Below are 56913 nucleotides of genomic sequence, written 5' to 3'. Positions count from 1 at the left end.
CAGTTGCCGGCCACCACCACTTCCTTGCCCATGCGCTGGCCGATGGCCTGGGCCGCGTCGAGCACCGCCGGCGACGTGCGCGCCCCGCGCACCACCTCCAGCAGCCTCATCACATGGGCCGGGCTGAAGAAATGCAGCCCCAGCACCTGTTCGGGCCGGCGGGTCACCGCCGCGATGGCGTCGATGTCCAACGCCGAGGTGTTGCTGGCCAGGATGGCGTCGGCCTTGAGCGTGCTGTCCAGGGTACGGAAGATGGCCTGCTTGAGCGCCAGGCTCTCGTACACCGCTTCGATCACCAGGTCGGCTGCGGCGAGGTCGTCATAGGCCATGACCGGGTGCACGCGCGCCAGGCAAGCATCAGCTTCGGCCTGAGCGATGCGGCCTTTGGCAACCTGTTGTGCCCAGGTTTGCGCAATCATGGCCAGGCCTGCTTCGGTGGCGCCGGGGTCGTTGTCCAGCCACTGCACTGCAAGGCCTGCACGGGCAAGGCTGATGACGATGCCACGGCCCATGGTGCCGGCGCCGATCACCGCCACCTGCTGAATGTTGTAGAGGGTACTCACGGGTGACGCTCCTGGTTCGAGTTGTGAAGGCATTGCCCTCACCCTAGTCAGGCGCCTACTATTTTTGAAATTCTCATTTTCCATCCCATGTATTTTTTGCATGAATATTGCCAACTTCGACCTCAACCTGCTGCGCGTGCTGGACATGCTGCTGCGCGAACAGAACGTGTCGCGGGCCGCCGAGCGCCTGGCACTGACCCAGCCGACGGTCAGCAATGCGCTGGCACGCCTGCGCGACCTGCTGGGCGACCCGCTGCTGGTGCGCGTCGGCCGGCGCATGCGCCCCACCCCGCGCGCCCTGGCCCTGGAAGGCCCGATTCGCGCGGCCTTGCTGCAGATCGAACAAACCCTTGGCGCTGGTGACCGCTTCGACCCCAGGCTTAGCCACCGGCAACTGCGCATCGCTCTGACCGATTTCGCTGAACAGCTGTGCATGCCAAAGTTGCTGGCCACCTTGCAAACCCAGGCCCCGCACTTGCGCGTGGATGTGCTGCACCTGGCGCCCAACCTGCCTGCCGAAGCCCTCGACCGGGGCGAACTCGACCTGGTGCTGGGGCGCTTCGATGACGTGCCCGCCCGCTACGAACGGCGCCACTGGCGCAGCGAAACCCTGCACGTGGCGGTGCGCCAGGGCCACCCCGACGTGCAGGGCACACTCGACCTTGAGGCGTTTCTCGCCCTGCGCCACTTGTGGGTGCACGGCGGCCAGACGCGTGGCATGGTCGACCAATGGCTGGGGGAACAGGGTCTGGCCCGGCGCATCGTCTACACCACGCCCAATTACCTGCAGGCCGCGCACCTGGCCGCCAGCTCCGACCTGTGCGTGGTGCTGCCTACCGCCTTGGCCCGCCATTTCGCCAGGCTGCTGCCATTGCAGGTGTTCGAGCTGCCGTTCGCCCTGCAGCCTTTCCAACTGGAGCTGGTGTACCTTGCCCATCGTCAGCACGACCCGGCTTTGGCCTGGCTGGTGGCGCGCATCATGGACATCGGTGCTGGCTAAGCCATCGCAATTGGGCATGGGGAGCCATGCAAGAGTGGTATTGGTTCGCCAGCGAGCTCTGTCCTTAGAGTGTTTGCCCTCAGAACAGAACAATAAGGACCACCCCATGCACCTGCGCACCCTGCCCTGCCTGCTGGCCCTGGCGTTGCCCCACGCAACGCTGGCCGCCGAGCCGGCCAAACAAGCCAGCGAGTTCACCCGCCAAAGCAACCAGCAATGGTTGCAGCGCCTGCCCTTCGACGACCGCAGCGACTTCGACAATGCCCGCCGCGGCCTGCTCGAAGCCGTCGACCAGCCCGTGGTCAATGCCGCCGGCAAGACCGTCTGGGACCTGCAGCGCTACGCCTTCCTGGCAGGCCATGCACCGGCCACGGTCAACCCGAGCCTGTGGCGCATGGCCCAGCTCAACACCCTTGCCGGGTTATACAAGGTCCGCGAGGGCATCTACCAGGTGCGCGGCCTGGACCTGGCCAACATGACCCTGATCGAAGGCGAGCACGGCCTGATCGTGATGGACCCGCTGCTGTCGGTGGAAACCGCCCGGGCCGGGCTGGCCATGTACATGCGCCATCGCCCGCAGCGGCCGGTGGTGGCGGTGATCTACACCCACCCGCACGTCGATCACTTCGGCGGGGTACGTGGGGTGGTCGACGAGGCGGACGTCAAGGCCGGTAAGGTACAGGTCATCGCCCCACAAGGGTTCTTCGAACATGCCGTCAGCGAAAACGTGCTGGCCGGCCCGGCAATGAAGCGCCGTGCGCAGTACATGTACGGCGCGCCACTGCCCCGCGGGCCACGCGGCCAGGTGGATGCCGGCCTCGGCAAAGGCGTGCCAGCCAATGCCACGGTCAGCCTGATCGCCCCGACCCGGCTGATCGAACAGTCCTTCGAGACCCTGCGCATCGACGGGGTCGACATTGAGTTCCAGCTCACCCCTGGCACCGAGGCGCCGGCTGAAATGAACCTGTGGTTTCCGCAGTTCAAGGCCTTGTGCATGGCCGAGAACGCCACTCACGTGCAGCACAACGTGCTGACCCTGCGCGGTGCCCAGGTGCGCGATGCCAAGGTGTGGGCGCACTACCTCGACCAGTCGCTGGTGCGCTATGGCGAGCAGGCCGACGTGGTGTTTGCCCAGCACCACTGGCCAACCTGGGGCAGCGCGGCGATACGCGACTACCTGGCCGATCAGCGCGACATGTACGCCTTCATCGACAGCCAGACCCTGCGCCTGATCAACCGCGGCCTGGGCCCTACCGAAATCGCCGCCGAGCTGACCAGCTTGCCGCCCCGGCTGGCCAGCAAATGGTACAGCCGCGACTACTACGGCTCGCTCAGCCATAACGTGCGGGCGGTGTATCAGCGCTACATGGGCTTTTACGACGGCAACCCGGCAACCCTGGACCCTTTGCCGCCTGGCGAAGCCGGTACGCATTACGTAAAGGCCCTGGGTGGCGCCGAGCGGGTGCTGACCCTGGCCCGTGAGGCCCATAGCAGCGGTGATTACCGCTGGGTTGCCGAGCTGACGCGGCACCTGGTGTTCGCCCAGCCCAACAACCGCGCCGCGCGCGAGCTGCAGGCCGACGCCCTGGAGCAACTGGGCTATCAGAGCGAAAACGCCACCTGGCGCAACGCGTACCTGACCGGTGCGCAAGAGCTGCGCAACGGCGTGGCACCTGCCGCCAGCAAAGGCGGCAGCGCGGACGACCTGATACGCGCCCTGACCCCGACGCTGTTCTTCGACTACCTGGGTGTGCGCGTGGATGCCGCCAAGGCCGCCGAGCAGGACCTGACCATCAACTGGCACTTCACCGACCTGAACGACGACTACGCCTTGACCCTGCGTAACGGGGTGCTCACCCACCGCGACCACACCCGCCATGGGCAGGCAGATGTCGAAGTGAACATGAGCAAGGCGACCCTGGACCGCATCGCCCTGAAGCAGACCGGCTTTCTCAAGGAAGCAACCGTGGGTGATATCGCCATCAGGGGTGAGCGCGTCAAGTTCATGCGTTTCATGGCAGGGCTGGACGAGCCTGACGGGCGTTTCAATATCGTCACCCCTTGAATAACCAACAGCGCCGCCCTGAGACGAGCGGCGCTAAACCTGGCGCTTGCAAAGGGTATGACGGTGCTCGGAAGCGATGAGGGGCCTGTTTCAACGCAACCCTTGGCTGCGCAATGCCCCGGGGGAGAAGTAGGACGCATGGGTGCGTACGTCGAAGACGTATGGCCTGGGCTGCTCGTTGGTCAGGCCAGACAGCTGGTAGCGGCCAGTGCGCAGGTCATAGATCGCCTCCATGGCATTGACCAGCGCCTGGCCCGTGACGTGGTAGTAACTGTGCGCCTGGGCGGTGCGCCACAGCCGGCCCTCGTGGTCGAAGAAATCCGCCTCGAGGATGGCCCAGCTGTCTTCGTCCAGGTAATAGCGGCGGCTGGCGTACAGGTGCTTCGCCCCAGGCTTGAGGGTGCCCACCACTTCCCACACCCGGTGCAGTTCGTAGCGTGTGGGTTGCGGGTTGACATGGCCAGGCCCGATCAGCGCGGCATAACCGAGCAGCGGCGAAGCCAGACGGTAGCTGTTATACGGTACGTGCAGGGCCTTCTTGCCGACGAGGGTCCACTGGTAGAGGTCCGGGGCGCCGTTGAACATGTCGCGGCTGTCGGCGGTGCGCAGGCCGGCCGTGCCCGGGGTGATGCTGTCATAGGCCAGCGCCGGGGCGCGACGCACCCGCCGCTGGCTGCTGCTGTACAGCCACGAGAGGCGCGGTTGGGCCACCTGGTCGAGGGTTTCGTGCAGCACCACGGCATCGCCCGCCAGGCGCGACGGCGCGGTCATGCGGTAACTCAGGTAATACAGCACGTTGCCCGCCTGGCCGCCTTCCAGCCCGTCGGGGCGGGCGAAGTTCTGTTGCAGGCTGATCGTTGCGAAGCGGCCATCACCACGCGGGGTAATGCTGTCCGAGGCCAGGCTGTAGCTGCCGTTGCGCGGCCGCGTGAGGTGGTTCCACAACACCTGCAGGCCATTGCCCGGCCGGGGGAATGCCACCACGCCGGCGAAGCCCGCCACGCCGTTGCCGTGATTGACCAGGCGGGCGCTGGCGGCATTGTGCCAGGCCCACTCGCTGACACGTGGCGGCACCGCGACACTGCGATGCGAGGGGTACACCGGCAGGCGAAACGACTTGGGATAACGCTGCATCAAGGCCACCTGCCCCGCGGTCAACTGTTCGCGGTACTGGGTGTAGTTGCTGGCGCTGATCACATACAGCGGCCGCTCATCGGCATAGGGGTCCAGTGGCGTGCCGTTGACCGTCAGCGACACTTGCCCCGCGTGCAGGCCGCCGTTCCAGGCCGGAATGCGGCCGTCACTACTGGGCCCGCGTTCGGCCCCCACCGGCGTCAAGTCTACGGGCAGTGGCGTGGCCGCCACGCACAGGCTCAGCAGGCTGGCGTTGATGCACAGGGTGCTGCGCAGCAGGGCAAATGGCTTCATCGGGCTTGGCCTCTTGTTGTTGTGTGGTCCTGGCCGGCTTGCTTTGGCAAGCGCTTTCGGGGTGATACTAGGAGCCGCGCTCCGAACCCCACAAATAACGTGTTCGGATACGTGCCATATCAGTTCGGCATACCCTTGGAACCGCTCCGATGACCTTGAAACAACTCCGCTATCTGATCGCCATCGTCGACGCTGGCAGCTTCTCTTCGGCTGCACGTCGCGCCTACATTGCCCAGCCGGCGCTGAGCAGGCAGATCGGCCTGCTGGAAAGTGAACTGGAAATGCAGTTGCTCGACCGCCAGCACGATGGCATTGCCCTGACCGATGCCGGGCGCCAGCTCTACGAGGTGGCCCGGCAAGTGGTACAGAAACTGGACTCGGTGAAGGATGAGCTGAAATCCAGCCGCGGCGACCCCAAGGGCCATGTGGCCATCTCCATTCCGGCCACGGCCGCCGACCTGCTGTTGCCGGAAATTCTCAGGCGCGCCGAACAGCGCTTCCCCGGCGTGACGCTGACCGTGTGGGATGGCCTCAGCCGTGAAGGCGGCCAGGCCATCGAGCTGGGCAAGGTGGACTTCGGCGTGGTACCCAATGCCGAAGAACTCGAGCATGTCGAGGCCGAGCCGATCTTCACCGAGGCGCTGTACTGGGTCGGTGCATCAGCCCCTGGCACCCCCGACACCATCAGCCTCGCCGAAGCCGCAGCCACCCGGCTGGTGCTGCCGCCCAGAACGTTGCACCTGCGCCGGCGCATCGAGCAAGCGGCGATGCAGGCCGCCGTGCCCCTGGCCGCCGCCTACGAACAGCAATCGGCGCCCGGCATCGCCAGCCTGGTGCGCGCGGGCCTGGCTGCGACCATCAGCAACTGGCCGCCACTGAGCACATTGCTGGAACCTACGGCGGCGCGGCGTATCGTCGAACCCGCCATCAGCCGCACCATCGCCTTGGCGCACTCCCAGCACAAGCCCCTGTCGTTCGCCGCCGGTTGCCTGCGCGACCTGGTGCGCAGCGTGCTGATCGACCTGGTCAACAGCGGCCGCTGGCGAGGCGAATTGATCGGCAAAGAAGCACAGCCGCTGGAGGCCATGCCCGGCGCTCAGCTAGCGGTCTGAGCGCGCGCCTTCCCGCCAGCGGCAACCGGCACGCGCAGGCGCCGCTGGGTCAGCTGCGGGTTCAGCGTGGCCACCCCCACAAGCCCGGCCACTACTAGCACCGCGCCACATACCAGAAAGCCTTGGGCATACCCCGCCGGGTGTGCGCTGCCCGCGCCTTGAACCAGCAAGCCCGTCACCAGCGGTGCTGCCAGCCCGGCCAACGAGGCAATGCCATTGCCCATGGCGAGGATGCCGCCGCGCTGGGCCGCCGGGGTGAACTCGGCGAGCATGGCCGGGCCCACGGAATACATCACCAGCGCCAGGCCCCCACTGAGCGTCAGCGCGGCAACCCTTGCTACTGTACTGAGGCCAGGCAGCATCAGCGACGCCGACAACAGGCCAGCCAGTATCAGGCACACTGAAACGAACACGCCGCGTGCCACACGTGACGGCACGCGGCGACGCATCAGGCGCTGGGAGAACCAGGCCAGTAGCAAGCTCAGCGGCGTGGTCACGACCACGAACATCACGAAGAGGCGGCCGGTCTGCAGCGGGTCGATACCCAGGCCAACCTGGAGGTAGCTGGGCACCCAGGTCAGCGTGAGCGCCAACGACCAGTTGGCGGCAAAGTGGCACAGGTAGTTGCCCAGCACGCTGGGGTCCCCCAGCAGCCGGCGATAGGGAATAGCCGGTTCATCGGCCTTGAGCTGGCTGGCGCGCAGGCGCTCGAGGGTGCCCTCCTGGCCCAGCCGCCACCACAGCAGGCTCCACAGCAGGCCGATCAGCGCCAGGATGATGAAATTGGTCCGCCAGCCGTAATGCAGGCTGACCCAGGGGATCATCGCCCCTGCCACCAGCAGCCCCATGGCACTGCCGGCATGCAGCAGGGCCACTGGCAGGTTGCGCCGGTCGTTGGGGAACCACTTGTACAGTGCATGGGTGGCCACCGGCGATGCCGGCCCCTCACCGATGCCCAGCAGCACCCGGCAGGCAACGATGGCCCACAGTGAGGTGGCGAACAGCATGGGCAGCTGGATCAGCGCCCAGAACAGGCCCATGCCCAGCAGCAAGGTGCGGGTGGGGCGCCGGTTGGCCATGAAGCCACCGACCACGGCGGAGATCGCGAAGAACCAGTGCAAGGCGCCGCCGATCAGGCCGAACTCGGTAGCCGTCAGGCCCAGTTCGGCGCTCATCGGCACCGCTACCAGGCCGATGACCACCTTGTCGAGAAAGTTGACCAGCATCAGCAGGGCCAGCAGCGCGGCCACCAGCCAGGCGGTACGGGGGTTGGGCAGGGAAGAATCCGCAGTCATGGGGAGTACTCTTGTTATTGTTGTGGGGCGATGCAAAAAGGCCGCCGACAGGGCGGCCCATCGGTCAGGCAGGCATCAGCACCCCTTTGGCGATGGTGTTGCGCTGGATCTCGCTGGTGCCGGTGAGGATCCGCATCATCCGCGTGGCGCGGAATATCCACTCCACTGGGTGGCCCTGCAACAGCCCGGCACCGCCGTGCACCTGCACCGCCTTGTCGGCGATGCGGAACGCCGCCTCGGAGACGAACAATTTGCACATCGGCGCCTGGGTGCGGATATCGCCCCCGGCATCGTTCACCTGGGCCGTGGCGTACACCATGCTGCGCGCAGCGTGCAGCTCGGTGGCCATGTCGGCGATCATGTGGTTGACCGCCTGGAACATGGCAATGGGCTGGCCGAACTGCTTGCGGCTGCGCGCATGCTCGATCGACAGGTTCAGGGCCAAGCCGGCCATCCCCAGCAGGGTCGGGCAATGCAGCAGGCGGTTGAGGGTGATCCGCCCCATGGCCAGTTTGAACCCCTGCCCCTCCTCGCCGATCAGGTTGGCCGCCGGCACACGCACCTGATCGAGCAGGATGTCGCCATGGGCACCGCCACCAGACATCACCGCATAATCGCTGTTGATGCGCACCCCTGGGGCGTCAAGGTCGACGAAGAATGCCGAAATACCCTCGGCGCCCTTCCCTGGCCCGGTCACCGCCAGCAACACGGCCAGGTCGGCGTACGTGGCTCCGGAGATGTACCGCTTGCTGCCGCTGAGCACATAGTGGTCGCCGTCGCGACGTGCCTGGGTGCTGATGGCGGTGGCGTCGGAGCCGGCCTCGGCTTCGGTCAGGGCGAAGCACACGGCCTTTTCAGCACTGCACACCGGCTTGAGAAAGCGCTCGACCTGGTAGGGGCTTGCCACCTTGAACAGGTGGCCGACCCGCGGCGGCCCCGACAGCTCGCCCAACACGTGTGAGGCCAACATGGAGCCGGTCAGCACCGTGGCCTCCTTGACCGCGCACAGGTCGGCCACGTTCAGGCCGGCACCGCCCATGCTTTCAGGCAGCATGACGGTGTAAAGGCCCTGCTCGCTGGCGAGCTTCCACACCTGGCGCAGCACTGGTTGCGGATGCGGGCGCGCCCAGTCCAGCTGGGCTTGCTGCTCCAGCGGGCGTACCTGGTCACGGACGAAACCTTCGATTGCTTCGATAATCTGCGCAGCTTTGGCACTGGGTTGGTACATGGTCATGCTCCTGGTCAGATGCGACGTTCGCTGTGTTGCCAGTAGGTGTCCCGGACCAGGCGGCGCACCACCTTGCCATTAGGGTTTTTTGGCAGTTCGCTGACAAAATCGACGCCGCGCGGCTTCTTGAAACCGGCCAGCGCCCGGCCGCAACGCTCGATCAGCTCATCGACCTGCAGCTGTGCGCCCGCCTTGAGCACCACCACCGCACGCACCGCTTCGCCCCACTGCGGGTCCGGCACGCCGACCACCGCCACCTCGAACACCTCGGGGAAGCCGTAGATCACCTGCTCCACCTCGCTGGGGTACACGTTGAACCCGCCGGAGATGATCATTTCCTTCTTGCGGTCGACAATGAACAGGTACCCCTGTGCATCGACCGTGGCCAGGTCGCCCGTGAGGTAATAACCGTCGCGCATCACTTCGGCGGTGAGCGCCGGGGCGCGCCAATAGCCCTGCATCACGTCCGGGCCCTTGACCACGATCTCGCCAACTTCACCGGGGGCTACATCCTCGAAGGCTTCGTTGACTACCCGCAGGTCGGTCTCGAAGTAGCACCGCCCGCAAGAGGCCAGGCGCTGGTAATTGCCGTCTTCCACCAAATGGTCCTGCTCGGTCAGCACAGTGACCAGCGAGCAGGTTTCCCCGGCGCCGTAGCCTTGTACGAGGATTGGCCCGAACAGTTCGATGGCCTTTTTCACCAGGGCCGGGGCCATGGGTGCGGCGCCATACATGACCAGCTTCAGGCTGGACAGGTCGAAGTGTTCGACGCCGGGGTAGTTGACCAGGCGATTGATCATTGCCGGTACTAGGAACAGCCGCGTAACCCGCTCGCGCTGGATGGTTTCCAGCAACAGGCGGTCGTCATACCGATCAAGCAACAGGTTGCAGGCGCCCACCGCCAGTAGCGGCATGATCTGCATGCCGCTGGCATGGGTGATAGGCCCCACGTGGGCCATGACGTCGCCCGGCCCGGAGCGGCGTATGGGGCTGGCAATGCTCTTGCGCACCAGCGCCTTGCGGTTGCCGAACGACAGCATCGCGGCCTTGAGCACGCCCGAGCTGCCAGAGGTGTAATGCAGCACGGCCAGCGCATCGTCGGCCGGGTCCAGCCCCAGCGGTGCCTCGCTGCCAAGCTGCAGCAACGCGCAATAGCCCAGGTCGCCCCCTTGGCCGTCCAGCACGATCAGCCAGCGCAGCAGCGGCAACTCCGCGCGTCGGGCAGCCAGCAACTCGGCAAAGCGCGCGTCGGTGATCAGTGCGACAGTGCAGGAGTCTTCCAGTACCCGCACCACTTCATCCACCGACAGCCGCGCATTGATCGGCACCTTGACCATCGCCGCCTTGTACAGCGCCACTTCCGCTTCGACCAGTTCCACGCGGTTGGCGGCAAGAATCGCCACATGCTCGCCAACGCCCACGCCAAGCGTACCCAGCGCTGACGCCAGGCGGTTGCTGCGCCGTTCCAACTGCGCGTAGGTCAGGCGCGTCTGGCTGTCCGCCACGGCGATGTGGTCCGCCCAGTAGCGGGCACTTCGGGTAATGATCGATCCAAGGTTCACGTTATTGTTCTCGTCGACAGAAAGACATCGACGATGCTAATCAGCTGTGCGCGTGCAGATGAAATACCAGATTCAGATGTAGGCCATACCTTTATTGGCTGGCACCCGCAAGCGGCCGCCGACAGCTCGGTGATCGTCCGGGGGATTGCGGGCGCTCAGCTGTAATACTTCAAAGGAGGTGTCAGCGCTGATGAAGCGCTTTTTTCAGTAAAAAACAACGCCCCGCACAAGTCGGGGCGTGTAAGGCCGATCAGTGGGCTTTCACACAGTCTGACTAGCTCTGCTCCAAACGGGGTTATTTCTCCATAACGTCGTTCGACCGAAGGTAAACCTGTATCGACGTGCAGAGCCGAGCATTGAATCACATCAGCGGTCAGAAATCGTCCGGTGGGCTCTTCTCGAACTTCCACTCTGTGTGTTTTCGAGCTTGTTCAAAACTCTTGCAGTTGTAAATGAATTCATTGCGATCAGCGTCTTTCGAAAGACTGGCGAGGATCTGATCGTACGTGCTACCCGAACAATTCTTCTCGTTTGGGGCAGGTACTTTCTCATCCGCCTGTGCTGACAGGCTACACGCCATAACGATGGCTGCGGAAATTCCCACTATGTGTTTCATAACGTCCTCATTCATGACTCAGGGTAATCCGGTACCCTGATCTACCTAGGCACGAGTGACAGGAGGTCCTGAATCGCCCGCGCATTGCACAGTTTGCATGGGTTGCTGGCCCCGGATCATAGCGGATGGGGCGAAGGATGTCTCGGTTCATCGGGAAGGGATTCCAGAGCGCATCCAGTCAAAGGCCGATGCTGCCGGATCCCATTTCACTGACTGGCCCAGGCAACGGTACCAGACGGAAAATTAATGCAATGCGTGCGAACTGGCCCAGCAGTAGATGCTGGGCCAGAAGAGTGAGTTAAAGCAATACAGTGGCCAGCATCCCCAAGGCCCCTAGGATAAAGCCAATGAGCGCTCCCCGTCCTGGGAATTCATGAAAAAGAGACCACACGATTACGGGCTCGAGAAGCAACAACGAGGTGACCGATACTACGGTGACGATCCAGATGTCACCGACTGCAACGTATCCAAGCCAGTATGCCGCCAGTAGGCAAATCCCTGCAAAACACATCAGCACCAAGGGAAAGCTGATAGCGCCCCATGAAGCACTTCCCGTCTGCGCGAGTTTAGCGACCACGACCTCACTGTAGATTGCACAGAACTCACCGACCACCATTAAACCTAGAGCAGAAACTCCGAATAATTCTTTGGACATATCAAAAACTCCTTCGTATTCAGGGCAATATTTTTCCGCTCCCAGCTAGCGATACCACTGACTAAGAGTTCGTTGCAGGAATACGAAGCCGCCTTGAACAGGCCTGAATTACCGAAATATTTTCCCATGCTCATGTCCTTCGAAGGAAGTGAGTCTCAGCACAAACCGAGACACCGGCCTGATAATACGGCCCTTGCCCCATTCTGAACAACCAGTACCGCGTCAGCATGACGAAAGCTGCCCGATGCACCGAGTTCTTCATCACCAGGCAGCATCGGTGTGTGATCTGAAAGCGCAGACTGATGCGCAAGAGAAATCCAACGGGCGCCGCAAGACCGGCCTAGGCTCTGTACGAAAAGGGATGTCGCAAACACCGCATGGAACAAACCAGAGATACCGTAACGGCGCAAAACTCAAACCAGAGCCAGCAGTAATGGCGATCGGAGGCCTGGGTTTGCAGTGCTCCTTTGCGTGAGTGTCTGCAATGGGTCGCAAGCTTCCGGTCGTGGATGACCGCTACCGACCCAATGCAGACACTTGATACCGGCGCCGCTTAGCAACCCATCGGTCATCCAGATACGATGCCGGCATGCACTAGTGCCGCGATAATAAACGGAGACTTTTTCTCCAGATACTCAGCCATCCCACCTGTAGTGCTCGACTCAAGTTGGAGCTTCAGTGCTTCATACTGCTGGCGCATAGAGGCATCGCATCTAAGCAAATCTCTGAACCCCACCATCTGGGTGATCGCAAGGTGGCCACGGACACAAGCGTGGAGCTTGTGCGTGCGAATCCCATCCACATTACGCCGATAGAAATGATGCCCTTCCGACAAGTCGCTTCCTCGCACATATCCCAAGCCCATCAACACCTCGTCCCGCGCCGAGGCGTTGCTATGATCGTGAACCTCGATGAGCACATCGATCTCAGGCTTCGCCGCGAGCCCTGGAACGGAGGTACTTCCAACATGCTGTATGGCGATCAGTTCATCGCCAAAGGCCGAAGCGATGAGTGGCTTGTCTGCCAGAAAGCGGGCGGGCCAAGTGGGGTCATAGGGAGTGATTTTGCTGGTCAGTGCCATTTCCGTTCCTTGGTGGCTAGTACCTGATACTCCGAATGTTCCCTCAATACTTGTGAATTCGCCAGCCACTGATAACGATACCCCGGCCATGCGACAATTCAGTAGATCAAATTCGAATCTGATCGAGTTTGGATAGCTGTCCTGTCTACCGTGTACTTGTGGCCGACTGCCCCCCATGCGAAGGGCAGCAATGGGTCGAGAGCAGCCGCTCACCATTACCCTTAACTAGGTTGTCGTGCGCTGCTCCGTGATTCCGATCAAACCTGATCGAGTATCTGGGCGATCTCCTGCGCAAATGCCTGTGGCTGCTCAAGCATCATCAGATGGCCCACCTCACGCATGATGGTGATACTGGCCGACTGCGCTATCGCCCAGTCAGGCACATCCCATTCGGCCCGGGAGCGCTCTCCGGCCAGCAGATGCACAGGTATAGAAGAAAATATCGCCTTCAAGGCATCGTGGTAATCATCACCTCCGGTCTCGACCAGCACTGATCGGGCCATGGCTTGCACTGTGCTGGAGGGTTGATGAGCCAACCAGGCCATAGCAACCTCAAGGCGTTGCTGGCTAGAAGCAACCCCTGCGCGCTCCATCCAGGCTTTCGGATTTGCACGATAGCCGGCTAGCAGAGCCTCTGTTTCTTGCGCAGACATTTTTGCCACACTAGAAGACCAGAACGCATCTTTCAGTGAAAAATTGCCCTCTACGCTTGTGATGCTGGCTACTTGATCTCGATAACGCCTCGCATAGAGCATGGCTACAACCCCACCCACGGAGTGGCCGACCAGGTGTACTCGCCCACCTGAGGCGTGCTTGCCGATCTCTCGGTGCAGGTGCTCGATCTGAGAAGGGATATTCACGTTGCATGGCGTAACACCACTCAGACGGCCATATCCGAGTAGGTCAGGCACGATGACCGGAAGCGGACACAGGCGCTTATGCAGGGTGCTGTGATCAAGGCAGCCGATGAGGCCGTTGATGAACACGACGGGCGTTTGCTTGAGCATGAGTGCACCCGATGGCATGAAGAATGATCGATCTTGCACGCTTGAGTTGGGCTCTCGCCAGATTCTGCTTATTGCATTGACGCATGTACTGATGATGAACAAGCAATGAGCTTGCCCGTGCACCCGTTTGAAGACAGCACACATCAGGTGAGCGCAGAAAGCAACTCAGCCGCCTGCATCAGCTCCAGCGTAATGTTATCTGGCCCGGTCACATACACCACCAGCGTACCCTTGCGTGGGCCTGCGGGAATCGGTTGAGGCGTACCCCTGGCCTGCCAGCCCGCTTGCTCGATGCGACCGAGTACGGCGTGCATATCTTGCACGCTCAATGCCAGATGCGCTGAGCCGATCGCAGATGCCGTAGGCGGGGTGACACCGTGGCGGGCACCCTGCGACTATTCCAGCAGTTCCACTCGGCTGCCATCCGGCCCTTTCACTATCGCCGTTCGCACCTTCGGGTCGGCGGTGCCGGTTACATCGAGAATGAATGGTCCTCCCATTTCCGACTGGCGTTCGAGCGTGAAACCAAGCCCGATTGTCCAGAAGCGAATGGCTTCTTCCAGTGAGCTGACGGCGAAGCCAATATGATCGACGGCATAGACACTGTGGTTGGAATTCATCAAGTCATCCTTCAAGGGGGGGTCACGTCTGACCGGCATCAACCATGGCGGCCGATCCTCGCAGGTTTGGGGATCAGGTACCGCCCCCGTATAACTGCCGCCACACCTATGCGACAATACGCTCAATGTCTGGTCTCAACCCCACATTTATCGCCCAACAGCTCGGGCATGGCGTGCAGATGCTCTTATCGACTTATGCGCGCTGGATTGACTCGTCCAACCACTGGTCAGAACTGGAAAAGCGCCAGACTGGTCCCAAATTGGTCCGCAGCTGCGAAGAAGCCACGTAAGTTATTGATAGGTAAGCTCCTTGATCTCCACCGCCAACATCACCATGCAGTTCGGCTCCAAGCCGCTGTTCGAAAACGTTTCTGTCAAATTCAACAACGGCAACCGCTACGGCCTGATCGGCGCCAACGGCTGCGGCAAGTCGACTTTCATGAAGATCCTCGGCGGTGACCTGGAGCCTTCGGGTGGCCAGGTCATGCTCGAACCCAACACCCGCCTGGGCAAGCTGCGCCAGGACCAGTTCGCCTACGAGGAATTCACCGTCATCGACACGGTGATCATGGGCCACGGCCAGCTGTGGAAGGTCAAGGCTGAGCGCGACCGTATCTACTCGCTGCCGGAAATGTCCGAGGAAGACGGCATGGCCGTCGCCGAACTGGAAACCGAATTCGCCGAAATGGACGGCTACACCGCCGAGTCGCGCGCCGGCGAACTGCTGCTGGGCCTGGGTATTCCGCTGGAGCAGCACTTCGGCCCGATGAGCGAAGTGGCCCCTGGCTGGAAGCTGCGTGTGCTGCTGGCCCAGGCGCTGTTCTCGGACCCGGACGTGCTGCTGCTCGACGAACCGACCAACCACCTGGACATCAACACCATCCGCTGGCTCGAAACGATCCTCACGGCGCGTAACAGCACCATGATCATCATTTCCCACGACCGCCACTTCCTCAACAGCGTGTGCACCCACATGGCTGACCTGGACTACGGCGAGCTGCGCCTGTTCCCGGGCAACTACGACGAGTACATGACGGCCGCCACCCAGTCGCGCGAGCAATTGTTGGCGGACAACGCCAAGAAGAAAGCCCAGATCGCCGAACTGCAGACCTTCGTCAGCCGCTTCTCGGCGAACGCGTCGAAAGCCAAGCAGGCCACTTCGCGCGCCAAGCAGATCGACAAGATCCAGCTGGCCGAAGTGAAACCGTCCAGCCGCGTCAGCCCGTTCATTCGCTTCGAGCAGACCAAGAAGCTGCACCGCCAGGCCGTGGTCGTCGAGAAAATGGCCAAAGCCTTCGATGACAAGGTGCTGTTCAAGAACTTCGACCTTACCGTGGAAGCGGGTGAGCGCGTGGCGATCATCGGCCCGAACGGTATCGGCAAGACCACCCTGCTGCGCACCCTGGTCGGCGAAATGACCCCGGATGCCGGTTCGGTGAAGTGGACCGACAGCGCCGAAGTCGGCTACTACGCGCAAGACCACGCCCACGACTTCGAAGACGACATGACCCTGTTCGACTGGATGGGCCAGTGGACATCCGGCGAGCAGGTGATCCGCGGCACCCTGGGGCGCATGCTGTTCTCCAACGACGAGATCCTCAAGTCGGTGAAGGTGATTTCCGGTGGTGAACAAGGCCGCATGCTGTTCGGCAAGCTGATCCTGCAAAAACCCAACGTGCTGGTGATGGACGAACCGACCAACCACCTGGACATGGAGTCGATCGAAGCACTCAACCTGGCGCTGGAAAACTACCCAGGCACCCTGCTGTTCGTCAGCCACGACCGCGAATTCGTTTCGTCGCTGGCTACCCGCATCATCGAGCTCTCGGCCGATGGCGTGGTGGACTTCAGCGGTACCTACGACGACTACCTGCGTAGCCAGGGTGTGTTGGTCTGATTGAGCGGTAAGGCCTGGCCGCCATCGGCGGCTAGGCCTTGCGCCACAGCGCAGGCCTCTCCACGAAAAATTCGTTAGCCTGCTTTCATTTCCTTCGCGCAACGGCCATGATGGGTTCACGCCCAACCGCCCGCCCGCGAACGAGCCCATGACCGCGCAACAACCTGCTCCCCCCAGCGATAGCTTGCACATAACCCTGCAAATCCTGTCGATTGTCTTCTACACCTTCATTGCCTTCCTCTGCATCGGCCTGCCGATCGCGGTACTGCCCAGCCATGTGCACGATCAGCTGGGCTTCGGCGCCGTGATAGCGGGCGTGACCATCGCCTTGCAATACCTGGCCACCCTGCTCAGCCGGCCATTAGCCGGCAGGGTGGCCGATACCCTGGGCGGCAAGCGGGCAATACGCTATGGCCTGCTGGGTATCGCCGGCTGCGGTGTGCTGACCCTGCTGTCCGCCTGGGCGCTGAACCTGCCAACCCTCAGCCTGGGCCTACTGCTTGCCGGGCGCCTGCTGCTGGGCATAGCCCAGGGGTTGATCGGCGTGGCGACCCTGAGCTGGGGAATCAGCCAGGTCGGCCCTGAACACACCGCCCGGGTCATTTCATGGAACGGCATCGCCTCTTACGGTGCCATCGCCATCGGCGCGCCGGTGGGGGTGCTAGCCGTGGACGGGCTGAGCTTCAGCGTGCTGGGCCCGGCGCTGCTGGGGTTGGCAGCCATTGCCCTGCTGGTGCTGCGCAAACGCCCCGACGTGGCAGTGACGCGCGGCGAGCGCCTGCCCTTCTGGTCGGCGTTTGGCCGGGTGGCGCCGTGTGGTGTTGGCCTGACCCTGGCTTCCATCGGGTACGGCACCCTGACCACCTTTGTCACCCTGTATTACCTTGAGCGTGGCTGGGCCGGAGCAGCCTGGTGCCTGAGCGCGTTTGGCGTGTGCTTCATCATCTCCCGGCTGCTGTTCGTCAACGCGGTCAACCGCTTTGGTGGCTACAACGTCGCGGTCGCCTGCATGGCCACCGAAGTGCTCGGCCTTGGCCTGCTGTGGCTGGCGCCCTCACCACCGTGGGCGTTGCTGGGCGCCGGGCTGACCGGCTTTGGGCTGTCGCTGGTGTACCCGGCACTGGGCGTCGAAGCCATCAGGCAGGTACCCAGCAGCAGCCGGGGTGCCGGGCTGAGCGCCTACGCGGTGTTCTTCGACATGGCCCTGGCCCTCGCCGGGCCGGTAATGGGGGCGGTTGCCGCGCACCTGGGCTATGCCTCGATCTTCTGCGTGGCCGCCCTGCTGGCACTGGCCGGCGTTGGGCTGACGCTGCTACTGGCGCGGCGTGGCCGTGGCCGCTGAGCGCTCGGCCGATTGCGGCGCCCCCAGCGCCTCGCTGAAGAACGCTGCGGTTTCACGTTGCAGTGAGTGGTGGATATGCCGACGGTCAACGCCTTCGGCATCTTTGCACAGCACCGGCATACGCTGGTATTGCTCGGCATCGCAACGGGCCATGAACACGAAATGCCCGGCACCGGCCAACAGCCGGTAATCCGGTGTGACTGGCAGCTTGCGGGCCAGCGCTGCGGCGTTGCGGTCCACGGCCACCAACTGGTCGCTGTCGCCGCTGTAGATCAGTGCCGGCACCTGCACCCCGGCCAGGGCATGCCGCCCGAACAGCAGGCTGAGCGGCGCCATCAACATCACCGCGCCGACACGCGGGTCGGCCTTGGGGCCAAGCTCACTGCGGTCGGCTATCAATATGCCGTGGGTCTTGCAGGCGTCGGCGTCGTTCGGGCGTTCCAGGCAGTACTGGCGCAAACGCTCCAGGTCCGGGTGCGCGCCAGACAAGATCAACGCCGTTTCACCACCCGCCGAGTAGCCGATCACACCCACCTTGCCGTCCGTCAGGTACGGGCCCACCACGCTGTCTGTGCGGGCCGCGGTGATCGCAGCGCTGAGCTGCAACGGCCGGCCATACAGATTGCTCAGGGTGCCCAGGCGGCTGTGGTCGCGGGTGTTGTCCCCGGGGTGGACCACCGCCACCACCACGAACCCTGCGCGCGCCAACGCCGTAGCCAGGTAATGCAACGCCAGCGGGCTGCCGGTATTGCCGTGCGACAGCACCAACAGCGGGAAGCGCCCCATGGCGATGGGGGCCTCTTCGGCCACGTCCAGCGGGTAGCCATCGATACGGCTACTGCGGGCCTGACCCAGCGCTGGGTAGAACGCCAGCGCCTGCATGGGCCGGTTATCGACCGGGTCGGTCAGGGTCATGTGGTGCAGGCCTGCTGCCCATTGCGCAGCCTCGGCATGGGCCAGCAGGCAGGCGCACAGCGCCAGCGTCAACACGCAACGGGGGAGAGTCATCGGCCAGCGGCTCCTTGCGTGGCAATGCGATAACCCAGCATAGGCCTGGCCCCGCAGGCGCCGCATGAAAACTGGATGAAACCGGCGTTATGCCAGGCCTGCACGCGCACCCTGCATTTGCACCTGGCGGCGAACCCGTGGCATAGATGACGGTCAACGGTTTTATCTGACCGCTTCAGCGCCCTTGAAGGAGTTTCATGCATGAGCAAACCTACCTACGTGCCACCCAAGGTCTGGCGCCCTGACGCTGCATCCGGGGGCCAGTTCGCCAGCATCAACCGCCCTGTCGCCGGCCCTACCCACGGCAAGGACCTGCCCAAGGGCAAGCAACCGCTGCAGCTGTATTCGCTGGCCACACCCAACGGCGTGAAGGTCACCATTGCCCTGGAAGAGCTGCTTGAACTCGGCCACGCTGGCGCGGAATACGATGCCTGGCTGATCCGCATCGGCGAAGGCGACCAGTTTTCCAGCGGCTTCGTTCACGTCAACCCCAACTCCAAGATCCCCGCGCTGCTCGACTGCAGCCAGGAACCACCGGTGCGAGTCTTCGAGTCCGGCTCGATCCTGTTGTACCTGGCAGAAAAGTTCGGCGCCCTGCTGCCGACAGCGCCTGCTGCGCGCACCGAGTGCCTGAACTGGCTGTTCTGGCAGATGGGAGCGGCGCCCTACCTGGGTGGCGGCTTCGGTCATTTCTATGTGTACGCGCCGGAGAAGTTCGAGTACGCCATCAACCGCTTCACCATGGAAGCCAAGCGTCAGCTCGATGTGCTTGACCGGCGCCTGGCCGAAAGCCGCTACCTGGGCGGTGAGGCATACAGCATCGCCGATATTGCCGTATGGCCCTGGTACGGCCAGTTGGTACTGGGCAACCTGTACGGCGCGGCAGAGTTCCTGGCGGTGCACGAGTACCCGAACGTACAGCGCTGGGCCCAAGAGATTGCCCAGCGCAAGGCAGTGCAACGCGGCACCCGGGTGAACCGCACCTGGGGCGACGAAGCCAGCCAGGTGCCTGAACGGCATTCGGCTGCGGATCTGGACAACTGATACAACGCGCGCCGAAGGTGGCCCTGTGGTGATACAGGGCCGCCGCTGCCAATGCCCGCCGCGTACTCGGGCATGACAATGCCCACCTGCACAAAACCGTTTGCCCCTGCGCAAACCTGCGTCCGCGTAGCCCTTCTTGTACACTCCCCGCAATAGCCCCCACCTGTACATTGTTTGGTGAACGCATGATCGAGGTAACCGAGGTTTCCATTGCCGAGCTGCGCGACGCGCTCGAATCGGGCCGCACGACGGCGGTCGAGCTGGTCAAGGCCTACCTGGCCCGCATTGATGCCTACGACGGCGCCGACACGGCCACCGCCCTGAACGCCGTAGTGGTGCGCAACCCGCAGGCGCTGCAAGAAGCCGAGGCCTCCGATGCCCGCCGCGCCAAAGGCCAGCTGCTGAGCCCGCTGGACGGCATTCCCTACACTGCCAAGGACAGCTACCTGGTCAAAGGCCTGACTGCGGCATCGGGCAGCCCGGCCTTCAAAGACCTGGTGGCCCAGCGCGACGCTTTCACCATCGAGCGCCTGCGCGCCGCCGGGGCCATATGCCTGGGCAAGACCAACATGCCGCCCATGGCCAACGGGGGCATGCAGCGCGGTGTGTATGGCCGCGCCGAAAGCCCGTACAACGCCCATTACCTGACCGCGCCGTTCGCCTCGGGCTCGTCCAACGGCGCAGGCACGGCTACCGCCGCCAGTTTCAGCGCCTTCGGCCTGGCCGAAGAAACCTGGTCCAGTGGCCGCGGCCCCGCCTCGAACAATGGCCTGTGCGCCTACACGCCCTCGCGTGGGGTGATTTCGGTGCGCGGCAACTGGCCGCTGACCCCGACCATGGATGTGGTGGTGCCCTATGCGCGCACCATGGCCGACCTGCTGGAGGTACTCGACGTGGTGGTCGCCGATGACCCCGACAAGCGTGGCGACCTGTGGCGCCTGCAGCCCTGGGTGCCGATCCCCGCGGCCTCGGCGGTGCGCCCGGCGTCGTACCTGGACCTGGCCGCCGATGCCGGCGCCCTCAAGGGCAAACGCTTCGGCGTGCCGCGCATGTACATCAATGCCGACGACGCAGCCGGCACTTCGCAAAAGCCCGGTATCGGGGGCCCTACCGGCCAGCGCATCCACACCCGCGCGAGCGTTATCGCCTTGTGGCAACAGGCACGTCAGGCCCTGGAAGCGGCCGGCGCGCAAGTGGTGGACGTCGATTTCCCGCTGGTGTCCAACTGCGAAGGGGACCGCCCCGGCGCACCCACGGTGTACAACCGCGGCATCGTCAGCAAGGAATTCCTGCACGACGAGCTGTGGGAGCTGTCGGGCTGGGGCTTCGATGATTTCCTGCGCGCCAATGGCGACCCCAAGCTCAACCGTCTGGCGGATGTCGATGGGCCTCAGATTTTCCCGCACGACCCGGGCACCCTGCCCAACCGCGAAGACGACCTTGCAGCCGGCATGGACGAATACGTCAACATGGCCAAGCGTGGCCTGAAAACCTGGGACCAGATCGAGACCCTGCCCGATGGGCTGCGCGGCCTGGAGCGGACCCGCAAGCTGGACCTGGAGGACTGGATGGACGCCCAAGGCCTGGACGCCGTGCTGTTCCCCACCGTGGCCGATGTCGGCCCGGCCGATGCCGACGTCAACCCGGTATCGGCGGACATCGCCTGGAGCAACGGCGTATGGGTGGCCAATGGCAACCTGGCGATCCGCCACCTTGGCGTACCGACCGTGACCGTACCGATGGGCGTCATGGCCGACATCGGTATGCCGGTGGGCCTGACCTTCGCCGGGCGGGCCTACAGCGACAATGCCCTGCTGACCTTTGCGGCCGCCTTTGAAGCGACCGGTTCGCGCCGCATTGTGCCGCCGCGCACCCCCGCCCTGGGTTGAGCCCCCCACGGCAACGACCTTCAGGCAACCGTCGCTAAAATCAACGATTCGTGTAAATATACACAAATCGTTGATTTTTTCGGCTCGTTGCCCATGACACCCACTGCCGAGCGCCAGCTCACCCTCACCGTGCTCAAGGCCGCCATCCAGGCCTTGGGCAGCGTTGCCGCGCGCAACATGGAAATCCTCCTGCACGACCTCGACCACCCCGAGCACTCGGTGGTGGCTATCGTCAATGGCCACCTTTCCGGTCGCAGCATCGGCAGCCCGATCCTTGCCGCCCCGGAACAGGATCAGGGTTTCAAGGCACTGATGCAGGCCTCGGCCGACCAGCAGGGTTGTGAGCCGGTGGTGCTGCCCGACTACCCCACTACCCTCAAGGGCCGCACGCTGCGCAGCGCCACCGCGATATTCCGCGACAGCAGCGGGCACCCGTTTGCCAGCCTGTGCGTGAACACCGATGTTACCGGCCTGGATGCGGCCATGCAGTTCCTCCAGCACTTCCAGCCCCTGGGCGCTACGCCAACTGCCACCGAGCCTGCCGACATGGCGCTGCTGATGAGCGAGATCATCCAGGGCGCACTGCAGCACACCGGCCAAGGGCGAATGAACAAGCAGGCCAAGCTCGAAGCTGTGCGCGTGATGCAGGAGCGTGGCCTGTTCATCGTCAAGGGCGGCGTCGAGAAGGCCGCCAGCGCACTCGGCGTGACCCGCTACACCATCTACAACTACCTCGAACAACTGCGCGGAGCCAGCCTATGACCTTGCACATCCCTACGCCCCTGATCGAATCACGCCCGCTGTCGCTGGCTGCCGGGCGCAACATCTGGCTCAAGCTTGACGCCCTGCAGCCTTGTGGCTCGTTCAAGCTGCGCGGGGTGGGCCACGCCTGCGAGGTTCACTACGCACGGGGTGCCAGGCACCTGGTGTCGTCATCGGGGGGCAATGCCGGCCTGGCGGTGGCCTACGCCGGGCGCAAACTGGGGGTGCCGGTGACCGTGGTGGTGCCCGAGACCACCACCGAACGGGCCAAGGAGCTGCTGCGCCTGGAAAATGCCAAGGTACTGGTACACGGCAGCTCGTGGCAGGAAGCCAACGAACTGGCACTGACCCTGGTAGGCGCTGGCGATGCCTTCATTCACCCCTTCGACGACCCGCTGCTGTGGGCCGGGCATGCCAGCCTGGTCGACGAAGTGGTTGCGGCCGGCTTCAAGCCCGATGCGGTCGTGCTGTCGGTGGGGGGTGGCGGGCTGCTCAGCGGCGTGGTCGAGGGGCTGCAACGCAATGGCTGGGCGGACGTGCCGGTGCTGGCCGTGGAGACGACCGGCGCTGCCTCGCTGCACGCGGCCATGCAAGCCGGGCACACCGTGGCGTTGCCGCGCATTGCCTCGATCGCCGGCTCGCTGGGTGCCAAGCGGGTGGCCGAACAGGCGCTGGCCTGTACGCGTCGGCAACCGGTACACAGCCACCTGGTCAGCGACCGTGCCGCGCTGCAGGCTTGCGAGCGCTTTCTGCAAGACCATCGGCTACTGGTGGAGCCCGCCTGTGGCGCCGCGTTGGCGCTGGCCTACGACGCCAGCGCCATGGCGCGTTACCCGAACGTGCTGGTGGTGGTATGCGGGGGTGCTACCGCCACTTTGGAACAGATACAGGCGTGGTTGCGACAGGTCGACTGATACGGGCTGTCATCTGTCTGTTTCCTTTGCCGTGTATCACTGAACCCGACACTGCCGGCGACTCTGCCCGGCAGTGGCTGCCACGCAAAGGAAAAATGCCCTGCGCCCTTTCGATCTGCGGCAAGGGAAGGCACAATGCGTGTCCTTTTTTTGGCCGGCCTGGCCGGGGGCCTTTAAATGATCAAGACGCCGTACTACCTCATCGATAAAACCAAGCTGCTCAGCAACATGGAGAAGATCGCCTACGTGCGCGAACACTCCGGTGCCAAGGCACTGCTCGCCCTCAAGTGCTTTGCCACCTGGTCGGTATTCGACCTGATGCAGCAGTACATGGACGGCACCACCTCGTCTTCCCTGTTCGAGCTCAAGCTCGGCCGCCAGAAGTTTGCCGGCGAGACCCACGCCTACAGCGTGGCCTGGGCCGACGACGAGGTCGAGGAAATGCTCGAGAACTGCGACAAGATCATCTTCAACTCGATCGGCCAGCTGCAACGCTTTGCCGACCAGTCCGAAGGCAAGGTGCGTGGCCTGCGCGTCAACCCGCAGGTCAGCAGCTCCGACTACCTGCTGGCCGACCCGGCCCGGCCGTTCAGCCGCCTGGGCGAATGGGACCCGGCCAAGATCGAGCAGGTGATCGGCCAGATCTCTGGTTTCATGTTCCACAACAACTGCGAGAACGGTGACTTCGGCCTGTTCGACAAGATGCTCACGCACATCGAAGAGCGCTTCGGCCACCTGCTGCACCAGGTCGAATGGGTCAGCCTGGGCGGCGGCATCCACTTCACCGGTGAAGACTACGCAGTAGACGCTTTCTGCGCGCGCCTCAAGGCCTTCGCACAAACCTACGGGGTGCAGGTGTACCTGGAGCCTGGCGAAGCCGCCATCACCAACAGCGCCTCGCTGGAGGTGACCGTGCTCGACACCTTGTACAACGGCAAGCACCTGGCCGTGGTCGACAGCTCGATCGAAGCGCACCTGCTCGACCTGCTGATCTACCGCCTGAACGCCAAGATGGCCCCCAACGACGGCGAGCACACCTACATGGTCTGCGGCAAATCGTGCCTGGCCGGTGACATCTTCGGTGAGTACCAGTTCGACCGCCCATTGGCCATTGGCGATCGCCTGTCGTTCGTAGATACGGCCGGTTACACCATGGTCAAGAAAAACTGGTTCAACGGTTTGAAAATGCCGTCCATCGCGGTCAAGCAACTCGACGGCAGCGTCGAGGTCGTCCGTGAGTTCGGTTTTGAAGACTACGTTTCCAGCCTGTCGTAAGGCCGGCTTCCCAAGTAAGGAGCAACAGGTAAATTGAAGAAGAACGTTCTTATCATTGGTGCAGGAGGTGTCGCCAAGGTGGTGGCCCACAAGTGCGCGCAGCATAACGACGAACTGGGTCGTATCGCTATCGCGTCACGGAACATCTCCAAATGCCAGGCCATCATCGACAGCGTCAAGGCCAAGGGTAGCCTCAAGGTTCCCGCCGACATCCAGGCCTTCTCGCTCAACGCCCTCGATGTCGAGGCGACCAAGGCGCTGATCCGCGAGACCGAGTCGCAGATCGTGATCAACGTCGGTTCCGCCTTCCTCAACATGTCGGTGCTGCGTGCCTGCATCGATACCGGTGTCGCCTACCTGGACACCGCCATCCACGAAGAGCCGGGCAAGATCTGCGAGACCCCGCCGTGGTACGGCAACTACGAGTGGAAACACCTCGAAGAGTGCCAACAAAAGAACATCACCGCCATTCTCGGGGTCGGCTTTGACCCGGGTGTGGTCAACAGCTACGCAAAACTTGCGCAGCAACAGTATTTCGACAGCATTGATTCGATCGACATTCTCGACGTCAATGCCGGTTCGCATGGCAAATACTTCGCCACCAACTTCGACCCGGAAATCAACTTCCGCGAGTTCACCGGGCAAGTGTGGAGCTGGCAGAACAGCCAGTGGACCAGCAACACCATGTTCGAAGTCAAGCGTACCGACGACCTGCCGGTGGTCGGCTCGCAAAACCTCTACCTCACCGGCCATGACGAAGTTCACTCGATTTCGAAGAACCTCAACGTGCCGAATGTGCGCTTCTGGATGAGCTTCGGCGAGCACTACATCAATGTGTTCACGGTGCTGAAAAACCTTGGCCTGCTCAGCGAGCAGCCGGTGAAAACGGCCGAAGGCCTGGAAGTGGTGCCGCTGAAAGTGGTCAAGGCCGTGCTGCCAGACCCGGCCTCGCTGGCCCCGGGCTACACCGGCAAGACCTGCATCGGCGACCTGGTCAAAGGCACCAAGAACGGTCAACCGCGCGAAGTGTTCATCTACAACGTGGCCGACCACGAAGAGGCCTACGCCGAAACCGACAGCCAGGGCATCTCCTACACCGCAGGCGTACCGCCAGTGGCTGCGGCCCTGCTGGTTGCCCGTGGCGAGTGGGATGCCAAACGCATGGTCAACGTCGAAGAACTGCCAGCCGAGCCGTTCCTCAAGGCGCTGGACGTGATGGGCCTGCCGACCCGCGTCAAGGATGAAAAAGGTGATCGTCCTTGGGACGCTGAAGCCTAAGCGGTAAACAGAAGGGGCGCCACTGTGGCGCCCCTTCTGCTTTGGCTGGCCGCTTGCGCTTCAGTTGGCCTCGGCCGTGAGCTTCGCGCGCTCACCGAGTTTTTTCAGCAATGCCTTGGCCAGGGCCTTGTCCGAGAACGGGTTCTGCCCGGTAATCAACTCGCGATCCACCACCACATTCGGTTGCCAGGGCTTGGCATAACCCATGTCGCCGCCGGCCATCGCCATCGCGTTCGCCGGGTAGAACAACAAGCGCTGGTCGTTGAGCGATCCCTCGAACACCTGCTCCTCTGGGTCAGAGAAGATAGTCATCTTGTAGCCCTGGTACACCCAGTCTTTGGCTGCCGCCCGCTCGCCACGCGCCAGCGCGGCCTGGTAGCCAACCGGGTCTTGCTGCGCCGAAAGCAAAGCGATTGGGCCGTGGCAGATAGCCGCAGTGGGTTTGCCTGCCTGGTGGAAATGCCGCAACAAGGTGCCGACATCCGGGTTATTGGCCAAGTCGATCAAAGGCGCGTGGCCGCCGGGGATAAACAGCCCGGCATAGCGGTCGAGGTCGCCAGCCAGCACTTCTTTCACCGACAGGGTATCGCCGATGTCTGGCAGGCCCTGCACCACCTTTTCAATCCGGCGCATCTCTGTGGCATCACCGGCGAAATACTGCGGGTCAACCGAGCGCGGATCCACACGCGGGGCATTACCCTTGGGTGTCACCAGCACCAGGCGGTAGTCAGCCTTGAGCAATTGGTCGGCGGGCACACCGAACTCATTGAGGTAATAGCCGGTGGCGTAGTGTTCGCCGTTCTGCAACGGCAGCTGGTGTTCACTGGACAGCAGCACCAGTACCTCGCCCTTGGGCGCCGATTGGGCACCACCGGCAAGCAACGCGCCGGTGACTGCCAGCGCCAGTGTGGTCGGCTTCTTCATGCGTTAACTCCTGATCAGGCAAGCGCCTGCAATACCAAAGTGGCGGAGCGCTAGATCTAATGGGCAGCTCCGGGTCAGTCATCACTGGGGGAATGCTACCGCTGCAGCTATGATTCGATAATTCTAAAGTGATCATGGCTGCCATTCGGAATATGAATATCGCCAACAAGGACTTGAACCTGCTCTATCTGTTCCATGTGCTTTACCAGGAGCGCAGCGCCACGCTCGCCGCCCAACGCATGGCGCTTAGCCAACCTGCACTCAGCCACAAGCTCGGCAGATTGCGAGACCAGCTTGGCGACCCCCTGTTCGTGCGTGCGCCCAGAGGGCTTACCCCCACACCGCGGGCCCATGAGCTGGCGCCGGAGGTAGAACGCCTGGTAGCGGGCCTGGAAGGCTTCTATGAACGCTGCGAGGGGCAAGACTTTCTCGCCCGCCCTGCCCGCGTACACCTGTACAGCACCGATTATGTGGAGCAGACACTGCTGCCCAGGCTGTTACCAATACTGCGCAGCCAAGCGCCCAACCTAACGCTGATCACACACAACACCCGCGGCATGCTACCCCGTGAAGCGCTGGAAAAAGGCACCTGCGACCTGGCTGTCGCCGGCTTCTACACCGACCTGCCCGATACCTTCCACCAGCAGCGGCTGCTCAGGGAGCAGTTCGTAGTGCTTGCCTCGCGCAGCCATCCAGGCCTGGGTAGCGGCCTAGACCTGGACACATTTCTGGCCAGCGACCATCTGCTCACCACCCTGACCGGTGACCTTGATGGGCTGGTTGATCGCGCCCTGCACAGCCAGGGCAAGCAACGCCGGGTGGTGGCAGGCCTGTCCAGCTTCATCGCACCCATGCGCTTGCTGCGGGGTACCGACCTGCTTCTGACCTGCCTGCGCTCGCTGGCCCTCGAAGCTATCGACCGTGACCAGGATCTGCGCATGTTCCCGCTACCCATGGAGCTGCCGCCCGTAGAGGTGATGCAGATCTGGCATGCGCGTACCCATGCCGACCCCTTGCGGCGCTGGCTTCGCCAACAGATGTGGGCCGTGGCCCAGCAATAGGGATTTTTCTGACGAAAGTAGTCGGGTATGGCGAACAACCTCTTGCAATCCCTAAGATCTCAAAATACTGTATGAATACTCAGTACAGCGAGACGCCCCCATGCAACTCATCGCCAAACTCGGTATTTTGGCCGACGCTGCCAAGTACGACGCTTCCTGCGCCAGCAGCGGCGCGCCCAAGCGCAATTCGCGCGGTGGCGATGGCCTGGGTGCTACCAATGGCATGGGGATTTGCCACAGCTATACGCCCGACGGCCGCTGCGTGTCGCTGCTGAAAGTGCTGCTGACCAATTTTTGCCTGTACGACTGCCAGTACTGTGTCAACCGCCGCTCCAGCAACGTGCCTCGGGCACGTTTCAGCCCGGAAGAGGTGGTGCGCCTGACCTTGGATTTCTATCGGCGCAACTGCATCAGCGGCCTGTTCCTCAGCTCTGGCATCATCCGTTCGGCGGACTACACCATGGAGCAGCTGATTCGCGTGGCCCGGCTGTTGCGCGAAGAACACAACTTCCGCGGCTACATCCACCTGAAGACCATCCCCGACGCCGACCCGCTGCTGATCGAAGAAGCCGGGCGCCTGGCCGACCGGCTCAGCGTAAACATCGAGCTGCCGACCGACGACAGCCTCAAGCGCCTGGCACCCGAAAAGCAGGCACACACCATTCGCCAGGCCATGGGCGTCATTCACCAGGGCCAGCTAGCCGTAGCCAATGAGCCCAGGGCACCGCGCTTTACCCCGGCGGGGCAAAGTACCCAGGTCATCGTCGGTGCCGACAGCACCGATGACAGCACCTTGTTGCGCAATGCCGAATCGCTTTACCAGGGTTACGGCCTCAAGCGGGTGTACTACTCCGCGTTCAGCCCGATCCCCGACAGCCCAGGCAGCGTGCCGTTGGCCGCACCCCCACTGTTGCGCGAGCACCGCCTGTACCAGGCTGACTTCCTGCTCCGGGGCTATGGCTACAAGGCGGGTGAGCTGTTGGGCCAGCACGGTAACCTGGCACTGGACATCGACCCCAAGCTGGCCTGGGCGCTGGCCAACCGCGAGGTATTCCCCTTGGACGTGAACCGCGCCGAGCCGGCACTGCTGGCACGCATCCCCGGCATTGGCCTGCGCAGCGTGCAGCGCCTGGTGGCCTTGCGCCGGGAGCGGCGTATCCGCTATGACGACCTGATTCAGCTACGCTGCGTACTGGACAAGGCGCGCCCGTTCATCGTCACCAGCGATTACCGCCCGGCACAGGCCGAACTGCGCAGCGGGTTGCTGCGTGCACGCCTGCGCGAACCGCAGGCGCCGGTGCAAATGGGGTTGTGGGGGTGATTGCGCTCGACTGCGACGACCTGTTCGCCACATGGCGTGAACAGGCGCGGGTGTTACTGGGGCATGGCATCGACCCTTCGGAAATCACCTGGAACCAGGGCCCCATGGCGGATTTGCTGGCTGTACCCGCAGCGCTACCTACCGGCCCTGGCCCCTTCCGGGCCAAAGTCCCGGCCCAATTGTTGGGTCAGTTGGAACTGGCCTCTCGCTACCGTGGCGAGCAACGCTGGAACTTGCTGTACGAAGTGCTGTGGCGTGTCGCCCACGGCGACCGCACCGCAATGCTGGCGGGGGACCGCCTGGGCAGTGAGTTGCAACGGCGCATCAAGCAGGTAACGCGCGAAGCCCATCATTTGCATGCCTTTGTCCGCTTCGTGCCGCTGCCCGAAGTGGTGGCTGGGCGATTGCAACTGGACCTGGTGGCTTACCACGAGCCGGCACATGACGTTCTGCAGAGCGCCAGTGCGCACTTCGCCGACCGCCTGGGTAAGTTGCGCTGGCTGATCGCTACGCCTCAGGATGGCATTCGCTTCGACGGTGCCGGGTTCGACTATCAACGGCACTGCCCGGCGCAATGGCGGCAGTGGGCGCGCAGTGCCGAAGACCCAGGGGCCGAGCTGTGGCGTACCTATTACCGCCATACGTTCAACCCTGCTCGCCTCAACCCTGATGCCCTGCGCCTGCACATGCCGGGTCGGTTCTGGCGGCACTTGCCGGAAGGCATGCTGATACCCCAGCTCGAGGGCCTGGCACGCCAAGGCAAGCAGCGGGACGGCCAGGCGCTGGAAGTGGCTGCGCAGGCCGGCAAAAAGATCAGCAAGACTGGGCGGTGATGCACCCCAGCCATACCGTGCGCGCAAATCGCCTCACTCCAGCAACCAGCCTGCATCGCCTTCATCCAGCACGCCGCCATGATCAGTTCTGTCCCCCTTGCGCGCGACAGCAGCCCCCTCGATCAGGAAGTGCTCGGCCCCGCTTTCGATTACCGCACCGCAGGTAGTCCGGTCCCCCACCCTGGCCACTGCGCTGCCGTTGAATGTATACCCAGCACTCCCGCTCTCGACCTGGTTAGCGCCATGCAATGGGCAGAGATGTCGATGACCAACAAGCACAACAGGTTTCATCGCGATTCGCCTGCGTGCGGTGCGGTACGTGATTCGCGATCAATCGCCACTGGCCAGTGAACCTTCGGCGCCAGGCAGTGCATGAGGCTCAGACCATCATCATCATTCCAGTCGCGCGCGGGGTGTACGAACTTCGGGAGGGCCTCGGGGCCTTGCTGCATGAACAGTCTGGCGATGGCCCAGTAGGCTTCGCCGTGGTAGAGGTCGTGGCTGAAAAACACGCGGTCAATGACTTCGTTGGTTTCCGGGTTACGGACCGACAGCATGACGTTTTCGATCAGACCGCCGTGGCCGGGGGCGTAGATTCGGTAAACCTCGGCGGTAACGTCATCCCAGTTGTAGGCAACGGGTTTGACGCCCCAATGCTTTCGGCTGCAAACAAAGAATCGATTGAACCTGTATTGGTAAAGATAAATTCTTCGGCGCAGTCTATTGAAACGAATGGGCTCGTCTCTTGGAAGCACAAAATCAAGCTTGATGTAGGGCGATAGCACCCACGCCACGAGTAGCGGTGTAAGCAAGATAACAATATTCGTTATCCAGTCCCCCTGCCAATTGTCGAAAACCAGCCAATACGTGAACAACGTCATCCCACCACCCGCAATAAGAGCGGCAGAGCCTATCAGCGCACCTAGCCCCCGCGGACGAACAGTAGCCCTTGGCAACTCCAAATAGACATCATCGTAATAATTGGGCGGAGGGTTAATTTTTTGTGGTTCATGCTTGAACGTTGGCCTTTCTTCGATACCGGGTAAATCATGACTCCAACCCAATTGCCGATATGCTAATGGTCTGTGCTTGACGCTCATGCATTCTCCGCCTGCACCCGACTTTCGAGGCGTGCGCTTGAAATATTTTTATCTGGCCAATACGCAACCGTCAGTGTGGCCGATTTAATGGTGTGCGCACCAGCGGTCGGCATAAGCGCTATCACACCAGTCAATTCTAATGACGGCGCGCTTTCTGGATGCGCATGCACACTTTCCATCAATGAAACATCGGGGCGATAGTCCGGAAAACGTGGAGCGACGAAATTTGAAAACTTGTTTGTTTGGGTGAGAAACTCCGGGCAATCAGAATTACGGCTGCCGGATGCTACCAACTCTCCACTATCGCAGTCAGGAAATTCGCCATCACCTGCGCGATGTACTAGTAACGCCCAATCGTACCCTGAATTGACCTCGTCATACCGGGGCAAGCTAATTTGAAATTTTATTTTTTGCTCAACAACCAAGCCGGCCACCCCACCGACTTTGCGCATTGCGATATCGCTGGCCAGAACCGAGTCGAAATTCAGTCCAATTTGAAGTCCAAGAGTTGCAGCATTAAGCTCCGCAATGGCTATATCTGCCCACGCCACCGAATCCCAACGAACGTTAGGAATTTCGCCACCCTTGCCAAACAAACTACGACTGAGCCATAACTCAAGAGGGTTGAGCTCGTTGTTTTCCGCCATCCTTCTATAAGTGTAAGCGGAGAGTGTCAGTACTATTGCAACGCCCAAAGGCCCTGCAATCAAAGGTGACGCGACCGCCAGTGCAAACGCTGCAGAACCACCCAGATAAAGCACGCCTGATACAGCGTATTGTTTGCTCGACAAAATGCTACCCGACTTGACGGCGCGTTTTGATGCGGCAAACGCTTGGGCAACGTCAAACACCCCAGCCACTGAACTTATCAATGCGCCTAAACTTATGAGGAAACCTCCTACAACGGCGGCTCCCCTCGCCCAGGGCGCTTGCAGATGACGAATGCTCGTTCGCAGAACAAGCCCCACCAATTCGATTTGCCCCCCAAGCACACCCAGTTGCGAACCCTGCAGCGCCAATTTGGCCTCGTAAGCCTTGGGCCCAATCTCTGCCTCGGCCTTTTCTTGATTCCTGGTCAGGCTGTCATACTGCAAATACAACCCACCGATCCCGAGTAGCACCTCCCAACTGCCTGCAACCCCGCGCAGGCCTGAGAAACCGCCACGCACCAGCTGGCTGGCCTGGTGCGCAGTTATCTTCATCCCGTCAAGCAACTTGCGGGCATTGCTGTCGAGGGCACCTGCCGCGACCGAGATATCCACCATGGCCGCGTGCGCCGCACTGCTCGCCTGAGTCAGCTTGATGCTGGCCGCTTCGACTAACCGGCCATGCACTTGCGCAGCCGTGCCTTCGACCCAGACCGTGACACTGATCACGGTGTTGGTCAGACGAGGGTCGAGCAGCGCAAGGCTCATCAAACCGTGCTGCAGGATCGGCCGGACCTTGCGCATCGCCTTGAGCGAACCAACTTCAAAGTCATCGACACTGCGATACATACGGTCTCTCGTCTCAGCGAGGGAGGCATTTGCGCGGTGCTGCAACTGGCGTAAGTGCACACTCTGCAAGGCGTAGTACTCGCCTAGCTTCATCTTCACTTCAAGCTCGATCAGTTGCACCCCGTTGTAAAGAAACTGGATTGCGCTGTTCAGGTGCCGAACAGCGTTGTGAATGCCTGGCCCGAGGCTAGGCGCCAGGCGTTGACTGGCGGCATTCACCGCGCTCTGCGTTTCGGCGATGGCCTGCTTCAAGCTATTTCGCATGCGTAAACCGGCATCGTCGCTGGCGGTGACCTTGCTCAACATGCCGAAGAGCTTGTCGCTGTCGTTCCAGTTGATTTCCTGGTCACCTGAAAAACTGGGGAACAGCGCGGCCAGCAAAGCGTTGTCACGCATCAGCAGCGCGCGGTAGGGAGGGCTGTCGGGGTTTTGTAGCCATACCTGCCACAGCCGTTCGCTGGTACCGGCTGGGGGCTGGCGGGGTTCAAGGCTGGCCACCACGGCCTCTGTGACACCACCGCCCAAGCACAGCCCCATGGTCTTGGTATAGGCCACACCGGACTCGCGATCACGGCCGTCATAGTCGTGGCGCTCGGCCACCTTGAACATCGGGGTATCGAATAATGCAACATAGGCCTGCGCGTCCTGGTCGATGTAGCGCTGGAACTCGGCATCCTGCGCCTCGTACTCAGCTTGGAAAGCAGCCCGCTGCGGCTCGTGGTAGCGCTCTTCTAGACGGGCATCACTTTCCAGCTGCGCACGCTCGACCAAACGCTGTCGCTCGACTGCCGGGTCCACGAAAATTGGTGGCCCGTCGCCGGTCACCGGCTGCAGCGACGGCACCCCTTGTGCCGCCCACTCCCGGTGCGTGGCGCGGATCACCTGTACTATCTGCGACGTCTGCAACTGGTACGCGCGTTGTGGGTCCTCACGCCAGACCTGGCGCTTCACTACCCAGCTCAGCCGCTGGTGGTTATATTCCTGGATGAGACCTACGGTGTCGTCCAGCACCAGCGCCAACACACCGCTTGCCAACTGGTGGCGGTCCGATGCATTGACCACGTAACCACGCAGGGCAAACCTGCGCAGCCAACGACTGTGGAAACCATGCACGCTGTCGAACGGTGCGCACGCCTGCTGGCTGTACTCGAACACCTGGTTGTCAACTTGCAACTGGTCGGCCGTCATCGCCAGGCCCAGCAATTGCGGATGGGTACGCGCCTGGGTCAGATCAATCCCTACGAAGCGGTGCCTTGGTGCCACGCCTTGCTTGTAGGCGTTCAGCACGCTCACCGGCCAGGCATCACTGGAAAAGGCCAGCCAGGCACTGTTGTATTTGTCGGTGTCGATCGTGACGAAGGCCGCCGGAATATCGTGGTTTTCCTGCGCACATTTTTCCGGCAGTGGCCCAGGTGGGCCAGCTGGGGGCGCATAGGGGTCAAAGCGTCGCAGATGGCCCTGTGCGCTGACGGCGTAGGCTTGCCAGACCTGCTGGTCAAGCAAGACATACAGGTAGCCCATGCGTAACGTGCGCAGGCCAGGCTTGGCGCAGATGTGCAAATGCCCCGCCACGGTAGTGACGCACTCCGGTCGGGTATCCGGGACCAGCGCACGGCGCAGGGGCAGAATGGGCAGCCCCTGGCGCTGACAAGCCATGCAGTGGTCATGCGGCAGCCCGGCTTCAGCGACAGCCAGGGCGATTCGTTGACTGATGGTCATGCAAGGCGCTCCGCTTCCGGCAGGAGTTGGATCAGGTGCCGCCATTGCGCCTCGGAGTAGCAGGCAAGCAACGGCGCTAGCGCGCGCTGCTCTTGGCAGGCTACATCTATCAGGCCGCGCACGGCGGCAAGGGAGGTTAGCTGGGGATGAATGCACAGCTGGTGCAGGGCCAGCACCACGATATCTTCCGAGTCGGTCAAGCCCAAGGCGCGTGCTTCCTGGATATGGTTGCCGGCTCGTACAGCCGCAAACGACGGTATCTGACACTGAAAGCTATTGTTCACGCCTGCTCGCAGAGCGCTCAAGCTCCGCAATACGCGCTCGACCAATGCTCCATCCGCTTGCATGCGCCAAGCAGACGCGGGCAGCAGACAGCGCTGCCCGCTCTGCCCCTTGAGGTTCAGCAACTGCCCACTGCTGTTGAGGAACAACCAGCGGCTGATGGGCCACCACGGCGCACGCTCCCCTTGCTTGAACGTTGCCGCAAGCAGCTCCAGGCGTATCGGCTCGTAGACCGGATAGAAGCTCAGTGCCTGGGCCCTGTCGGGTAACCGGCACAAGCGACTGAGGTGAGCTGCGATGTCGGCCGCTGGCTGTTCACTGAACACCCAGCCGCATAGGTAGCGCCTTGGCTGAAACAACCCACGCACGGCTGCCCGGGCGGTCAATTCCAATATTGCGCGGCTGGGCAGCGCACCGGGCACAGCCAGGCATACCAGTACAGGATGCAGGTGCGGCACATGCGCCAGGTCGGGCCTGGGTACACGCATCAAAGCGCTCGCCCCCAATGCCTCGCGAAGCTGGGCGAGCAAGGCTGGATCGCCTTTGTCCTCGGGCGCGAGGGGGTCGACCAACACATAGCTGTACAGGGTGGGCGCATGCTGCTGTTCGATCACGTGGGCCAGTTCATCAGCCGTCATCAGAGCTTTCCCTCACAGGTGCTGGCAGCGTTCGGCGTCAATGTCAGCGACGTAGCGCTGCCTGCCCCCTGCGCAGTCGCCTGGGTTTGCCCCATCAGGTTCAGTGTCTGGCCATTGAGGGTGATACCGCGCCGGTCCAGCACGATGCAGCCACCTGGGGTTTTCAACTCTATGCGCTCACTGGCATGCAGCTGATACACGGTAGTGCGCTGCTGCATGCCATTGCCGACTTCGACCCGTTGAGCACCTTTGACCACCAAGGCGCTGTCCTTGCCGACGAGAACCTGCTGACAGCCCAGGGTCGCCTCACTGCGGTTGTTACCGACCTGATTCGTCAGGTCATGCTTGATCTCGACCTGGCAGTTCTGCCCGATGAACTGGTTGTGGTTGCCCCCGGTTTCCTGGCGATAGTGGTTACCGATGCTAAGTTGCTGATCATTGCCCACCTGCTCCAGCCGATTGCGCCCGACACGCGTGGTTTCGTCGTTGCCGACCACCGTGTTGTAGTCGCGCTGGGCATGAATGAACACCTCCTCCCTGCCCAGTTCATCCTCGAAGCGCAGCTCATTGAAGCCATTGCCCTTGTGGGTCTGGCTCTTGATGGTCATGCGGGTTTTGTGCTCCGGCAGGTCATACGGCGGAAGCTGATCACCGCAGTAGGTACGCCCGATGATCAGCGGCTGGTCGGGGTCGGCGTTGACGTACTGGATGATCACGTCCTGGCCAATGCGCGGGATGGCCATCGAGCCCCAACTGCCGCCTGCCCAGCTTTGCGAAACCCGGACCCAGCAAGAGCTGAACTCATTGCCCTTGCTCTCCCGATCCCAGGGAAAACTGACCTTGACCCGGCCCCACTCGTCACAGTAGATCTCTTCGCCGGGCGGGCCGACCACGGTGGCCATGTGCGGGCCATCGATACGGGGTTTGGCCAGGGGTGCCGGGCGCCATTCGCGGGTGCCCGGCACCAGCATGGCACGCTGCACGTAGCGGGTGCCATGGTCGGCGCTGCCTGCCTCTTCCTGCAGGCTGGTGAACTGCACGCCTTCATGGTGCACGCGGATCGGCCGCCAATGCACGTTCAGGTCTTCGCGCGGGTGCCCGTCAAGCGTGAAACTCAACCCTGGTTGCAGGCGCACATCATCGCCCTGCACCTCGGCAACATGCGTGTCGTGGCGCAGCGCCGCGAGGCGCGTGGCCGTGAACGGTACGCCGACCGCGTCCCGCTTGTATCGCCCAGGGTAGTCGAAACGCTCGTAGGCCAGCGTTTGATGGGGGATGCTGCTGTCAGCGGCCCGATGCTCCTGACGGTAGCGCGGGTGGGTGAAGGTGTAGTCCCTCTGCACCTGCCGGGTGCTGCGGACCTGCTCGCTGTAACGCAGGCGCCGCAGGCACGGCACGGCCTGATCACCACCGCTGTTGGCGTGATACAGCACGTGGTCGGGGTCGATATCACCCTCATCTACCGCTTGCGGGTCATCGGCCCGGACCGCGCCGCGGCTGATAGTGCCAAACGCCAGCAGCCGATCGGTAATGACCAGGCGGTGCTGTTGTGGCGTGTGCTCGAAGCGGTAGACAAAGCCTTCTTCGGCTGCCAGCCGGGCGATGAAATCGAGGTCGGTTTCACCGGCCTGAACGCAGAATTCGCGGACGTGATGCTCGCCGAGGCTCTTGATTTCGAAGCGGTTGATGCCCTGGCGCTGCAACATCAGTTCAATAATCTGCGGCACAGTCTTGTGCTGGAAGATGCGCCAGTTCGAGCGCAGCCGGGCGCGGGCCAGCTGCGGCTCTAGCAACGCGTGGTAGTAGGTACGAAACCTGCCGGTCTCGCCTTGGCTGAAACGGCTGACCAGGCCGTGCACATGGCGCAGCGGCTGCTCGCCACGCCAGACCGTGAACAGCCCGGGCTTGTCGAGCAGCAGGCCGAAGTCGACATCCGCGTCGAAACTGATCAGTTCCAGGTGCAGTTGGAACGGCGCGCTGATGGCCTCTTCGAGTTCGAACGAAACCACTTCGAACTCAACCCGGCCGGCCAGGGCCTCGAAGCTGAACCGCAGATCGGACTGGCTAGGCATGCGGACTCCCGGCTACCACCTTGAGACAAGGCTGTCGAGCGACTGCAGCACTCCGGCGCTGCTCAGCGCTCAGGCGAAATCGGTAGCAACAGAAGGCCCCGCGGCCTTGAGGTGGGCGATGCATGAAGAGGTCCTTGTCTTCCGGCAAACTGAAGACATGAACGCTAGCGGGGAACCGATTCTGCGAGAAGTCCAGCACTTCCCGGCGTAACGTAGGAAATGTCGACTGAGTTTTCGATGGCAGGTGCGTGCCGAGAGACCGAGCGCTGCGCGAGGGCCGCTCGATCTCTGCGAGGCTCGTAAATGTTCTGGGCCGAAGGCGTTCAAACCTTGAACTGCCCGACCAAGGTCGTCATCTCCCCCACCAGGCCCGACAGTGCCTTGCTCGCAGCGCTGGTCTGCTGAGCCCCGGCCGCCGAATGGTTGGACAGTTCACGGATGTTCAGCAGGTTGCGGTCCACTTCGCGCGCAACTTGCGCCTGCTCTTCGGCGGCGCTGGCGATGACCAGGTTGCGTTCGTTGATTTCGCCAATCGCACTGTAGATACCTTCCAGCACCTGCCCCGAGGCCAGGGTGACGTCCAGGGTCGACTGCGCACGGTGGGTGCTGGCCTGCATCGACGCCACTGCCGCTTCGGTGCCGGCCTGTACGCGGCCGATCATCTGCTCGATTTCCTGGGTCGACTGTTGCGTGCGGTAGGCCAGCGTACGCACTTCATCGGCCACCACGGCAAAGCCGCGGCCCGCCTCCCCGGCACGCGCCGCTTCGATGGCGGCGTTCAGCGCCAGCAGGTTGGTTTGCTCGGAGACCGAGCGGATCACTTCCAGCACCTTGCCGATATCGCGCACCTGCCCCACCAACTGCTCCAGGTGGGTACTGCTGGTCTGGATCTCGCGGGTCATGGCCTCGGTGCCGTCGATATTGTCGCTCACCTGGCGGCGGCTTTGCGTGGCTAGCTGGTTGGACTCGCTGGTGGTCTGCGAGGTGCTGATGGCATTGCGTGCAACCTCCTCCACGGCGGTGGTCATTTCGGTCACGGCAGTGGCTGCCTGTTCCAGCTCCAGCCCCTGTTGGCGCAAGTTGTTGGCGCTTTGCTCGGTTACCGCGTCCAGCGCAGTGGCGGCTTCGTCCAGTTGCCGGGCACAGCGCCCGATCTGGCCCAGGGTGTCGCGCTGGCTTTGCTGCATACGCTGCAACTCGTGGAACAGCTGGCCGATCTCGTTACTGCCTTGTGCCTGCACTGGCACGCTCAGGTCGCCCCCGGCAATACGCTGGAAGTGCTGGCCGGCCTCACGCAGGGGGTGCAGCACTCGCTGGGCGATGAAGCCCCAGCACAGGGCTGCCAGGGCCAAGGTCAGCGCCAGCAGGCCGAGGCTGAGCAACTGCGCACGGGCCAGGCGGCGATCGGACTCGAGCATGATCTGCTGGCCACGCTGGCCCAATTCGCCAACCAGTTGCTGACGTAGCGCCTGCAACCGGCCCATGGCGTTACCGGCGTCAACGTTGACCTTGAAATATTGCTCCAGCGAGCGCTGGCGGGTGGCCTCACGCTGCCCGGCCACCGCGGCGGCGTATTCGGCGAAGGTCGCCTGCAACTCGGTCGCCAAAGTGCGCAGGGCCGGCTCGCGGCTGTTTTCGACGAATTCGTCGACCAGCTTCTGGCTTTTTTCGTTCAACTCGAGCGACAGTGCCATGCGCTTGGCAGCACTGTCGTCGTGGCCGCCGAGTTGCTCGATGAAGCCCGACGACACGTTGGCGCTGGAACGAATGGCCATCAGCAAGGCATTGTTCAAGCGGTCCGACTGGTGCGCAGTCTGGTCCAGTTCGGTGATCTGCTGGTCACTGCCAACCGCCGCTCGCCAGGCACTGAGGGTGGAAAACAGCAGGGTCAGGCTGAACAGCGACAATACCCAGAACATTCCGGTGCGGATCTTCAAGTTGGCAAGCATGCGGGCAGTACTCCTGGTTGGCACCACTTCTGATCGATGATTCGACGGTGGGTGTGCTGCTATCGGAGCGGCGCGGTGCCGGCTTGAGGGGCTCAGGCATGCTTGTGGGCGGTAACCGAACAGATGTTGCCTGCATGCGGGGCCTCGCCAAGCAACCCGCGCGGTGCCTGGCAGCGCATGCGTTGGCGGGCTCGGCAGGGAAAGCCTGGGTTTGCCAGCCAAGCCGCGATGCGGTTAAAGTCGAGCCCTGGCGCTGGCTGCGCCTGCGGTCCGCGCAAAGGGGTTACCCGAGCCATGCGATAACCTGTTTCCATACCAGCTCCAGGCTTGTCGGCGGACCGAGCCTCAAAGGAGTTGGCATGCCCACCATCCATGCATCCCGCCACCATGGCCTGCTCGATCTTGCCGCTTTGCGCAAACGCGCCAAGCGTTTGCTCAACGCCCTGAAGCACCACCAGGCCGACGACGCCCGGGAACAGTTGCGTACCCTTGGCCTGCCTGGCCCCCATTATCGCCTTGCCGATACCCAATGGCTGGTGGCCCGCGAAGCCGGCTTCGCCAGCTGGCCCAAGCTCAAGGCGCATGCCGATGCCGTAGCGTTCGCCGCACGCCAGCCTGGCTTCGCTGCCGATGACGAAGCCGCCGTGCAGCATTGGCGCTGCGGTAACGATATTGCCCACAGCTTGCGGGTTGCGGGGTTTGCCGGCGCTTTCCAGATGTTCGACGACCCCATGGTGATGGGGCCGGTGCCGGCCCTGCCAGAAGATCGGTACTGGCCGGTGCGCGGCGCGTTCATACAGCAAGCGTTCAACCTCAGCGCCGAGGCTGTCGCCCCGCGCCAGGCTGCACAGCAAGCCGCATTGGCCGGTTTGAACGGCGACAGCCAGCTGGTGCTGTGGTGCGAAGCCGACGCTTACGACCAGTTGTTCCTGATCCGCGTGCTCGCCAGCCTGCCCTGTTTGCCGCGACGCCTGGAGCTGATCGAAATCGACCAGGTCCCTGGCGTAGAGCGCTTCATCGGTATCGGCCAACTGGCCCCGGATCTGCTGGCCTGGCTATGGCCACAACGTCGCGCGCTGGGTGAGGATGCACTGACCTTGGCGCGCCAGGCTTGGGCTGCCTACACCGCCGCTGAACCCCAAGTCTGGGCCGCCCTCGCTGGCCGCCAGCACCGGCCTTTGCCGCTGTTGGGCCGGGCACTGGCGCGCCAGCTGCAAGAGCTGCCTGGCGCCAGCGACGGCTTGAGCTTGACCGAACGCCTGCTGCTGCGCGTTCTGGCATCGCATGGGGAGCTGCCAGCCGGACGCGTGTTTACCCAACTGATGCAGCAGGATGAGCCGCTCCCTTACCTGGGCGACATGATGTTCCATGCCCTGCTGCAGCCGTTGCTCCATACACCCCACCCGCTGCTGCGCGAAGGCCCGGGCGACGCCTGGGCCCATCGGCCATTACGGCTGACCGCACTCGCCGAACAGGTGCTGGCCGGCCAGCGCCACTGGCTCGACCAGCACCCTGCTCAGCGTTGGGTAGGCGGGGTGTGCATCGACGCGGCTGACAAGCCTTGGGTGGTTAGCGAGCAAGGCGAGGTCTGGCGACGACAATAGCGAAGCGGCTTGGCTGCAAGGGTGGGCGGGAACCCTTATTCCGCCAGCACCTCTTCCAGCGCCTGCTCCAGCGTGCTGACGGTGCGCTCGATATGCTGCAGCTTTTCCAGCCCGAACAGGCCAATGCGGAAAGTCTGGAAATCTGCCGGCTCATCGCACTGCAGCGGCACCCCAGCGGCGATCTGCAGCCCGTGGTCGGCAAATTTGCTGCCGTTCTTGATGGCGGCATCATCGGTGTAGCTCACCACTACACCCGGGGCCTGGAAACCGCTGGCAGCCACGCTCTTGATGCCTTTGCCGGCCAACAGGGCGCGCACCCGCTTGCCGAGGGCCTGTTGCTCGGCCCGCAGTGCGTCGAAGCCGTAGGCGCGCATCTCGTTCATCACGCCGTTGAACCTTGCCAGTGCATCGCTAGGCATGGTCGCGTGGTAGGCATGCCCGCCCTGCTCATAAGCCTGCATGATCTGCAGCCACTTTTTCAGGTCGCAGGCAAAACTGCTGCTCTGTGTCTGCTCGATGCGTTGCAGGGCCAGGGCACTGAACATCACCAGGGCGCAGCATGGGGAAGCACTCCAGCCCTTCTGCGGCGCGCTGAGCAGCAGGTCGACGGCGCATGTGTGCATATCGACCCACACCGCGCCGGAGGCGATGCAGTCCAGCACGAACAAGCCGCCTACTGCATGCACGGCCTCACCCACCGCGCGCAGGTAATCGTCGGGCAGCATGATCCCGGATGACGTTTCGACATGCGGGGCAAAGACCACCTGCGGTTTGTGTGCCGCAATCGCCGCCAGCACTTCATCCAGCGGCGGTGGCGCATAGGCCGCCTGGCGCCCGGTTTCCACCGGCCTGGCTTTCAGCACCGTGGTAGCCGCCGGAATGTTGCCCATCTCGAGAATCTGGCTCCAGCGATAACTGAACCAGCCGTTGCGGATCACCAGGCACTGCTGGCCAGTGGCGAACTGCCGCGCCACCGCTTCCATGCCAAACGTGCCACTGCCCGGCACCACAGCCACACCCTGGGCGTTGTAGACCTGTTTCAAGGTGCCGGAGATGTTCTTCATCACGCCCTGAAATGCCTGTGACATATGGTTTAGGGAGCGGTCGGTGTACACCACCGAGTACTCGATCAAACCCTCGGGGTCGACACTGGGATAAAGCTTTGACATGGGCTGGCTCCTTTGGCAGGGACGTCATTGCCCTCGACCCTGCCTCAAGCCCCGGCAAATGACAAGGCGCGGCCGCGGCGGCAGATCACAAATCCGCTTGGACAACACATATGGAAATACGTATATTCGGATTTCCATATGTAAAGACACTGCCATGATTACCCCACCTGAAGTGTTCAAATGCCTGGCCGACGAAACCCGAGCCCGCGCCACCCTGCTGATCGCCAGCCTGGGTGAACTTTGCGTCTGCGAGTTGATGTGCGCGCTGAACGACAGCCAGCCGAAGATAAGCCGCCACCTGGCCCAGCTACGCAGCAGTGGCCTGTTGCTGGACCGACGCCAGGGGCAATGGGTGTATTACCGCCTCAACCCGGACCTGCCCACTTGGGTCAACGCGGTTCTGCAGGCGACGCTACAGGCCAACGAGCAATGGTTGGCACACAACACCCAACGCCTGCAGAACATGGATGGCCGCCCTGTCCGGGGCTCTGCCTGCTGCTGATCAACAACGAGAAAGAACCCTATGCTGGTCGCCATTGCAGTCTTCGTTTTCACCCTTACCCTGGTCATCTGGCAGCCCAAAGGGCTTGGCGTTGGCTGGAGCGCCGCGCTCGGCGCGGTCATCGCCCTTGCCACAGGTGCCGTTTCGCTGCACGACATCCCGGCGGTCTGGGGCATTGTCTGGAACGCCACGTTCACGTTCATCGCCGTCATCATCATCAGCCTGCTGCTCGACGAAGCTGGGTTTTTCGAATGGGCAGCCCTGCATGTGGCGCGCTGGGCCAATGGCAGCGGCTACCGCCTGTTCGCCTTCTGCATACTCCTCGGTGCTGCCGTGTCGGCATTGTTCGCCAACGACGGTGCGGCGCTGATCCTCACCCCCATCGTCATGTCGATGCTGCTGGCCCTGCGTTTCTCGCCGGCTGCGACGCTGGCTTTCGTCATGGCCGCCGGCTTTATCGCCGATACCGCCAGCCTACCGCTGGTTGTCTCCAACCTGGTGAACATCGTTTCGGCCGATTACTTCGGGTTGGGCTTCGCCGAGTACGCTTCGGTGATGGTGCCGGTGAACCTGGCCAGCGTCGCCGCGACGCTGCTGGTACTGTCGTTGTACTTTCGCCGTGACATACCGCAGCACTACACCGTTGCAGCCCTGAAAACGCCCGGCGAAGCGATCCACGACCGTGCCACCTTCACGGTCGGGGGTTGGGTGTTGCTGGCGTTGCTGGTGGGCCTGTTCGCCCTTGAGCCACTGGGTATCCCGATCAGTGCAGTGGCAGCCGTGTGTGCCGCCCTACTGTTCGCGGTCGCCGCGCGCGGGCAGCGCATTGCGACCCGCCGCGTGCTGCGCGAGGCCCCCTGGCAGGTGGTGATTTTCTCGCTCGGCATGTACTTGGTGGTCTACGGGCTGAAAAATGCCGGCCTGACCGACATGCTCACCCAACTGCTCGACCGCCTGGCGCAACAAGGGCTGTGGAGTGCCACCCTGGGCACTGGATTGATCGCAGCGTTGCTGTCTTCGGTCATGAACAACATGCCCAGCGTGCTGGTCGGCGCGTTGTCGATCCAGGCCAGCGAAGCGCAAGGCCTGGTGCGCGAGGCGATGATCTACGCCAATGTGATTGGCTGCGACCTGGGCCCGAAAATCACCCCTATCGGCAGCCTGGCAACACTGCTCTGGCTGCATGTGCTGGCGCGCAAAGGCGTGCGGATAACCTGGGGTTACTACTTCAAGGTCGGCATTTTGCTGACCCTGCCCGTGCTGTTGATCACCCTTTCGGCTTTGGCACTGCGCCTTAGCCTCTGATAGTCCGCCAACAAGCGGAGGAGCCCCCATGCGAGTTCTGTTCATGTGCACGGCCAACAGCTGCCGCAGCATCCTTTCCGAGGCCGTGTTCAATCACCTGGCGCCTGACGGCTTTGAAGCCGTCAGTGCCGGCAGTTTTCCCAAGGGCCAGGTGTTGCCTCGCAGCCTGACCATCCTGCAGCAGGCCGGGATTTCGACCCAGGGCCTGAGCAGCAAGGGTAACGAGGCATTCGAGGGGTGCCCGCCCGACATCGTGGTCACCGTGTGCGACAAGGCCGCCGGCGAAGCCTGCCCGGTGTACTTCGGCACGGCACTGAAGGCGCACTGGGGCCTGGAGGACCCGTCCGATGTAGAGGGCGATGCAGCGACCGTCGACGCGGCTTTCCACTCCACCCTGGCGCGGATAACAGCCCGTTGCGAAGCATTCTTCGCCCTGCCCTTCGACACGCTGCAACGCGATCAGCTCCAGCAAGCGCTGGCTCGCATCGGTACGCTTTAAGCATCACGGGCAGGAGGTCGCCGCTACAGGCCTGAACCCCTGCCACCAACCCTCATGCTTTCGCGGCCGGTCGCAAGCGGAAGCTGACACCCATGCGGTTGAACGCGTTCATCGCGGCAATGGCCGCGGTGAGCTCGACCAAATCTTTTTCTGTGAACGCGGCCGACGCGGCGGCGTAGGCCTCATCCGATACATGCGTCTCACTGACCCGGGTCACTTCCTCTGCCCAGGCCAGGGCCGAGCGCTCCTGCGCCGAGAACAGGTAGTGCGCTTCATGCCAGACCGGCACCAACAGCAGTTTATCCACCGACATGCCCGTCTTGAGCAGATCACGCGAATGCAGGTCAATACAGTGCGCACAACCGTTGAGTTGAGACACCCGCAGAAAAACCAGATGAATCAAGGGTGCCGGTAGATCGGTCTGCGTTGTCACGAACTGATGTAACCCAGTGAGGGCTTTGGCGGCCCCAGGCGAGGCGGTAAACCAGTTCAGACGACTCATGCGTGTTGCCCCTGCGGTAGCGGCTTGGAAGACGCGGCGAAGAACCCTTGCACTTCAGCCTGTGCAGCAGCCCTGGCCGCTTGCAGAAACTCCGCCCCTCTGGCGGTGCCCTCGAGGGTGAAGTAATTGACCTGCTTTAGGCCAATCGTGGCAAGTACGGCGGACAGGTATGGCCGGAGAAAGTCGGGTTGGCGGGCATTCGGCCCGCTGATGTAGCCCCCGGAGGCTACGGCCACATAAACCGGCCGATCCACCACCGTGCCCACCTTGCCTGCCGCGGTGCTCAGGAACGTGATGCCGACCCGTACCACGTGATCGATCCAGGCCTTGAGCGGTGCTGGCACGCTGTAGTTATGCATTGGCGTGGCAATCAGCAGCAGGTCGCAGGCCTGCAACTGGCCAATCAGTTCGTCGGAACGGTTCAATGTGCCGTCTTGCGCTACGGCTTCAGGCCCTCCCAGGTTGGCCAGGGCCTGGGCATACCCGGCGTCGACCGGCGCCAGGTCATTGAGGTCGAAATCGGTGACCTGGATACCGCGCCTGCCAGCCTGCACGGCCAAGCCGAGCAGAATGTGCTGGGACAGTTTGAAGCTTTCTGATGCCTGACCGTTCGGGCTGGCGATCAGGCGAAGAATGCGCAAAGGCGCCCTGGGCTGCTCTGACGACGTCATGAAGTTACCTCTATGAGAGACGTGCTGCCGCTCAAGGCGCAGCGAACTGTTTTTGGAAGCGCGTGGCACTGTTGTGCAGGCCTTCACGGGAATAGAAGTGTTGGGCGCGGGTATTGGCCAACCCGGTATCGAGCACAAGGCGCGCACACCCCGTGGCCTGGGCCAACCGCTGCAAGGCAGCCAGCAATCGTGCGCCCCACTGCTGGCCACGCTGCGTTTCGGCGGTGACCAGGTCGTCCACATACAGGAACCGCCCGTAGACCAGGTTTTCCTGAAGGCGGTAACCTGCCAGCGCCACGAGTTGGCCTGAGTCGAAGCCCCCGAGCAGCCGATAGCCTTCAGCGCGCATACGCTGGACGCGGCCGATGAAGTCGGCCTCGCCAGCCAGGTGCGGGCGCAGTTGCTGCATGACCGGGAACGCGAGATGCAGGTCATTCTCGCCGTCCAGATGGCGCAGGTCCGAATCAGCCAGGTCAGGCTCGCGCGGTACTGAGGGGGTCGGGGTGAACGTCATGGTGGCAAAGCTCGCTCGATGGGTGACGGGGCTATGATGAACCACGTTCAACCCATTTGAATGAGCCAAGAAAGGGTATATGAACTAGGCCATGATGACGTTTTCTTCTCCATCCTTCGCACCGCTCGATGAGCGCTCCGCCGCGCCGCTCTACCGGCAACTCTACAACCGTGTGCTCGCCGCGATAGCAGCAGGCACCTTGGCGCCGGGTGACCGCTTGCCGTCTGCGCGGGCCATGGCCAATGAGCTGGGGGTGGCACGTGGCACCGTCGAGCTTGCCTATTCGTTGCTCACCAGTGAGGGCTACCTGCTGGCGCTGAAGCAGAAAGGCACCGTGGTCAACCCTGCGCTGCGCCCGCCCGCAGCCGCGGCGACAGCGCAGCCCCCGGCCAGTGATGGTCCCGAGGACCCGGACGCCCTGCGGCGCCCGCCACAGCTTTTGCCATTTCAAATGGGTTTGCCGGCGATGGATGCCTTCCCGCGCAAGATCTGGGCGCGCCTGGGTGCTCGCTACCTGCGCGGGATGCAGCCGGGTGACCTGGACTACCCGCCGCCCCTTGGGCTGCCAGCACTGCGCAGCGCGATTGCCTCGTACCTGCAGATGTCACGGGGCATCGCTTGCACGGCCCAGCAGGTGTTCATCACCAGCGGTTGGCGCAGCAGCCTGTCGCTGGTAGCGCAGACGTTGTTGCGCAACGGCGAGCGCGCCTGGGTTGAAGACCCGGGTTATCCGGTCACGCGCCAGGTACTTCGCCAATTCGGGCTTGAACTGGAGGGGGTGGCAGTGGATGCCGAGGGCATGAATGTCGAGCAGGCTATCGCCAACGCCAGGGCGGCGCAGGTCGCCATGGTCACACCGGGCCATCAGAGCCCCCTGTCCATGGCCTTGTCGCTGCCGCGACGGCAACTGCTGCTGGACTGGGCCGCCAGCACCGGGGCCTGGATCGTGGAGGACGACTACGACAGCGAGTACCGCTATGTCAGCCGCCCGCTCCCGCCGCTTGCCAGCCTGGATCGCAATGGGCGGGTGCTGTATGCGGGCACCTTCAGCAAAGTGCTGTTCCCCGGTATCCGCCTGGCCTACCTGGTGGTGCCCCTGGCTCAGGTTGCAGCGTTCGAGCGGGTCGCCCACGCACTGTTTTCCGGCGGTTCACCCTCGATGACCCAGGCCTTGGTGGCGCAGTTCATTGCCGAGGGCCATTTCACCCGTCATATCCAACGCATGCGCCGGCTCTACAACGAACGCCGGGCCTTGACCCTCGGCGCACTGGAGCGGAGCTTGCCCAAAGGTTGGCATGTCGAGCGGTCCCCAGGCGGCATGCATTTGCTGCTGCGCCTGCCGCAGGGGGTAAGCGACACGTTCCTGGCGGAGCAATTGCTGGCCAAGGGGATCGCGGTACAGGCCCTGTCGCGCTGGCATCTGGCGCTTCCCCGCCGTTCAGGGCTGCTGCTGAGCTTCACCAATTGCGCCAGCGCTGCCCAGGCTGAGCAGCTCGGCGCATTGATCAGCGAGAAGCTCAGCCACTCGCCGCGGCCCCTCGCACCGGCTGCAAATCTTCTGGCAAACAACCGTGAGCCCTGATGCGTTCTGTAGGCAGGGCTAGCTCGCCAACGAAGACGCTCAGGCGGAAGATCACTTACAGCCCGAGCTCGCTCAGCCCAGGGTGGTCATCCGGACGGCGGCCCAACGGCCAGTGGAACTTGCGCTCGCTTTCCTTGATAGGCATATCGTTAACGCAGGCGAAGCGACGGTGCATCAGGCCATCCGCTTCGAATTCCCAGTTCTCATTACCGTAGGAGCGAAACCAGTTACCGGAATCATCATGCCACTCGTAAGCGTAACGCACGGCGATGCGGTTATCGGTAAACGCCCAGAGCTCTTTGATCAGACGGTAATCCAGCTCTTTTTTCCACTTGCGGGTCAGGAAACCTTTCGCTTCTTCGCGGTTGGTGGCGAACTCAACGCGGTTACGCCATTGGGTATCCAGCGTATAGGCGTGCGAGACTTTTTCCGCGTCGCGGCTGTTCCAGCCATCTTCAGCAAGTCGAACTTTCTCGATGGCTGTTTCACGGGTAAAAGGTGGAAGTGGCGGGCGAGTTTGGGCGTTGGACATGGTAATGACTCCAGTCAAGTTGGGCAGCAAAGTGTGATTACAACTTCAGGCATTCAAACGTCAGGGCGCAAACTCTTTCAGCAAAAGTTGCGCAACTTCCTTGGCATCATCAGCAGCGTGATAATCCCCCATGACACGCGCCATGGTGATCGCGCCTTCGATCAGGACAAACAACTGCCGGGCCAAGACCGGCGGGTGCCGAACATTCAATTGCTCAGCCAGTTCAAGCGTGTAGTCCAAGAGTTTCTGCTTGTGCAACTTGGCGATCTGGCGAATGGGATCTTCAGGGTCCCCGACCTCGCCTGCCGTGTTGATGAATGCACAACCGCGAAAACCATCCGACTCGAACCAGCCTTTCAACACAGTGAACATGTTCAGTATGCGAGCGTATGGCGTGGCTGCTTTATCGCATTCAGTCCTGAACCACTGCATCCAGCGTACGTCGCGGGCCCCCAAGGCCGCAGCGGCAATATCATCTTTGGTAGCGAAGTGGTTGTAGATGCCCTTTCTCGACACGCCTGAAGTTTTCACCAGTAAATCCATACCCGTGGCATGAATCCCGTTTTCGTAGATGAGTTTCTCGGCGGTGGCCAGGATCTGGTCTCTGTGATCTATCGTTGGTCTGCTCATGGGACGAATGTAGAACGATCGTTCTCTCCGGTCAAGCACCTTTCGGTGATTTATGTTTTCAGGGCTGCGGTGGCAGTGACGCAACGCTCCGGGCAATCCACCCCGCGATTGCAGACATCAGTAATTAGCCTGTCAGGGCGATATCCAACAGCCAGCCCAGGCCGCCGCTGCAGAGTACAACCAGCCACGGCGGCAATTTCCAGAACATCAAGGCAACCAGCGCCAGAAGGGCCAGGCCAGCGTCATGTGGGGCGCGAATCGCACTCGTCCATACGGGCTGATACAAGGCGGCAAGCAATAACCCCACCACTGCCGCATTGATGCCCAGCAGTGCCGCTTGGGTGCGGCTGTTGCGCAGCAGCCGCTGCCAGAACGGCAAAACACCCACAACCAGCAGGAACGCAGGCGCGAAAATCGCCACCAGGCAGATCAGGCCCCCCAGCCAGCCGCTGGGCGCCTGGTTCATTGAGGCGCCGAGGTAGGCTGCGAAGGTGAAAAGCGGCCCTGGGACGGCTTGAGCCGCGCCATAGCCAGCCAGGAATGCGTCTTTGTCGACCCACCCAGATGGCACGACTTGCGCCTCCAATAGCGGCAGCACCACATGCCCGCCACCGAAGACCAGCGAGCCGGAACGGTAGAACGCGTCCAGCATCGACAGCGTCTGGCCGGGGAATAACGTTGCCAGCAGCGGCAGCCCCAGCAGCAAGGTCAAGAACAAGGCCAGCCAACATAAGCCTGCGCAACGGCGAATGCTGATGGGCAGTGAATCATGGCATGCCCCCGGCTGGGGCTTGAACAGCAATAGACCGATGAGTGCGGCAACGCCAATGACGCCCACTTGCCCTAAGGCCGAAGGCAGCAGCAGCACGAAACAGGTCGCTGCCGCCATGATGGCCATGCGCGGTGCATCGGTGCACGCATTACGCGCCATACCCCATACCGCCTGTGCGACTACCGCCACCGCCACCACCTTCAAACCGTGCAACACGCCAGTGGGCACCGCATCGCCATAGCAGGCCAGGCCCTGAGCGAAGAGGATCAAGGCAATCGCCGATGGTAGGGTGAAGCCCAGCCAGGCAACCAGTGCACCGCCATAGCCCAAGCGGCTCAGCCCAAGCGCGATGCCGACCTGACTGCTTGCAGGCCCGGGCAGAAACTGGCAAAGGGCGACCAAATCCGCATAACTGCGCGCGCTTAGCCACTGTCGACGCACAACGAATTCATCCCGGAAATAAGCCAAGTGTGCGATGGGGCCGCCAAACGAAGTCAGGCCCAATCGCAAAAAAATCAGGAAAACTGCCCAGTAACTACGGCCGGCCTGGGGGGTATCGCTCATATTCGTTTGATCCGTGACTGGCGATTGCGCCAAACGATAATCCAAAATCCGAACGCCACAGCATGAACCTGGCATTGCCACCTGCTGAAGCAGATGCCACTGAACCTTACGGGTCACCGCCCGGCCGGGCAACGGGGATGGCGCCGGGCCCTAGACCTCTCAACCGCGCAACGCCCGCGCCAACACTTCCCAGATTCTGTCATCTGCACATTGGGCCACGTTGAAACGCAGGAAATCACCGGCAGTACCGGCTTGGCTGAATGCATTGCCAGGGGCCAGCACCACGCCTTCGCTCAAGCAGGCCTTGGCCAGCGTGGCGGCATCTTTACCGTGGGGCAACTGGCACCACACGTACATGCCTGCCTGGGGCGTTATCCAAGGCTCGGTGCCCAGGGCGCGCAGCCTGGCGACCGTTGTGGTCATTGCCTGGGCCAGGCGCTGGCGAACACCCTCCATGTGTTTGCGGTAGCCACTGTCGGTAATGGCCTGGTAAATGATGTCTGCACCAAGGCGGCCACCGCCGAAGGTGGTGGCAATCTTCAGATCGACCAAGCTCTCGATCCATTCACCACGCGCAGCAATGTAGCCGCAGCGAATGGAGGCGGAGATGGTCTTGGAAAAGCTGCCGATCTGGATGACCCGCGAAAGCCCGTCGAAGGCCGCCAGGCGAGGCGCCGGTGTGGCCTCGAAATCCGCGAAAATCTCGTCCTCCACGATCACCAGGCTGGAGCTGTCGGCCAACTTCAGCAGCCGGTGTGCCGTGACCGGCGACAGGCTGGCGCCGGTCGGGTTGTGAATGCCGGCATTGGTGATGTACAACCGTGGCGCATGCTCACGCAAGGCAGCACCGAACGCCTCGATGTCCGGGCCTGCCGGCGTGTAGGGCACACTGACGATGTTCACCCTGTGCGCCTTGAGCAGGGCGTGGAAATTGAAATAGCACGGGTCGTCGACCAGCACCGTGTCACCAGACTGCAGCAGAAAGCGGCAAATCAGGTCAATGGCATGGGTGCCGGACTCGGTGAGCATGATGTGGTCTGCCGGGGCTTCGATCCCGGTCCCCGCCAAACGCCGCGACAAGAACTGCCTGAGCGGCGGATGCCCAAGCGGTGAGGCGTAGTCGGTCAGCTTCACGGTGTCGGAACGCGCCAGGGTGCGCAACGCTTTGCGCATGCCCGCCTCGTACATCCAGGCGGCAGGCAGCCAGCCACACCCCGGTTTCATCGCGTCGCTGGCAGTTTCCAAGGACTGGCGCGAGATCCATAACGGGTCCACTTCCCGGTCGAGCCTGGGCGCCAGTTCGGTCAGCACCAATGGCGCGACCGGCCCGGCGACGTAAAAGCCGGAGCCCGGGCGAGAATTGAGCAGCCCCTCGGCCATCAACCGTTCATAGGCTTCCAGCACGGTAGACACCGACACCTGCAGGGCCCGCGCCATGGCCCGCACCGAGGGGATTCTGGCACCAGGGGTATAGGTTCGCGAGGCTATCCGCGATTTTATTTCGCCCATCACCGCATCAATCCGCGTTCCGTTCCGGCTCATCACACCCTCGACTGTACTGGTTTCATAGGCATAACAGTTCGGTTCAACTGTACTGGATTGTACATGGCCTTCCTCGTGTTGTCGGTGCTGTACTGGGGCCTGGATGAACGAAGGGTATGGCCATGGAAAAAACAACAAGCGGGTGGATCAACGGGTTTATCGGCGTCGCCATCTTTGCTGGCTCGTTACCGGCAACGCGGGTGGCTGTGGCAGCTTTCGAGCCCACCTTCCTGACCTGCGCCAGGGCGTCCATCGCCGGCCTGCTGGGTGCGCTTGTACTGATCTTGCTGAGGCAGCCTCGCCCGCAACGCGCTGACTTGCTGCCGTTGGCCGTGACCGCACTGGGCGTGGTGATCGGGTTTCCGCTACTGACGGCATTGGCCCTGCAGCACATCAGTTCTGCCCACTCCATCGTGTTCGTGGGGCTTTTACCCCTGTGCACCGCCGGGTTTGCCGTACTGCGTGGCGGGGAGCGGCCGCGGCCGTTGTTCTGGCTGTTCTCGTTTGCAGGTGCCGGGCTGGTCGCAGGCTACGCATTGCTCAATGGCGCCGAAGCGTCGGCAAGCGGTGACCTGCTGATGTTGGCGGCGGTGCTGGTTTGCGGGTTGGGTTATGCCGAGGGCGCGCGCCTTTCCAGAAGGCTGGGGGGCTGGCAGGTGATCAGCTGGGCCTTGATCGTGGCGCTGCCGCTGATGCTGCTGCTGACCATCGCCAACCTGCCAACCGCGGATGTGTTGGCCAGGGCAGGCGCCCCTGCATGGTTCAGCTTTGGCTACGTGTCCCTGTTCAGCATGCTGATCGGCTTCGTGTTCTGGTACCGGGGGCTGGTGCAGGGTGGCATTGCGGCCGTGGGCCAACTGCAACTGCTGCAACCCTTCATGGGGCTTGGCCTGGCAGCCTTGTTGCTGCACGAACACGTCAGCTGGATGATGCTGGTGGTCACGCTGGGGGCGGTGATGTGTGTGGCCGGGGCAAGGAAGTACGCCCACTAGCCGAACCGGCTCAGCGAGGGCCGGCCTGGTCCTTGAGCCATTGCAGCACGGTACCAAGCGCCTTGGGTTGCTGCAGCTTGCGTGGCCATACCAGGTAGAACGACTTGTCGAGCCGCAATTCATGGTCGAACACCTGGCTCAGCCTGCCAGCGGCGATGTCCTCGTTGACAAAGGCCAGGCTGGCCAAGGCAATGCCCTGCCCGCTGAGGGCGGCGTCGATAGCCAGCGAGGTCTGGTTGAAGCGCAGATTCCGGGCGCTGGGTTGACCGTGCTGGGGGAACAACTCGGCCAGGAACCTGGGCCAGAAATCGTGGGCGTCGTGCAGCATGACGAACGCTTGCAATTGCGCGAAGCTAGTGGGCGCGTGGGCCCCCTTGAACAGGGCCGGGCTGGCTACCGCGACAATCCGCTGCTCCATCAAACGTTCACTGTTCAGCCCCGCGCCGACGTCCGGGTTGCCGTAGCGCACGGCAACATCCACGCTGTCAGTGCCGAAGTGCGACAACCGATCGGTCGCCAACACCCGCAAATCGATGTCGGGGTGGCGCTGGGCAAACGCGCCGAGCCGGGGTATCAGCCATTTCGAGGCAAAGGTCGGGGTCACGCTGACCGTCAAGTGGGCAGCCTGTGGCCGGAGCAGGCGCGTCGCCTCATCGATCATGGCCAGGGCGTTGCGGATGCTGGCGCTGTAGCCCAAGCCCGCATCGGTCAGCGCCAGGCCGCGGGGCAGGCGCTCGAACAGGCGCAGGCCAAGGCTCGCTTCCAGCCCGCGTACCTGTTGCGCAACAGCGGCCTGGGTCACGCCCAGCTCCTCGGCCGCCAGCCGGAAGTTCAGGTGGCGGGCGACCACTTCAAAAACACGTAGCGCGTTAAGCGAGGGCAACGCTGGGAAACCGTCTGGCATGGCTGTGGCAAGGCTACCGGGTCGAGGGGCGTGATGCCTTCTGACACTGCCTCCAGGTCGAAAACCTGGACGCTGTGAAGGCGCATGGGGCCGATGCTACTCCCCGTGCCCCCGTGAAGATACCCTGGCTCAGGCGCCGAGTGCGGCCAGCACCTCTTGCAGCTTGCCCCGGGTCGCCGCCGTGCACGCCTGCATAGGGGCGCGCACCTCATCGCCAATCAGGTTCTGCAGCATCAATGCCGCCTTGACCACAGCCGGGTTGGGCTCGGCAAAGGCCATTTTCAGCCATGGCAGCAGTTGGTAGAAAGTGCCGCGCGCCGCCGCCCAGTCACCTGCGTCCACCTGGCGCAGCATGCGCACGTAAAGGTCCGCACGCACATGCGCCGAAGCCGAAATGGCCCCCGCGCCCCCCAGGCACAGGTTGTTGAAGATCTGCAGGTCTTCACCGGCCAGCACCTGGGCGTTACCGTCCTGGATCAGCGCCAGGGTGGTTTCCAGGTCGCCACTGCAGTCCTTGACCGCAGCAATGCGCGGGTGGCGCACGATACGCAGCAGGGTATCCTGCTCGATGCGTACGCCGGTACGGTAAGGTATGTCGTAGACGATCACCGGCACGCGGGCTGCATCGGCGACGGTGCGGAAGAAGGCTTCGATACCCGCTTGCGAAGGGCGGATATAGCACGGTGCGGGAACCAGCAGCCCGCCCAGCGGCCGCTGCTGGACCTGCGCCTGGAAGGCCAGCAGTTCATCCAGGTTGTAACCCGACAACCCCATCACCACCCTGCCCGGCTCCACCCAGCCCAGCACGGCATCCAGCACCGCCAGTTGCTCGGCCTTGGACAGCGCCGCAGCCTCGCCCGTAGTACCGCACACCACAAAACCGGCCACGCCCTCTTCGAGCAAATGCTTCACCAGCTTTTCCAGCCCGGCGAAGTCGATTTCATTCGCGCGCATGGGCGTGACGAGGGCGATCCAGATACCACGGAAATTCGACATGCAAAAACTCCTGATGTTGACCGAAAGTCAGCGTCAGCAGGGCGAAGAGTGGAGGAAGTCGGGCGGGGTTGCCTGGCGCCTTCTGTCTCGTCAGCCCACCTGACGAGACAGCGCGCCTCGGTCAGATGAGCGGCTGTTTCTTGGATTTCTTGGCAACGGCAACGCACGCACCAGCCTGGGCATTGAAGCCCGAAGCGAAGATGGCGTGGTTTGTCATGGACATGCTGGCAAGCCCGTTGCGTGGAGATGGCTGGATAATGGTAGGGGAAGCAGACACCTGTCAAGCCCGCCGGCTTGATCGAATGTGCGCCGCAGGTGTCTATTGGCAGGCGGATTGCGCCCAGTGCTGTATGGTTACCGGTTACGCCAAAGCAGATGCCCGGAGACAAGCATGCTTCGTATTTTTGAGCGCAGGCTCGACCCCTTCCCGCCCGACGAGGTGCCGCCGCCGCCCATGGGGCTGTTGCGCTTCATGTGGGCCTGTACGCGCGGCGCCCGTGGTTACATCCTGGTGCTGGCATTGCTCAGTGCCGGGGTATCGGTCTATGAGGCCTGGCTGTTCGCCTTCCTTGGCCAGGTAGTGGACCTGCTGGCCGCCTGGCAGGCGGGCAGCACCGTCAGCCCCGAGGAAAGCCGCGTGCTGTGGGGCATCGGTATCGTGCTGGTGGTCAGCGTCGGGCTGGTGGCCTTGCGCACCATGGTGCAGCACCAGGTGCTGGCAATCAATTTGCCGCTACGGTTGCGCTGGGACTTCCATCGGCTGATGCTGCGCCAGAGCTTGTCGTTCTTCTCCGACGAATTTTCTGGCCGGGTCACCACCAAGGTGATGCAGACAGCACTGGCAGTACGCGACGTGTTGTTCACCCTTATCGAGATCCTGCCCGGGATCGGCGTGTACTTCATCGCGATCATCGCCCTGGCCGGTGGTTTTGCCCTGAAACTGATGCTGCCCTTCATTGCCTGGGTGCTGTTGTTCGGCCTGGCCATGCTGTATTTCGTCCCCCGCCTGGGCAAGGTCGGGCAGGAACAGGCCAACGCCCGCTCGTCGATGACCGGGCGGGTTTCCGACGCCTACACCAACATCACCACGGTGAAACTGTTCTCACATTCAAACCGTGAAGCGCATTTCGCGCGTGCCGCCATGGAGGATTTCAAGCAGACCGGCTTTCGCCAGATGCGCCTGGTCAGCCTGTTCGAAATCGTCAACCAGGCGCTGGTCGTAGCCTTGATCATGGGCGCCGGCGGTTATGCACTGTGGCTGTGGCACCAGGGCCAGGTCGGCGCCGGTGCGGTAGCCGCGATCACTGCCATGGCCCTGCGGATCAACGGCATGTCGCACTGGATCATGTGGGAGATCACTTCGCTGTTCGAGAACATCGGTACCGTACAGGACGGCATGGGCACCCTGACCCGCGGCCCCAAGGTGCAGGATGCAGCGGATGCGACCACGCTGGTGAGCAAAGGTGGCGCGGTCAGTTTTGACCAGGTCAGTTTCAACTACAACGGCGAGCGCCAGGTGCTCAACGACTTGACCCTGCACATACGCCCCGGCGAGAAAGTCGGCCTGGTGGGGCGCTCGGGTGCCGGCAAGTCCACCTTGATCAACCTGTTGCTGCGCTTCTATGACGTGGACCAAGGTGAAATCCGCATCGACGGGCAGAACATTGCCAAGGTCACCCAGGACAGCCTGCGCAGTGCCATCGGCATGGTCACCCAGGACACCTCACTGCTGCACCGCTCGATTCGCGACAACATTGCCTATGGCCGCCCGGATGCGACCGACGCGCAGATCCGCGCCGCCGCAGCCAATGCCCAGGCCGACGGGTTCATCGACCAGCTCAGCGACCGCCAGGGCAACAGTGGTTACGACACGTTGGTGGGCGAGCGCGGCATCAAGCTGTCTGGTGGTCAGCGCCAGCGCATTGCCATTGCCCGGGTGATGTTGAAGAACGCCCCCATCCTGCTGCTGGACGAAGCCACCAGTGCGCTGGACTCGGAAGTGGAAGTGGCGATTCAGGAGAGCCTGGATGAAATGATGCAGGGCAAGACGGTCATCGCCATTGCCCACCGCTTGTCGACGATCGCGGCCATGGACCGGCTGATCGTGATGGACGAGGGGCGCATCATCGAGCAAGGCACTCACGCCGAACTGCTGGCCAAACAAGGGACTTACGCGCGGCTGTGGCAGCACCAGAGTGGCGGCTTCCTGGGCGAAGACCAAGCTATGGCCGACGCCCTGTAGAACCGGCGGCCTGCGGTGCTGGGCTCAACCCAGCACCGGCCGCAACAATGCTTGGGCCTCGTACAATGCCGGTAGATAGCGCAAGCGGATTTCATCCATGCTCAAGCGTGAGGCATGGGTGGTAATGGTCAGCGTCGCCTGCAACTGGCCGGCGCGATCCAGCAACGGCACACCCAGCACGCGCATGCCGATTTCATATTCCTGGTCGACAATGCAGAACCCTTGTGCCTTCACCCGCTGCAGCTCGGCCTGCAGCAGCACAGGGTCAGTCTGCGTATACGGCGTCAACGCCTGCAACGCGTTGCGCGCAAAGTATTCAGCCTGCGCGCCCTCCCCCAGCCAGGCCAGCCACACC

49 protein-coding genes and 2 pseudogenes (1 of these 51 only partly in view) are annotated in these 56913 nt (G+C 62.8%); 22 read left to right on the top strand and 29 right to left on the bottom strand.

Annotated features, from left to right (window positions below):
• Positions 1-596, bottom strand: partial view of a 3-hydroxyacyl-CoA dehydrogenase gene (locus DMX12_RS14975; protein WP_232108401.1) — the 5' portion only. 676 nt of this gene lie to the left of the window's left edge; only the first 596 of its 1272 coding nucleotides appear in the window; the start codon lies at positions 594-596; its stop codon lies beyond the left edge, outside the window.
• 67 nt (positions 597-663) lie between these two features.
• On the opposite strand from DMX12_RS14975, the gene DMX12_RS14970 reads away from it, so the two are divergent.
• Positions 664-1563: a LysR family transcriptional regulator gene (locus tag DMX12_RS14970; protein WP_110678362.1), complete on the top strand. Its 900-nt coding sequence runs from the start codon at positions 664-666 to the stop codon at positions 1561-1563.
• A 106-nt stretch (positions 1564-1669) separates the two neighbouring features.
• Positions 1670-3628: an alkyl/aryl-sulfatase gene (locus DMX12_RS14965; protein WP_110678360.1), complete on the top strand. Its 1959-nt coding sequence runs from the start codon at positions 1670-1672 to the stop codon at positions 3626-3628.
• Between the two features lie 90 nt (positions 3629-3718).
• On the opposite strand, the gene DMX12_RS14960 is transcribed toward DMX12_RS14965, so the two are convergent.
• Positions 3719-5056, bottom strand: coding sequence for a DUF1329 domain-containing protein (locus tag DMX12_RS14960; protein ID WP_110678358.1), 1338 nt, complete (start codon positions 5054-5056; stop codon positions 3719-3721).
• 149 nt (positions 5057-5205) lie between these two features.
• On the opposite strand from DMX12_RS14960, the gene DMX12_RS14955 reads away from it, so the two are divergent.
• Positions 5206-6168 carry a LysR family transcriptional regulator gene (locus DMX12_RS14955; protein ID WP_110678356.1) on the top strand — a complete coding sequence of 321 codons (963 nt, stop codon included), beginning with the start codon at positions 5206-5208 and terminating at the stop codon, positions 6166-6168.
• Here the strand turns inward: DMX12_RS14955 and DMX12_RS14950 are convergent.
• The 8 genes and pseudogenes from DMX12_RS14950 to DMX12_RS30340 all read right to left on the bottom strand — a co-directional run bounded on the left by DMX12_RS14950 (position 6153) and on the right by DMX12_RS30340 (position 14232).
• Complete coding sequence (locus tag DMX12_RS14950) at positions 6153-7463, bottom strand: MFS transporter (protein WP_110678354.1); 1311 nt, start codon at positions 7461-7463, stop codon at positions 6153-6155. The two genes, DMX12_RS14955 and DMX12_RS14950, sit on opposite strands and share 16 nt — an antisense overlap.
• A 64-nt stretch (positions 7464-7527) precedes the next feature.
• Positions 7528-8691: an acyl-CoA dehydrogenase family protein gene (locus tag DMX12_RS14945; RefSeq protein ID WP_110678352.1), complete on the bottom strand. Its 1164-nt coding sequence runs from the start codon at positions 8689-8691 to the stop codon at positions 7528-7530.
• Positions 8692-8705: 14 nt separating this feature from the next.
• Positions 8706-10253, bottom strand: coding sequence for an AMP-binding protein (locus DMX12_RS14940; RefSeq protein ID WP_110678350.1), 1548 nt, complete (start codon positions 10251-10253; stop codon positions 8706-8708).
• A 373-nt stretch (positions 10254-10626) separates the two neighbouring features.
• Positions 10627-10833 carry an entry exclusion lipoprotein TrbK gene (trbK, locus tag DMX12_RS14935; protein ID WP_232108409.1) on the bottom strand — a complete coding sequence of 69 codons (207 nt, stop codon included), beginning with the start codon at positions 10831-10833 and terminating at the stop codon, positions 10627-10629.
• 334 nt (positions 10834-11167) lie between these two features.
• Positions 11168-11524: a hypothetical protein gene (locus tag DMX12_RS14930; RefSeq protein WP_110678346.1), complete on the bottom strand. Its 357-nt coding sequence runs from the start codon at positions 11522-11524 to the stop codon at positions 11168-11170.
• A 568-nt stretch (positions 11525-12092) separates the two neighbouring features.
• Complete coding sequence (locus DMX12_RS14925; RefSeq protein ID WP_110678344.1) at positions 12093-12605, bottom strand: GrpB family protein; 513 nt, start codon at positions 12603-12605, stop codon at positions 12093-12095.
• 257 nt (positions 12606-12862) lie between these two features.
• Entirely contained in the window at positions 12863-13612 is a 750-nt protein-coding gene (locus DMX12_RS14920; RefSeq protein ID WP_110678342.1) for an alpha/beta fold hydrolase, read from the bottom strand.
• A 143-nt stretch (positions 13613-13755) separates the two neighbouring features.
• A pseudogene (locus DMX12_RS30340) lies at positions 13756-14232 on the bottom strand (VOC family protein).
• Positions 14233-14256: 24 nt separating this feature from the next.
• Here DMX12_RS30340 and DMX12_RS29970 point away from each other — a divergent pair.
• From DMX12_RS29970 to DMX12_RS14900, 3 genes and pseudogenes are all read left to right on the top strand, one after another.
• Positions 14257-14522: pseudogene (locus tag DMX12_RS29970) on the top strand (site-specific integrase); the annotation flags it as partial.
• Positions 14523-14542: 20 nt separating this feature from the next.
• Positions 14543-16129: an ABC-F family ATPase gene (locus DMX12_RS14905; RefSeq protein ID WP_009686613.1), complete on the top strand. Its 1587-nt coding sequence runs from the start codon at positions 14543-14545 to the stop codon at positions 16127-16129.
• Between the two features lie 148 nt (positions 16130-16277).
• Complete coding sequence (locus DMX12_RS14900; protein WP_110678340.1) at positions 16278-17471, top strand: MFS transporter; 1194 nt, start codon at positions 16278-16280, stop codon at positions 17469-17471.
• Here the strand turns inward: DMX12_RS14900 and DMX12_RS14895 are convergent.
• A complete protein-coding gene (locus DMX12_RS14895; protein WP_110678338.1) occupies positions 17442-18479 on the bottom strand; it encodes a dienelactone hydrolase in 1038 nt (345 codons plus the stop codon). The two genes, DMX12_RS14900 and DMX12_RS14895, sit on opposite strands and share 30 nt — an antisense overlap.
• A 201-nt stretch (positions 18480-18680) precedes the next feature.
• On the opposite strand from DMX12_RS14895, the gene yghU reads away from it, so the two are divergent.
• From yghU to DMX12_RS14865, 6 genes are all read left to right on the top strand, one after another.
• Positions 18681-19523 (top strand): glutathione-dependent disulfide-bond oxidoreductase, encoded by an 843-nt coding sequence (yghU, locus tag DMX12_RS14890; RefSeq protein WP_110678336.1) that lies wholly within the window; start codon positions 18681-18683, stop codon positions 19521-19523.
• Positions 19524-19708: 185 nt separating this feature from the next.
• The gene (locus DMX12_RS14885) at positions 19709-21412 is read left to right on the top strand and encodes an amidase (RefSeq protein WP_047149638.1); all 1704 of its coding nucleotides are present in this window, start codon (positions 19709-19711) and stop codon (positions 21410-21412) included.
• Positions 21413-21505: 93 nt separating this feature from the next.
• Positions 21506-22174 carry a transcriptional regulator gene (locus DMX12_RS14880; RefSeq protein WP_371928265.1) on the top strand — a complete coding sequence of 223 codons (669 nt, stop codon included), beginning with the start codon at positions 21506-21508 and terminating at the stop codon, positions 22172-22174.
• A complete protein-coding gene (locus tag DMX12_RS14875; RefSeq protein ID WP_054912625.1) occupies positions 22171-23088 on the top strand; it encodes a pyridoxal-phosphate dependent enzyme in 918 nt (305 codons plus the stop codon). Before DMX12_RS14880 ends, DMX12_RS14875 begins: the two co-directional genes overlap by 4 nt.
• Positions 23089-23265: 177 nt before the next feature.
• Complete coding sequence (locus tag DMX12_RS14870) at positions 23266-24363, top strand: carboxynorspermidine decarboxylase (protein WP_009686603.1); 1098 nt, start codon at positions 23266-23268, stop codon at positions 24361-24363.
• A 33-nt stretch (positions 24364-24396) separates the two neighbouring features.
• Positions 24397-25641 carry a saccharopine dehydrogenase family protein gene (locus DMX12_RS14865; RefSeq protein WP_054903974.1) on the top strand — a complete coding sequence of 415 codons (1245 nt, stop codon included), beginning with the start codon at positions 24397-24399 and terminating at the stop codon, positions 25639-25641.
• Positions 25642-25701: 60 nt separating this feature from the next.
• On the opposite strand, the gene DMX12_RS14860 is transcribed toward DMX12_RS14865, so the two are convergent.
• On the bottom strand, positions 25702-26565 hold the full coding sequence (locus tag DMX12_RS14860) for a type 1 glutamine amidotransferase domain-containing protein (RefSeq protein ID WP_110678332.1): 864 nt from the start codon (positions 26563-26565) through the stop codon (positions 25702-25704).
• A gap of 152 nt (positions 26566-26717) precedes the next feature.
• On the opposite strand from DMX12_RS14860, the gene DMX12_RS14855 reads away from it, so the two are divergent.
• The 3 genes from DMX12_RS14855 to DMX12_RS14845 all read left to right on the top strand — a co-directional run bounded on the left by DMX12_RS14855 (position 26718) and on the right by DMX12_RS14845 (position 29780).
• Positions 26718-27626 (top strand): LysR family transcriptional regulator, encoded by a 909-nt coding sequence (locus tag DMX12_RS14855; protein WP_110678330.1) that lies wholly within the window; start codon positions 26718-26720, stop codon positions 27624-27626.
• A gap of 100 nt (positions 27627-27726) precedes the next feature.
• Positions 27727-28947: a putative DNA modification/repair radical SAM protein gene (locus DMX12_RS14850; protein ID WP_110678328.1), complete on the top strand. Its 1221-nt coding sequence runs from the start codon at positions 27727-27729 to the stop codon at positions 28945-28947.
• A complete protein-coding gene (locus DMX12_RS14845; protein WP_110678326.1) occupies positions 28938-29780 on the top strand; it encodes a TIGR03915 family putative DNA repair protein in 843 nt (280 codons plus the stop codon). The genes DMX12_RS14850 and DMX12_RS14845 overlap by 10 nt, the downstream gene beginning before the upstream one ends.
• A 33-nt stretch (positions 29781-29813) precedes the next feature.
• Here DMX12_RS14845 and DMX12_RS14840 read toward each other — a convergent pair whose 3' ends face one another.
• The 6 genes from DMX12_RS14840 to DMX12_RS14810 all read right to left on the bottom strand — a co-directional run bounded on the left by DMX12_RS14840 (position 29814) and on the right by DMX12_RS14810 (position 39036).
• A complete protein-coding gene (locus DMX12_RS14840; protein WP_009686597.1) occupies positions 29814-30071 on the bottom strand; it encodes a PAAR domain-containing protein in 258 nt (85 codons plus the stop codon).
• Positions 30068-30880 carry a DUF6708 domain-containing protein gene (locus tag DMX12_RS14835; protein ID WP_332262002.1) on the bottom strand — a complete coding sequence of 271 codons (813 nt, stop codon included), beginning with the start codon at positions 30878-30880 and terminating at the stop codon, positions 30068-30070. Before DMX12_RS14835 ends, DMX12_RS14840 begins: the two co-directional genes overlap by 4 nt.
• Positions 30877-34095: a T6SS effector BTH_I2691 family protein gene (locus tag DMX12_RS14830; RefSeq protein WP_110678324.1), complete on the bottom strand. Its 3219-nt coding sequence runs from the start codon at positions 34093-34095 to the stop codon at positions 30877-30879. The genes DMX12_RS14835 and DMX12_RS14830 overlap by 4 nt, the downstream gene beginning before the upstream one ends.
• Positions 34092-35015 carry a hypothetical protein gene (locus DMX12_RS14825; protein WP_110678322.1) on the bottom strand — a complete coding sequence of 308 codons (924 nt, stop codon included), beginning with the start codon at positions 35013-35015 and terminating at the stop codon, positions 34092-34094. Before DMX12_RS14825 ends, DMX12_RS14830 begins: the two co-directional genes overlap by 4 nt.
• Positions 35015-37087 (bottom strand): type VI secretion system Vgr family protein, encoded by a 2073-nt coding sequence (locus DMX12_RS14820; protein WP_110678321.1) that lies wholly within the window; start codon positions 37085-37087, stop codon positions 35015-35017. The genes DMX12_RS14825 and DMX12_RS14820 overlap by 1 nt, the downstream gene beginning before the upstream one ends.
• Before the next feature lie 323 nt (positions 37088-37410).
• A complete protein-coding gene (locus DMX12_RS14810) occupies positions 37411-39036 on the bottom strand; it encodes a methyl-accepting chemotaxis protein (RefSeq protein WP_110678319.1) in 1626 nt (541 codons plus the stop codon).
• A 359-nt stretch (positions 39037-39395) separates the two neighbouring features.
• Between DMX12_RS14810 and DMX12_RS14805 the strand changes: the two genes are divergently transcribed.
• On the top strand, positions 39396-40640 hold the full coding sequence (locus tag DMX12_RS14805) for a DUF1835 domain-containing protein (protein WP_110678318.1): 1245 nt from the start codon (positions 39396-39398) through the stop codon (positions 40638-40640).
• Positions 40641-40675: 35 nt separating this feature from the next.
• Here DMX12_RS14805 and DMX12_RS14800 read toward each other — a convergent pair whose 3' ends face one another.
• Positions 40676-41809 carry an aminotransferase class V-fold PLP-dependent enzyme gene (locus tag DMX12_RS14800; RefSeq protein ID WP_110678316.1) on the bottom strand — a complete coding sequence of 378 codons (1134 nt, stop codon included), beginning with the start codon at positions 41807-41809 and terminating at the stop codon, positions 40676-40678.
• A gap of 154 nt (positions 41810-41963) precedes the next feature.
• Between DMX12_RS14800 and DMX12_RS14795 the strand changes: the two genes are divergently transcribed.
• Genes DMX12_RS14795 through DMX12_RS14785 form a run of 3 tightly spaced genes read left to right on the top strand, consistent with a single transcriptional unit; the run spans position 41964 to position 44115 of the window.
• On the top strand, positions 41964-42311 hold the full coding sequence (locus DMX12_RS14795; RefSeq protein ID WP_029885761.1) for a metalloregulator ArsR/SmtB family transcription factor: 348 nt from the start codon (positions 41964-41966) through the stop codon (positions 42309-42311).
• Positions 42312-42332: 21 nt separating this feature from the next.
• The gene (locus DMX12_RS14790; protein WP_110678314.1) at positions 42333-43616 is read left to right on the top strand and encodes an arsenic transporter; all 1284 of its coding nucleotides are present in this window, start codon (positions 42333-42335) and stop codon (positions 43614-43616) included.
• A 28-nt stretch (positions 43617-43644) separates the two neighbouring features.
• On the top strand, positions 43645-44115 hold the full coding sequence (locus DMX12_RS14785; protein ID WP_110678312.1) for an arsenate reductase ArsC: 471 nt from the start codon (positions 43645-43647) through the stop codon (positions 44113-44115).
• Positions 44116-44167: 52 nt separating this feature from the next.
• On the opposite strand, the gene DMX12_RS14780 is transcribed toward DMX12_RS14785, so the two are convergent.
• The 3 genes from DMX12_RS14780 to DMX12_RS14770 are packed head-to-tail and all read right to left on the bottom strand — an operon-like array spanning position 44168 to position 45802.
• Positions 44168-44617 (bottom strand): carboxymuconolactone decarboxylase family protein, encoded by a 450-nt coding sequence (locus DMX12_RS14780; RefSeq protein WP_110678311.1) that lies wholly within the window; start codon positions 44615-44617, stop codon positions 44168-44170.
• On the bottom strand, positions 44614-45288 hold the full coding sequence (locus DMX12_RS14775; protein ID WP_110678309.1) for an FMN-dependent NADH-azoreductase: 675 nt from the start codon (positions 45286-45288) through the stop codon (positions 44614-44616). Before DMX12_RS14775 ends, DMX12_RS14780 begins: the two co-directional genes overlap by 4 nt.
• Before the next feature lie 31 nt (positions 45289-45319).
• Positions 45320-45802: a GNAT family N-acetyltransferase gene (locus DMX12_RS14770; protein WP_110678307.1), complete on the bottom strand. Its 483-nt coding sequence runs from the start codon at positions 45800-45802 to the stop codon at positions 45320-45322.
• 91 nt (positions 45803-45893) lie between these two features.
• Between DMX12_RS14770 and DMX12_RS14765 the strand changes: the two genes are divergently transcribed.
• The gene (locus tag DMX12_RS14765; protein WP_110678305.1) at positions 45894-47384 is read left to right on the top strand and encodes a PLP-dependent aminotransferase family protein; all 1491 of its coding nucleotides are present in this window, start codon (positions 45894-45896) and stop codon (positions 47382-47384) included.
• 55 nt (positions 47385-47439) lie between these two features.
• On the opposite strand, the gene DMX12_RS14760 is transcribed toward DMX12_RS14765, so the two are convergent.
• The 4 genes from DMX12_RS14760 to DMX12_RS14745 all read right to left on the bottom strand — a co-directional run bounded on the left by DMX12_RS14760 (position 47440) and on the right by DMX12_RS14745 (position 51424).
• Positions 47440-47916 (bottom strand): nuclear transport factor 2 family protein, encoded by a 477-nt coding sequence (locus DMX12_RS14760; protein WP_110678303.1) that lies wholly within the window; start codon positions 47914-47916, stop codon positions 47440-47442.
• 60 nt (positions 47917-47976) lie between these two features.
• Complete coding sequence (locus DMX12_RS14755) at positions 47977-48546, bottom strand: TetR/AcrR family transcriptional regulator (RefSeq protein WP_110678301.1); 570 nt, start codon at positions 48544-48546, stop codon at positions 47977-47979.
• 124 nt (positions 48547-48670) lie between these two features.
• Positions 48671-49882: a chromate efflux transporter gene (gene chrA, locus DMX12_RS14750; protein WP_110678299.1), complete on the bottom strand. Its 1212-nt coding sequence runs from the start codon at positions 49880-49882 to the stop codon at positions 48671-48673.
• Positions 49883-50041: 159 nt separating this feature from the next.
• Entirely contained in the window at positions 50042-51424 is a 1383-nt protein-coding gene (locus tag DMX12_RS14745; protein WP_110678297.1) for a PLP-dependent aminotransferase family protein, read from the bottom strand.
• Between the two features lie 122 nt (positions 51425-51546).
• On the opposite strand from DMX12_RS14745, the gene DMX12_RS14740 reads away from it, so the two are divergent.
• Entirely contained in the window at positions 51547-52416 is an 870-nt protein-coding gene (locus DMX12_RS14740; protein ID WP_054904037.1) for a DMT family transporter, read from the top strand.
• 10 nt (positions 52417-52426) lie between these two features.
• On the opposite strand, the gene DMX12_RS14735 is transcribed toward DMX12_RS14740, so the two are convergent.
• Together DMX12_RS14735 and dapA are read right to left on the bottom strand one after the other, a co-directional pair.
• On the bottom strand, positions 52427-53320 hold the full coding sequence (locus DMX12_RS14735) for a LysR substrate-binding domain-containing protein (protein WP_110678295.1): 894 nt from the start codon (positions 53318-53320) through the stop codon (positions 52427-52429).
• Between the two features lie 129 nt (positions 53321-53449).
• A complete protein-coding gene (gene dapA, locus DMX12_RS14730) occupies positions 53450-54316 on the bottom strand; it encodes a 4-hydroxy-tetrahydrodipicolinate synthase (RefSeq protein WP_110678293.1) in 867 nt (288 codons plus the stop codon).
• 391 nt (positions 54317-54707) lie between these two features.
• Between dapA and DMX12_RS14725 the strand changes: the two genes are divergently transcribed.
• A complete protein-coding gene (locus DMX12_RS14725) occupies positions 54708-56558 on the top strand; it encodes an ABC transporter ATP-binding protein (protein WP_110678291.1) in 1851 nt (616 codons plus the stop codon).
• 24 nt (positions 56559-56582) lie between these two features.
• Here the strand turns inward: DMX12_RS14725 and DMX12_RS14720 are convergent.
• On the bottom strand, positions 56583-56913 hold a 331-nt coding region (locus DMX12_RS14720), incomplete at its 5' end, for an IclR family transcriptional regulator C-terminal domain-containing protein (RefSeq protein WP_305889561.1).

It is taken from the genome of Pseudomonas sp. MB-090624, from assembly GCF_003205245.1.
Classification (GTDB): Bacteria; Pseudomonadota; Gammaproteobacteria; order Pseudomonadales; family Pseudomonadaceae; genus Aquipseudomonas; species Aquipseudomonas juntendi.
The sequence above is the reverse complement of the archived record's forward strand: the minus strand, read 5'-3'. Positions and strand labels throughout refer to the sequence as shown.

What these genes read in the sequence shown, in the direction of transcription:
- DMX12_RS14735 (WP_110678295.1), bottom strand. Translation starts at nt 53,320, where the DNA reads ATGCCAGACGGTTTCCCAGCGTTGCCCTCGCTTAACGCGCTACGTGTT.
- DMX12_RS14775 (WP_110678309.1), bottom strand. Translation starts at nt 45,288, where the DNA reads ATGACGTCGTCAGAGCAGCCCAGGGCGCCTTTGCGCATTCTTCGCCTG.
- DMX12_RS14745 (WP_110678297.1), bottom strand. Translation starts at nt 51,424, where the DNA reads ATGAGCCGGAACGGAACGCGGATTGATGCGGTGATGGGCGAAATAAAA.
- DMX12_RS14810 (WP_110678319.1), bottom strand. Translation starts at nt 39,036, where the DNA reads ATGCTTGCCAACTTGAAGATCCGCACCGGAATGTTCTGGGTATTGTCG.
- DMX12_RS14970 (WP_110678362.1), top strand. Translation starts at nt 664, where the DNA reads ATGAATATTGCCAACTTCGACCTCAACCTGCTGCGCGTGCTGGACATG.
- DMX12_RS14870 (WP_009686603.1), top strand. Translation starts at nt 23,266, where the DNA reads ATGATCAAGACGCCGTACTACCTCATCGATAAAACCAAGCTGCTCAGC.
- DMX12_RS14770 (WP_110678307.1), bottom strand. Translation starts at nt 45,802, where the DNA reads ATGACGTTCACCCCGACCCCCTCAGTACCGCGCGAGCCTGACCTGGCT.
- DMX12_RS14795 (WP_029885761.1), top strand. Translation starts at nt 41,964, where the DNA reads ATGATTACCCCACCTGAAGTGTTCAAATGCCTGGCCGACGAAACCCGA.
- DMX12_RS14900 (WP_110678340.1), top strand. Translation starts at nt 16,278, where the DNA reads ATGACCGCGCAACAACCTGCTCCCCCCAGCGATAGCTTGCACATAACC.
- DMX12_RS14880 (WP_371928265.1), top strand. Translation starts at nt 21,506, where the DNA reads ATGACACCCACTGCCGAGCGCCAGCTCACCCTCACCGTGCTCAAGGCC.
- trbK (WP_232108409.1), bottom strand. Translation starts at nt 10,833, where the DNA reads ATGGCGTGTAGCCTGTCAGCACAGGCGGATGAGAAAGTACCTGCCCCA.
- DMX12_RS14875 (WP_054912625.1), top strand. Translation starts at nt 22,171, where the DNA reads ATGACCTTGCACATCCCTACGCCCCTGATCGAATCACGCCCGCTGTCG.
- DMX12_RS14965 (WP_110678360.1), top strand. Translation starts at nt 1,670, where the DNA reads ATGCACCTGCGCACCCTGCCCTGCCTGCTGGCCCTGGCGTTGCCCCAC.
- DMX12_RS14920 (WP_110678342.1), bottom strand. Translation starts at nt 13,612, where the DNA reads ATGCTCAAGCAAACGCCCGTCGTGTTCATCAACGGCCTCATCGGCTGC.
- DMX12_RS14830 (WP_110678324.1), bottom strand. Translation starts at nt 34,095, where the DNA reads ATGACCATCAGTCAACGAATCGCCCTGGCTGTCGCTGAAGCCGGGCTG.
- DMX12_RS14895 (WP_110678338.1), bottom strand. Translation starts at nt 18,479, where the DNA reads ATGACTCTCCCCCGTTGCGTGTTGACGCTGGCGCTGTGCGCCTGCCTG.
- yghU (WP_110678336.1), top strand. Translation starts at nt 18,681, where the DNA reads ATGAGCAAACCTACCTACGTGCCACCCAAGGTCTGGCGCCCTGACGCT.
- DMX12_RS14855 (WP_110678330.1), top strand. Translation starts at nt 26,718, where the DNA reads ATGAATATCGCCAACAAGGACTTGAACCTGCTCTATCTGTTCCATGTG.
- DMX12_RS14825 (WP_110678322.1), bottom strand. Translation starts at nt 35,015, where the DNA reads ATGACGGCTGATGAACTGGCCCACGTGATCGAACAGCAGCATGCGCCC.
- DMX12_RS14835 (WP_332262002.1), bottom strand. Translation starts at nt 30,880, where the DNA reads ATGAGCGTCAAGCACAGACCATTAGCATATCGGCAATTGGGTTGGAGT.
- DMX12_RS14840 (WP_009686597.1), bottom strand. Translation starts at nt 30,071, where the DNA reads ATGAAACCTGTTGTGCTTGTTGGTCATCGACATCTCTGCCCATTGCAT.
- DMX12_RS14790 (WP_110678314.1), top strand. Translation starts at nt 42,333, where the DNA reads ATGCTGGTCGCCATTGCAGTCTTCGTTTTCACCCTTACCCTGGTCATC.
- DMX12_RS14945 (WP_110678352.1), bottom strand. Translation starts at nt 8,691, where the DNA reads ATGTACCAACCCAGTGCCAAAGCTGCGCAGATTATCGAAGCAATCGAA.
- DMX12_RS14885 (WP_047149638.1), top strand. Translation starts at nt 19,709, where the DNA reads ATGATCGAGGTAACCGAGGTTTCCATTGCCGAGCTGCGCGACGCGCTC.
- chrA (WP_110678299.1), bottom strand. Translation starts at nt 49,882, where the DNA reads ATGAGCGATACCCCCCAGGCCGGCCGTAGTTACTGGGCAGTTTTCCTG.
- DMX12_RS14800 (WP_110678316.1), bottom strand. Translation starts at nt 41,809, where the DNA reads ATGTCAAAGCTTTATCCCAGTGTCGACCCCGAGGGTTTGATCGAGTAC.
- DMX12_RS14805 (WP_110678318.1), top strand. Translation starts at nt 39,396, where the DNA reads ATGCCCACCATCCATGCATCCCGCCACCATGGCCTGCTCGATCTTGCC.
- DMX12_RS14780 (WP_110678311.1), bottom strand. Translation starts at nt 44,617, where the DNA reads ATGAGTCGTCTGAACTGGTTTACCGCCTCGCCTGGGGCCGCCAAAGCC.
- DMX12_RS14740 (WP_054904037.1), top strand. Translation starts at nt 51,547, where the DNA reads ATGGAAAAAACAACAAGCGGGTGGATCAACGGGTTTATCGGCGTCGCC.
- DMX12_RS14930 (WP_110678346.1), bottom strand. Translation starts at nt 11,524, where the DNA reads ATGTCCAAAGAATTATTCGGAGTTTCTGCTCTAGGTTTAATGGTGGTC.
- dapA (WP_110678293.1), bottom strand. Translation starts at nt 54,316, where the DNA reads ATGTCGAATTTCCGTGGTATCTGGATCGCCCTCGTCACGCCCATGCGC.
- DMX12_RS14760 (WP_110678303.1), bottom strand. Translation starts at nt 47,916, where the DNA reads ATGTCCAACGCCCAAACTCGCCCGCCACTTCCACCTTTTACCCGTGAA.
- DMX12_RS14925 (WP_110678344.1), bottom strand. Translation starts at nt 12,605, where the DNA reads ATGGCACTGACCAGCAAAATCACTCCCTATGACCCCACTTGGCCCGCC.
- DMX12_RS14820 (WP_110678321.1), bottom strand. Translation starts at nt 37,087, where the DNA reads ATGCCTAGCCAGTCCGATCTGCGGTTCAGCTTCGAGGCCCTGGCCGGC.
- DMX12_RS14960 (WP_110678358.1), bottom strand. Translation starts at nt 5,056, where the DNA reads ATGAAGCCATTTGCCCTGCTGCGCAGCACCCTGTGCATCAACGCCAGC.
- DMX12_RS14860 (WP_110678332.1), bottom strand. Translation starts at nt 26,565, where the DNA reads ATGAAGAAGCCGACCACACTGGCGCTGGCAGTCACCGGCGCGTTGCTT.
- DMX12_RS14950 (WP_110678354.1), bottom strand. Translation starts at nt 7,463, where the DNA reads ATGACTGCGGATTCTTCCCTGCCCAACCCCCGTACCGCCTGGCTGGTG.
- DMX12_RS14955 (WP_110678356.1), top strand. Translation starts at nt 5,206, where the DNA reads ATGACCTTGAAACAACTCCGCTATCTGATCGCCATCGTCGACGCTGGC.
- DMX12_RS14785 (WP_110678312.1), top strand. Translation starts at nt 43,645, where the DNA reads ATGCGAGTTCTGTTCATGTGCACGGCCAACAGCTGCCGCAGCATCCTT.
- DMX12_RS14755 (WP_110678301.1), bottom strand. Translation starts at nt 48,546, where the DNA reads ATGAGCAGACCAACGATAGATCACAGAGACCAGATCCTGGCCACCGCC.
- DMX12_RS14850 (WP_110678328.1), top strand. Translation starts at nt 27,727, where the DNA reads ATGCAACTCATCGCCAAACTCGGTATTTTGGCCGACGCTGCCAAGTAC.
- DMX12_RS14765 (WP_110678305.1), top strand. Translation starts at nt 45,894, where the DNA reads ATGATGACGTTTTCTTCTCCATCCTTCGCACCGCTCGATGAGCGCTCC.
- DMX12_RS14725 (WP_110678291.1), top strand. Translation starts at nt 54,708, where the DNA reads ATGCTTCGTATTTTTGAGCGCAGGCTCGACCCCTTCCCGCCCGACGAG.